Genomic DNA, 57,671 nt, shown 5'->3' with positions numbered 1-57,671 from the left:
TTCCCGCCGCTCGTTACGCGCACCTTTGGGGTCGATGCTCCTGGCACGGTTGAGCAGTTTCGAACGGGCCAGGGACAACCCAATGCCGCGCCGCTCACCGGGCCGGTGGTGATCCAGGAGATCATGTACCGCCCGTTGCCCATCGGCGGCACCAACGACAACACCGCCGACGAATTTGTGGAAATCCACAACCTCACCGATTCATCCATCAACCTGTTCGATCCTGCCTATCCTACCAACACATGGCGGCTGCGGGGGGGCGCCGATTTCGACTTCCCGACCAGCTTCAACCTCCAGGCCCATGGGTATGCGCTCATTGTCAGCTTCGACCCCCTTACCAACGCCCCGGCGCTGGCAGCCTTCCGCGCGCGCTATGGCTTGCCCGCCGACGTCAGGGTCCTCGGCCCCTATTCGGGCCAGCTGAACAACCGGACAGAGGAACTCAAGCTCACCCGCCCCGACGCTCCCACCCTCATCGGTCCCACGGCAGGCGAAGTCCCTTATCTGCTGGTGGATCGCGTGGTGTATGGGGACGCCTACCCCTGGCCCGCGGGCGCCGACGGCGTCGGCGCCTCGCTGCAACGCCGTCGTCCGCACGAATATGGAAACGATCCCGTGAACTGGAAGGCTGCCGACCCCACGCCGGGACGCGCCAATGTCCAGGGATCGAGCTTCACTGACACGGATCGGGATGGTCTGCCCGATTCCTTTGAAACCGCCAACGGCTTCAGCAATGCGAACGCGGCGGATGCGGCCCAGGACGCGGATACAGACAACCGAAGCAACTATGAGGAATTCCTCGATGGTACGGATCCGCGATCCGCGGCGAGCCGTCTGGTGCGCCCCTCCATTATCTCGGGGCCGACGATTCAGTTTGGACCCGGCGGTTCGGCGACGTTGAGTGTATCGGCTGACGGCACCGGTCCGCTTCGCTACCAATGGCGGGTCAACGGTGTTTCCATTCCCCATGCTACCAACGCGACTCGACTCATCCCCGACGCGAAGGCTTCGCAGGCCGGTGAGTATTCCGTGGTGGTGCACAATGCGGCGGGATTTGTGCTGAGCCCTGGGGTGTTGTTGAACGTGAGCCAACCGCTGGTGGTGATCGACCAGCCGCGCAGCCTGTCCGCAACCCGCGGAGGCAGTGTCACCTTCGCCGTCAGTGCTGCCGGCACGGGCACCTTGCGCTACCAATGGCGCTTCAACAGCCAGCCCATCGGGGGGGCCACCAACAGCTCGTTCACCATCAACCCCGTTGAATCCGTGGATGCTGGCAACTACTCGGTGTCGGTGTTCGACGACAACACCTCGCTGACCAGCGCCGAAGCGACCCTCACCGTGCTGAGCCCGCCCGTCATCACCGGCCAACCCGTTAGCCAGAACCCCCTGGCCAACACACCGGCCGTGTTCACCGTCACGGCGGAAGGCGACGAGCCCATCACCTATCAATGGAGGTTCGGTGCCAGCGCGATTCCTGGTGCCACCAATTCCGTGCTCAGCCTGCCCTCCGTCCAACCTTCACAGGCGGGGACGTATCGAGTGGAGGTGACAAACCCCAACGGCTCCACCCTCAGCGCCGAAGCGATCCTCACCGTGCGGGTTCCTGCAATCATCACCCAGCAACCGGCCGATACCAACGCCATCGCCGGAACCCTGGTGATATTCCGAGTGCAAGCTACCAGCAGCAGCACCATCCATTATCGATGGCGTTTCAACGATGCGGATATCCCGGCTGCCACCAACGCGAGCCTGACCGTCGGGCCAGTGGGTCCATCGAACGAGGGCAACTATCGGGTGGAGCTTACCGACGCCGAGGGATCCATCCAGAGCGCCATCGCAGTGCTCACTGTGATCAATCCGCTTGCCCTTCTGCAGGCGCCTGTGGGTCAAACCGCCGTGCAGGGCGGGTCGGTCACGCTCAGCGCGGAATGGGCGGGTGGGCCGCCTCCTTTCCAGGTGGAGTGGTTTCGTAACGACGCCTCCATCGGCTCGGGAACCATCAACGAGACCCGGGCATTCCTGCGGCTGGACAATGTTCAGCCCGGAGACACAGCTGGATATCGGGTGGAGATCCGCAGCGTGCCCAACCCCGCTGCTAGACTTGCACCAGCGGCGGCAGAGGTCACGGTTCTCGTCGACACGGATGACGACGGGATGCCGGATGTGTGGGAGGAGGCATTCAGTTTCAACCGGAACAACTCTGGCGACGCGCTGCAGGATGTAGATGAAGACCGCATGCCCAACAGGAGCGAGTATGAGGCGGGCACACATCCGCGGGACGCGCGGGACCGGCTGCTTTTGAACGGCTTTCTGGATTCGACCGGGATGAATCTGTGGTTCGATGCGGTGTCGAACCGGACCTACACCGTGGAATTTAGCGATACCTTGGGTACGGGTAACTGGTTCAAGCTTGAGGACTGGGTGGCGCGCTCCACCAACACGATGAACTCGATCAAGGACATGGAACCCGCGTCGCGCAGGCTCTATCGCGTGCTGACCCCGCGTCGACCCTGACTTCTCCGCCGGGCCAACGTGACCGCGGACCGGGGAGGGGACGTTTAGCCGCAAAAAGCGAAAGACGACGAAAAAACCGAAGGGGATTGGGACTCAGTGATTCATTCCGTTGTCCCCCTCTTTCGTCATTTTTTGTTTTTTGCGGCTAAAAGCAGCCTCGGTAATCGGGTCATTCAGCCTCCGCAGTTGGATGTCCGGTTCTGCGCGGTGTGTGCTGTGAGTTCAACGGGACCGCGGAATGGGGAGGGACGTTTAGCCGCAAAAAGCGAAAGACGACGAAAAAACCGAAGGGGATTGGGACTCAGTGATTCATTCCGTTGTCCCCCTCTTTCGTCATTTTTTGTTTTTTGCGGCTAAAACCAGCCTGCTTGGTAATTGGGTCATTCAGCCTCCGCAGCTGGATGTCCGGTTGTGCGCGGTGTGTGCTGTGAGTTCAACGTGACCGCGGACTGGGGAGGGACGTTTAGCCGCAAAAAGCGAAAGACGACGAAAAAACCGAATGGGATTGGGACTTAGTGATTCGTGCCGTTGTCCTGCTCTTTCGTCTTCTTTTGTTTTTTGCGGCTAAAAGCAACCTGCTCGGAAATTGGGTCATCACGCCTCCGCAGCTGGATGTCCGGTTGTGCGCGGTGTGTGCTGTGAGTTCAACGTGACCGCGGACTGGGGAGGGGACGTTTAGCCGCAAAAAGCGAAAGACGACGAAAAAACCGAAGGGGATTGGGACTCAGTGATTCATTCCGTTGTCCCCCTCTTTCGTCATTTTTTGTTTTTTGCGGCTAAAAGCAGCCTGCTCGGAAATTGGGTCATTCAGCCTCCGCAGCTGGATGTCCGGTTGTGCGCGGTGTGTGCTGTGAGTTCAACGGGACCGCGGAATGGGGAGGGGACGTGTAGCCGCAAAAAGCGAAAGACGACGAAAAAACCGAATGGGATTGGGACTTAGTGATTCGTGCCGTTGTCCCCCTCTTTCGTCTTCTTTTGTTTTTTGCGGCTAGAGAGCTCCTCAGCACGTTCCCGCGAGCGAGCAGTCTGACGGCTTACTAGCGCGGCCGAGCGTCGGTCTGCACACCTGAGACGATCACCGCGATGCAATGCGTGGTATATTCAAACGGATCCCCGTCGTACAGCGCGAGGTCGGCATCCTTTCCTGGCTCCAGGGAGCCGAGGCGCTGCTCTAAACCCAACACCTTAGCGGCCGAGATCGTGATCGATGCCAGGGCCTGATCGAAGGTTAAGCCGTTCGCCGCTGCCACTGCGGCTTCCAGGAGCACGATTCGCGTTTTGGGGACGTAGGTTTCGAAGCCGCTCTGAAGGGCGAAGGAAATGCCGGCGGCCTGAAGCTTGGAGGCCGTCTCCATGCTCAAGTTCTCCGCTTCTCCGCTGGAACGAAACTGGGTTGGATGCAGGACCACGGGGAACCCGCTGGCTTTGATCGCATCGATGACTAGAGGGGCATCCGCAACCCCATCCAGAACGATCTTGAGCTTGAACTCGTCCGCTAGGCGCAGGGCGGCCAGGATGTCCTGATGCCGGTGCACGGTGATTAACAAGGGCTGCTTTCCCGACAGCGCCCTGCCCAAGGTCTCCAGGTGAAGATCCCTGGCGGGGCGTTTCTCGAGGTCGGGAACCGCCTGCTTTCGAACATAGTCTTGAGCTTTCAGCAACTCCGCCCGGAGCATCGCCATGGCTTTGGCCCGCGTCCCGGGCGACTTTCCCTTCTCGCCGCTCGTCGACCCGCCGCCCAAAGTGGCTGCGATCATTGACTCAGGGAGAATCAGGGCCTGATCCAGACTAGGAGGATACGTTTTCACCACCATGGTCTGACCGGAGATTACCGAGCCTGGGGCATGACCGGTATGGAGTGTGGTCACGCCGAAGCTCCGGACGTAATCCACCAAGTCATCGCGCGAGTTGTAGGCATCGATGGCGCGCAACTCCGGCTGCACGGGAGCGGACCTTTCCATCTGCTCCTGGTCGTGAGGTTGATTCAGGATCCCCGAGAGTCCGACCACCGTGCGCGCGTCAATCAGACCGGGGGTCACGACTCGTGCCTGCAGCCTTTTGAATCCGTCCGGGATGCGCATGCTTGCCGCCGCACCGACGGAGGTGATTTTGCCGTCCTGAACCAAAACGACCCCGTCCTTGAGCGGAGGGCCGGCCATGGTGTGAACGGTCTCGCCATGGATGGCGAGGTTTTCGGCCGCCTGTCCAGATTGCAGCAGGCAGCCCATCCAGAGCGTGAATGTCGAGATCCAAACACGGTTCATCGCGCCTCCTCCCATGTTCCAAAGCAGCAGAGATGAGCTGCTCGAGGATTTCCCGCTCCCAGTCCTCCCGTTGACCAGAGTCGATCCTTCGGATCGGTTCGATCGAACACTTTCTTGCCTTCAACCCAGGTCTCCAGCACATGGGTGTAAACGCTCAGCGGGTCGCCGGACAACACGATGAAGTCGGCGTCCTTGCCGATCTCCAAGGAGCCCACTCGAGCCTGAAGATCCAGCATCTCCGCGCCTGCGAGCGTCAACCCGCGAAGGGCGGTCTCGCGGGACATCCCCGCCCGAACCGAGAGGGCCGCCGACCGCAGAAAGAGTCGAGAATCGGTGACTGGATCATCGGTATGAAAGCCGATGCGAGCCCCGGCCTGTTCCAACGCGGCGCCATTCTTCCAGTCTATATCCTTCGCCTCCAGTTTTCCCCCGGGGCTGTCGATGACAATGATCGAGCAGGAGGCACCGGCCAGGGCGATCTCCTTGGCCACCTTCCAGGCGTCGCTCACATGATGAAGCACCACCCGGAATCCGAATTCCTTTTGCAGCCGAAGCACGGTCAGAATGTCGTCATGACGATGGGTGTGATGGTGCACCACCCGGCGGCCCTCCAGAACCTCAACCAACGTTTCCAAAGCCAGGTCACGCGAGGGCATTTTTTCTGCGTCGCCCTTCGCTCTCAGGATCTTTTCGCGATATTCCTGCGCGGCAACGAACTTCTCCCGCACCAAGGCGGCGGACTTCGCTCGCGTGCCGGGGAAAGGAGGGTCACGGCGGGAATTCGTGCCGTTCGCCATTTTGAGACCCCCAACCGCTTTGCCCGAGTCATTGGTGATGAACAACTCGTTGATAACCAAACCTTCGCGCAACTTGAGATAGAGCGTCTGCCCGCTGATCAGATGGCCGGAGCCTGGCATGATGTTCACCGTGGTGATTCCGCCCGCTTGGGCCTTTTGCAGGCTCGCATCGCGAACGTCGATTGAGTCCAGAACCCGGGTGTCTGGCTGAATGGGAGCCGAGGAGTCGCCACCTTCCGGACTTCCAATATGGCTGTGGGTGTCAATGAGTCCGGGCATGAGAATCTTCCCCTCGACATTGCGAATCGTCGCACCTTCTGGCACGACGCTGCCTTTGGGCCCGATAAAGACAATCCGACCGTGATGCACCACCATTACCCCTGCTTCTAGCGGCGGACCTTGAATCGGGAGTATTTGGGCACCGACGAACGCGACTGGAGTCTCCTGCGCTTGGAGATTGGGAGGAAAAAGGGCCAGGAGCCCGGATACCGCCAGGACCAGACCAGGAATACTGCGGAGTCGCCTAGTTGGGCGTGGCGCCCTGGAAGCTGCGTTGGAGGTCAAGGTCTTCACTGACTGGCAACCTAGGTGCACCCCGTCTCCATGAAAAGAGCAAAGTATCCTAATCCGCCTGTGAATCCTATCCTGCAGTCGCCAGGGGCGCGGACAGCGACAAGTAGATCATACGAAAATAACTTTGCCCTACCTTGGGACGTTTAGCCGCAAAAAGCGAAAGACGACGAAAAAACCGAATGGGATTGGGACTTGGTAATTCGTGCCGTTGTCTTCCTCTTTCGTCTTCTTTTGTTTCTTGCGGCTAAATGCAGCTCTCTCGGTAATTGGGGCATTCGTCCTCCGCAGCTGGATGTTCGGTTCTGCGCGGTGTGTTGTCAGGCCAGCGGGACCGCGGAATGGGGAGGGGACTTTTAGCCGCAAAAAGCGAAAGACGGCGAAAAAACCGAATGGGATTGGGACTCAGTGATTCATTGCGTTGTCCCCCTCTTTCGTCATTTTTTGTTTTTTGCGGCTAAAAGCAGCCTGCTCGGTAATTGGTTCATTCCGCCTCCGCAGCTGGGTGTCCGGTTCTGGGCGGTGGGGTGCCGCCGGGCCAACGTAGCCGCGGATCAGGGGAGGAGACGTTTAGCCGCAAAAAGCGAAAGACGACGAAAAAACCGAATGGGATTGGGACTCAGTGATTCGTGCCGTTGTCCTCCTCTTTCGTCTTCTTGTGTTTTTTGCGGCTAAAAAGTCTCTCTCACCTTGGTCGCGAGCGAGCAGCGTTCCGAGTCTCATCTCATCCTTAGCCTTGCATTTGGCGCGTTTATCGCCACTATGATGCTGGAATTCCGACGATCTACTTGGATCGCCAAGGATCTCCTCGTGCCGGTCCGCGGCAGAGGGCTCGTTCCGGAATTGCTTGTAATGTTGTTCCACATAATTCTTATCAAAGACTCGCCCAGCAGTCTCGTCCCCTTCATGAACATCTCCAGTAGTACCGTCGCCCGCCGCGCCGCCACTGCGGTTCTTTCACTTCTTGTCCTCTGCATGGCTCAGTCCGCTTTCGCCGCCACTCGCTTCTGGACCGGTGCCTCCGCCACCAGCGGCAACTGGACCACGGGCGGGAACTGGCAGGGTGGCGTCGCGCCTTCGCCCGGGGACATTCTCCAGTTCGTGGAATCCGGTGCGCGCAAGACGAGCAACACGAATAATTTCGCTGCAGGAACGACGTTCTCGGTCATCAACTGCTTTGGTACCGGAGGCTACCGCCTGCGCGGCAATCGCGTCACGATCACCAACTCGGTCAACGTAGGCAACCCTGCAGGCAACCACATCATCGACTTGGACATCACGTTCGGAGGGCCTGAAACGAGCATTTCATTCGAGGTTGTTGACGCCGGGGCCAGTTTGACGGTGAACGGCGACATCAATCTCACATCCCGAACGCTGGTGCCAGAAGGTCCCGGGGACATCACCATCGCCGGGACTATCGCCGGCACGGGCGGCGTGTTCAAAAATAACCCTGGCGGCCTCTGGTTCGAAGGGCTCGGCGCAAACACGTTCACAGGTACTACCACCGTTGGCCGCGGAGTCCTCCGCCTGAACCGCTACAATCTTTCGGGTGGCCTTACCCTCGTCGGCACCACGGCCATCGCCGGGAACCTCGTCATCGGTGACTTCGCCAGCACCGTCATTGGCGACATTGCTGTGTTGGACCGTGATCATCAAATCGCTGACACTTCGATCGTTTCGGTCCTCGCCACCGGCAGCCTCGAACTCAGTGGCGATGACGACACCATTGGCACGCTCAACCTGCGTGGCGGCACTGTCACCACCGGCGCGGGCATCCTCAATGTCGACGGCGGCATCTACGCTTCCGTGCCGAGCGTCGTGAGCAAGGAGTCGACCATCGCTGGCCGGCTGAATCTTGGCTCGCGCGGCGATGCCGCGCAGATCGTGGATGTTGCATCCGGGGCGCAATTAAACATTAGTGCACAGATTTCCGGTGTCAGTACTGCCGACCTCATCAAAACAAACCGCGGCGATCTTTTCCTCAGCCAGTCGAATATCTTCTCGGGCGACGTGGAGATCAAAGGCGGCACCATCACGATCAGCGATGGCCACGCCCTCGGGACCACCAACGGCGTCACCCGCTTTCTGGGTGGAACGCTCTACCTAGAGCCTCCGACCAGTTTTGGGATTCCTGAGTCCATTGAAGCAGCGGACCTCGGCAATCCGACTCCCGACTCTCACTTGCGCCTACTCAAGGGGAACGTTTCCTGGCTCGGCAATCTCCGGCTTGAGCAGCACCTTTACTTCGGTGTCGAGACAAACGCCACCCTCACCGTCGTCGGTCAAATCTCCGGCCCCGACGGATGGAGCAAGCGAGGCCCCGGCACGCTGCAGTTCAAGACTCCCTACACGAATAGCTATGAGGGATACAGTGCTGTGTTTGAGGGTAACTTCATCATGGACGGCGTGTTCCACCAGCCCGTGATTTCGGGATATTGGTTCTCCCTCTTCGGCTCGCAGGGCTCCACTCGAGCTTGGATGATTAAGAACAACCAGATAGCCGACACCACTCACGTCGAACTCCATACTGGTGGTGTGCTTGATCTTGCCGGCTTCAACGACACGGTTGGCAGGCTCACGGTTCGTGGCGGCAGCACCATCGAAACGGGTGCCGGGATACTCACGCTCAACGACAGCCTCAGTTCCATTCGCTCTTTCTTCGAGACCGAACCTGCACGTATCCACGGACACCTTTCGCTGGGCGGCGCCACCCGTAGCATCAGTGCCTACACCGAAGGTGATGTGAATAACCTCAGTCTGCTCATCACGGCCGAGATCAGCGACGGCGGTGCGCCCGCAGGCTTTAACAAGGGCTGGAATGGTCCCCTACAACTGACCGGCGCGAACACCTTCACTGGCCCCGTTTCCGTCACTGACGGCACGCTGATTCTTTCGCACTCCAGTGCGCTCGGTTCGTCCGACGCAGGCACTACCGTGTCCGGCACCAACGGAGCGAGGATTTTTCTCCAGCCTTCGGGAGGCAACATCGTCACGATGGAACCGTTAACGCTGAACAGCACCGGCCCTGGCTCGCCGGTCGTGCTGGAGAATTTTACCGGCCTCAACCAATGGAATGGTCCGATCACCTTGCTGGCGCCGGAGAACACCATCTCCGTCTTGAGCATTCCCCGCACGCTCTCCCTTGGTGGCGCGATCAGCGGCCCTGGTGGCTTGCGGAAAGTCGGCCCCGGCCACCTCATCCTGAACGGGCTCCCGGCCAACACCTTCGCTGGGCTCACCACCGTGGCCGACGGTGACCTGATTCTCGACAAACCCACGAGCGAGGCCATCAACGCCAGTACACTCGTCATCGGCGACAACGTGGGTCTCCCGAATACTGACCGGGTGATCGTGCGCGGGTTGGGCGATGAGATTAACAACGGAACTCGCGTGCTGATCAACGGCAGCGGTCAGTTGATCCTCGATGGCTTCCTGGACATGGTCGGCTCCATCGAAGGCAGCGGTAACATCGACTTTAGCAATCCAACTAGTGGCCTCATCGTAGGACGTAACGATCTCTCCACCACCTTCGACGGCGTGATCAGCGGTGCAGGCGGTTTCGAGAAGATCGGGGCGGGTACCCTCATCCTAAACGGCACGCATACCTACACCGGCGCATCCGGTGCCACCGAAGGCACGCTGGTCGTTAACGGCAGCATCGCCTCCAGCTTGCTTGTGCAGCTAAACCGTCCGCTCGTTACCATCACCAACACGCCCTTTGGCGTGCTCGCCGGCAATGGCAGCGTCCCTGCGATTTTCCCTTACCCGGGCGGAACCGTCTCGCCGGGTGCCAGCCCCGGACGGCTCACGGTCGCCGGCCACGCCGACCTAACCGATTCCGACCTGCGCATCGAGATCAATGGCACGATACCCATTGCGCAGTACGACCAGCTTCGCGTCGATGGGAACGTCATCCTGAGCAACACGCGCCTGTTCTTCACCGTTGGCTTTCTTCCCACCACGAACGACACATTTCTGATTCTGGAGAAGACCAGCCCAGGTCCGATCAACGGGTTCTTCCTCAACACCACCGAAGGCTCCTTCGTGGGCAGCGGCTCGAGCACCTACCACATCACATATCAGGGCGGCGACGGCAACGATGTTGTTCTGCGCCGCGTGGAAATCCCCGGCTCGAAGATCACCGGCATCGCGCCGGACGGCGGTGAGAAGATGGTCATCACCGGTCAGGGCGTGCCTTTTGTCAGCTACATCCTCGAAGCAACGCCGACACTGACCGCGCCCATCCCATGGATGCCTGTGCTGACCAACTCAGCCGACGTCTCGGGCATCTATCAATTTACAGAACCCTACGCAGAGGCTGGCCTGAACCTCTATCCGCAACGTTACTTCCGCGTGATCAGTCCTTGAACTCCCGCTCCACATACTCGAAAAAGTCGAAGTCCGCGGGCCTACGCATGCCTGAGATGTCCTGGCACGCCATGCCGACGAACGCGCCGGTGAAATGGGCCTGGCCTGGAGCGAGGCATTCGTCGGACAGAATGCTGGCATCGAACTGCTGCGGCAGCCATCGCCAATCTGCGTCCCTGGCATCCACACGGTATCCAAGGCGCATCCGCTCGAAATCAACCTCCACACGCAGGTGCACGGGCTTGCCGGCGGGGATGGCAATCGGTGGAGTGAAGGCGTCGGCCTGCATCGAGTCCGGGGCGCAGGACATCACGCGCAGATGCTTTCCGATGGCTTCGTCGTGCGAGAGGTAGAGGTAGTGGAACTTGGTGCTGTTGTAATAGCAGATCAGGCCGGCGAGTTGTTGGAAGTGGTCGGGCTCGAACTCGATGACCGTCGATGCGCTGAAGCAATGAGACTGTTGACGCCGTGCGACCAGGGCCTGGCGGTAAAGGCTGCCCAGCGTCTCGCGACCGAACAGGCGCAAAAATCCCGGCCGTGCCGTGAGGCTGAAGATCTCCTCCGGATACGGCGTCCGGGGCCATTGGAAGTCGAGTGGGAGGTTCGGCGTGTCGAAATGCTCCCGCACCAGGCCGGACGGGAACGGCTGGGGCGGCAGAGCCGGGGCCGGCGTCTTGATGGACGGGATCCCTTGCCCATCCAGCGTCCGTAGCCAACCGTCCTCACCCCAGGCCATCTTTTGAATCGCGGTTTCGCGGCCGAGCGTGCAGCGACCTCGGTTGCGCAGCGGTCGACCGACGAGATAAGCCAGGTAGGTTTCGCCCGTTTGTGTTTCGACGAGACTGGCGTGCCCGGCGCGTTGCAACTCGCAGTCGGGGCGCTGTCTCGCGCTCAGGATGTAGGTGTCTGGGTGCAGCTCGTACGGGCCAGTGAGCGTGCGAGAGCGGGCCATGGTGACCGCGTGGTTCCAGTTGGTGCCCCCTTCGGCGGTGAGGAGGTAATACCAGCCGTCGCGTTTGTAGAGATGCGGGGCCTCGGTGAAGCCGAGTTCGGTTCCTTTGAAGATGTTCACGCGCTCACCGATGAGTCGGCGCTCCGTGACGGAGTATTCCTGGAGCACGATTCCAGCGAAGCGATTGTGCCCCGGCCGATGATCCCAGAGCATGTTCAGCAAATACTTCCTGCCGTTGTCCTCGTGGAACAGCGAGGGATCAAAGCCACTGCTGTTGAGATAAACGGGGTCGGACCAGTCGCCGTCAATCGTCGGACAGGTCACGAGGTAGTTGTGGAAATCCCGCATCGAGGAGCCGCTGGCGCCAGCCACGCTGGCACGACCGAAGCGCTTCACATCGGTGTAGATCAACCAGAATAACCCATCCGCGTAGCTCAGGCACGGCGCCCAGACCCCGCACGAATCCGGATCGCCGAGCATGTCGAGCTGGCTTGCGCGCCGGAGTGGCCGTGTCAGCAATCGCCAGTGGACGAGGTCGCGCGAGTGATGGATCTGCACGCCGGGGAACCATTCAAAGGTCGAAGTGGCGATGTAGTAGTCATCCCCGACCCGGAGGATCGACGGGTCGGGATTGAAGCCGGACAGGATCGGATTCGTGATGGGCATGGGCAATTCCTCAGACATAACGAGAATTAAAGATCTTGCAGCTTAAAACCTCGCCTACTTGGGTTCCACTCCCGGACTGATGATGACTTCGTTGTGCTCCCATCCCTTTTTCAACTTATAGAACTGCAAGAGAATCACCACGAGGATGGCGGCCGCCAAAGGTGCGCCAGCAAACGCGACCTTGATGCCCGTCAACGAGCGTTCTGTTTGTTCCACGTTGGCCTGGTAACCAAAGACTCCCAGGATCCATCCGCCGGATCCGCCGCCGACGGAGATGCCCATCTTCAAGGCGAACAGTTGTCCGGCGAAGAACATCGCCATCGCGCCACGGCCGATGGTTTTCAACCCGTAATCGACCGTGTCCGGAATGGCGGCAAAGAGCAGGGGGAGGAACATCATGTGACAGAAGTTGCCGGCCATGATGAGCAGCAGCGACACTTCCCAGGATTGCCGGGGAACGAACAGCAGCAAAGCGTTGGGCACCAGCGAGCCGAGGAGCGCCGTTTTCATCACCGTCACCTTGCACCACCCCAGCTTCAAGAACAGGCGGTTCGCCACAAACACCCCCACCACCCCGGCGAGCATGGTCAACCCCATGTAGAGCGCCATGAAGTTCTCCCGGATGGCGAAGAACCCGGTGAGGTCGTGATCGATGTAGTAGCGGATGAAGTAGGGCTTCACGTTACCTTGCAGCCCTCCGCGGATCTGAATGATGAACATGGCCAGGGTGACGATCAGGAATTGGCTGTTCCGGAACATGGCGCCCAGGTCTTCCGATATGGTGGTCCGAACGGCTTGTCCCTTTTGCAACTCCTCGTCCGGATACGTGCGTTCTCGAGTCCAAGCGAAGCAACCGAGGAGCGCGACGACACCGACGATCGCCAGCAGCGCCACGGCGAATGGAAAACCCAGCTGAAGGTCCTTTGGCTCACCCCCGCCGCCCAACAATCGCGAGAGTGGCCAGATAGAAACAGTCACGAGGAAGCCGCCGACCATCGCCATGCCGAAGCGCCAGGACTGCAGTCCGGAGCGCTCGTCCTTGTCCGAGGTCATCGTTCCTGCGAGCGCCGAATACGGGATGTTGACTGCGGTGTAGGCGGTCATCAGCAACGCGTAGGAAATGTAGGCGTAAACCAGTTTGGTGCCGACTGCCACGTCCGGCGTGATAAACGCCGCGACAGCCAAAATCCCGTAGGGAACGGCCATCCAGAGCAGCCAGGGACGGTAGCGGCCCCACCGGGAGCGCGTCCGGTCGGCCACCGCGCCCATGATAGGATCGGTAATCGCGTCGAAGATGCGGACTACGACCATGAGCGTCCCGGCCGCCGCGGCCTCGATGCCATAGATGTCCGTGTAAAAGTACATCAGGACGTTGATAACGGCCTGATAGACGATGTTGCTGGCCATGTCGCCAAGGCCATAGCCGAATTTTTCGCGCAGGCTGAGCGGCTGTTTCTGCATGGAGGTGTGATTATGGTGGTTCCGATGATCTAAAGCCAAGCCAGGACAACCAGGTTCTCGCTGATCATCGTTCCGCTTATCGCTACTCGGTCGGCATGAAAGAGTGGTCGCGAACTTGAGTTTCAGTTTTTGAAATAGAGCTGGAGGGTCTCCGTGAGGTAATGACGGGCATTCATCCAGGTGTGGCCTCCTTCCGTCACCAGCAACTGATGGGCGATCTTCTTCCCCTTCAAGTAGTCATCAAAGTCAACCGCCTGCCTGTAGAGAAAGTCGGTCTTGCCCACGCCCAGCCAGAGCAGCTTGAGCTTTTTATTCGTCGCCTTCGGATCGGACGCAGCCGCAGCGAAGTATTTGTCGAAGACTTCTGGCGTCAGGTAAGCACTGTAGGAGCCGATCCATGCGAATTGATCGAGATTGTTGAACCCAGTGAAAAGCGACTGCCCACCCCCGCGCGAGAATCCAGCAATGGCTCGCTTCTCGCGCTCGCGGCTAACGCGGTAGTTGGCCTCCACATAGGGCATGATGTCACGGGTGAGTTCGTCATTGAAGACCTTATACATCTCGGCCGCCTGTGGCGATGTCGGCGGGGGAGTGCCTTTCATCATGTTGCCGTAGGGCAGCACGAGAATCATGGGTATGGCCTTCTTCTGCGCGATCAGATTATCGAGAATGAAGTTCGCGCGGCCGACTTTGAACCAGGTCTCCTCGGTGTCCGTCGTGCCGCTGACGAGATAGAGAACCGGGTAGCGTGCTTTGCCCGTGCGGTAGCCCGGCGGTGTGTAGACAATCAAGGGACGCGTGCGCCCCAGCGTCTTGGAGGTGTAGAAGGCGTAGGTCACGTCACCGTGCGGGACTTCCTGGATTGCGTGCAGCGACGGTGTATCGCCAGGAATGTCCACGAGGCTCTGCTTGAAGCGTTCGTTCGGGAACAGATGCTGATTGGCCGAATCCGCGACGCCAATGCCATCGATGACGAAGTTGTAGGGATACAGGTTTGGCTCCACCGGGCCGACGGTGATGCTCCACACGTCGTTGGTGTCCCTGGTGAGAACTTGATTTGAGGTGAGGAACTGCGCGCTCAACTCGACCTTCTTCGCGTTTGGCGCACGGACGGTGAACGTCACGGTGCGGTCGGGGTGAACGACCGGCGAGCTGAGGGGAGCGGGACGGTTGCTTTGAGCATCAGCCAACAAGCAGGAGCCGAACAGGCACGCGGCGATTCGGAGTAGGGGAGTTTTCATGGGGTCACTTGGCCGAGGCTGTTTTGTTGCGATCGTTGACGGAATCCTCGATGAGCGTCGCCACACCGTGGGGATCCTCCTGCTGGGCGACGTGCCCGCCGGTGAAGGTGCGAATGGTCCACCCGCGGGCCAACGCGCGTTGCCAACCCTTGTCCGTCCGGGCGCGCTCCTCGATCGATTTGTCCTTTGGCACGAAGGCGACATAGGTCGCCGGCAGCGCCTTGGCGGCTGGATTTTTATAGGAGACGGGTTGGTTGAAGCACTGGATGGATTGTTTCACGTTGTGCGGCGGCTTGGCATCGGCCTTGACCCACGGCACCTGCATGTAGCCATCGGCGAAGCGCGAGGGATCACGGGGCCCGTCGCCCCCGAAGACGTTCCAGAGGGACATGCCGTCATCAGGCACGGCGGCGTCGAGGAAGACGACGTGTTTGATGCGATTCGGCACACGGTCCATGACGCCCGTGATCACGATGCCGCCGTAGCTGTGGCCGGTGAGCACAATGTCGTGGAGATCTTCAAACAGGATCAGGTTCACCACGTCGTTGATATGGGTCTGGAGATCCACGTTGGTGCTGTTTAGATGCATCCGCTCCCCGAGGCCGGTGAGCGTGGCGCGATAGACCGTGTGGCCGTCGTCAGTTAGGAAGTTGCCGCAGCGCTTCCACTCCCATGCGCCGGCGGTGGCGCCATGGACAAGTACGAATGTAAGCTTTGCTTTCGCTTCGGCGGCGCGGAGTCCCGGGACAAGCGTCGCGATGCACAGGGCAACCAGCGGAAGGACACGGAGCAGTCGGGTTTTCATGGGGTGTGTCTTAGTCATCTTTCGTCATTTCGGTTCGGCGATAGTGTAACCTAGCAACGAGAGCATCTTCTCGCCGTACCGCTTTCCGAATTCCCTCGATCCTGCCGAGTTGAAGTGCAAGCGGTCATTGCTCGGGCATCCTGCCGAGGAAATGACATGGGAATTGGGGAGCGCCTTGGGCAATTCGGCCAGGATCTTGTTGAAGCCGGCACACTTTCCTTCCTGGTCCGCGTTGACGGTTTCGCCAGCCAGGAGCGGTACCTCCTCAGGCTTGAGATGCAAGTCCCGGATGAGATGATCGTAAATGCCCTTCACTTTGCTCGGCCAATTCGTGTCGCCTGGATTAGACTCACCCTGATGGAGCAGGATGCCTTTGATTACGCCATCCTTCTGCGCCACTTTCGCCTGGTCCACCAGGAATTGATACGGGTTGCCGTCGTAGGCCTGGATCAGGTTCTTCATCCATGGCTGAACCGTCGCCGAGTAGTTCGTGTACGTGAGCTTTTCGAACAGCTCGATCTTGCAACCAGGTACAGCGACCTTGACCACGCCAACGCGAATAGTCTTCGGAAGAGCAGCCAGCACCGTGCGCCCGAAATAGTCCACCATGCAAATCCCACGGCCTTTCGCGGCCAAGGGCGGCGCGGCATGATACCAGTGCCCCTTCTTCCAGCCGCGGTTGGTGGAATCGAAATCCGCCAGGACCTGGAAGCGTTTGTCCACCGTCCGGTCCTGCTCGTCCATTTTTCCACCGCTCTCCATGTTCGACTGGCCGAAGCAGAGGTAGACGTGGAAGTTGGTGTCCTGCGAAAAGGCGTTCGTGCTCAACGCGAGCAAGACGGCCAGTAGGCAGGATCGTGGTTTAGTCTTCATAAACAGGGTCTCCTGGGTTCACTGCGCCGCCGGCTTGTAGTCTTTCCACAGCCATTCCAGCGCGGGCGCCAAAGTGTGGGCGCGGACGGGGCGGTCCACGTGGCCGGCCTCCTTGGCAAACACGAACTGATAGGGATAGCCCTTGGCCTTCAACGCTTCGGCCATTCGTTGATTGGCGATGACCCAGTTGCCCATGCCCGCGCTCGAAACGCCTGCGCCGTTGTCCCTCTCGCCGACCTCGAGCCAGATGCGGAGCGGTTTGATCGGCGCCGTCTTGGGGATGAAAGTCTCGTGGTATTCCCACGCTCCGTGCGGCGCTTCGGGGCCGGTGCGCAGATGGACGAAGGTGCCGGAGAACACGAGCACGCGGCGGTAAAGCTCGGGATGAAACCAGGCCATCGAAAGCGCTGCCGCACCGCCCGAGCTGCCACCAAGGGTGGCGCGGGCATTGGGGTCCCTGGTGAAGGTGACGTTGCATTCCTGGCCGACGCGCGGAAGCACCTCGGTCTCCACGAACTCGGCGAATTTCCCGGAGACCGTGTCGTATTCGAGGCTGCGCTGGTTGCTGGGCATGACCATGACGGCAACCATCGCCGGCAGCCGCTTTTCGGCGATAAGGTTGTCCAGGATCGTGGGCAGGTACGGCGCGGGTTTGTTGTCATGCATGCCCATGGCATCGTGACAGAAGAGCAGCGGTGCGGGTGTGCCGGGGGCGTAGCCTGCGGGAATATAGACGTTGACCTCGCGCGGTGCGGGCGGAGCGCCGTCGCGCCCGGCGGCCGGCGGGAAAAATGTGCTGCCCGTCATGTCCATGTGGAAAGTGACCACCTTGCCTTGCGGAACGTCATCGCGGGGAGCGTTCTCGGGCGCGGGCGCGTAGGGCGGCGAGATGGAGTAATCGCCGTCACCGACACCTGGCTTCCATGCAGGGAGCGCGGCCAGCCTCGAGATCGCCGCCTGATCCTCGGCTGTCAACGGGCCACCACGCCCGACGCGCCCGCCCCGAGGCGCGCCCACAGAAGTTACCGGCTCGGCTGCGAACAGGGGCGGCGTAACTGAGAATAGGCAAAGCACGACTGCGGCGCGGGCTAAGACCCGCTTCCACTCGGATAGCGCCGGGGCTGAATGCATGCTGTCGTTGGCGGTGCTCAAATGTTTTCGAGGCGGGCCGTCGAATCGCCGAAGCGTTGCAGCCGCTGAGCACCACCAATGCGATCCAGCATGCTGAGATAAAGATTCGTCACCGGCAGTTCGTTGAACTTGGTGTAGCGCCCGGGTTTCAGTGTGCCGCCCGCGTGACCCGCCAGGATGACTGGAAGATTCGTGTGCGAGTGGCGGTTCCCGTCGGAGTTGCCGCTGCCGTAGATGATCTGGGAGTTGTGCAGGAGTGATTTGCCGTCCAGATCCTGCGCGGCCTCCATCTTTTCGAGGAAGTAGGCGAGCTGGCTCACGTAGAAATGGTCGATCGTGGCGACCTTCTGGATCCAATCCTGGCGGTTGCCGTGATGGGACAGGTTGTGATGGCCGTCGGTGATCCCGATTTCGGCGAAGTCGCGGTTGTTCCCGTCGCCGGAAATCATGAAGGTCGCGACGCGCGTCGTATCCGTCTGGAACGCAAGGAAAAGCATGTCAAACATCAGCCGCACATACTCCCGGTAGCTGGAGGGGATGCCGGCTTCCGGCGAATCCACCGTCGGCTGGGAACGGCCGGCGCGGGACTTCTCGGCGGCCTGGATGCGCTGCTCGATCTCCCGCACGCCGGTGAAGTATTCGTCGATCTTGTCGCGGTCGCGGCCCGTCACCTCGCGCGTGAGGCTCTTCATGTCGCTCTTGATGAAATCAAGGATCGAGCTCGTCTGCTGCTGCCGGATGGCGAGGTTCTTGGCGCGTTCCTGCGGCGTGCCGGCGCCGAACATCCGCTCGAACAGCGCCCGGGGACTCACTTCGGGGGTGAGCGGCGTCGTGGGAGAACCCCACGCGAGGTTGTGCTGATAGACGCAGGCGTATTCGGTGTCGCAGGTGCCGACATTGAGCACGGTGTCACAGGAAAGCTCGAGCGAACGGAACGGCGTGAGCAAGCCGATTTGCTGGGCCATGACCTGGTCGATAGAAACGCCGGCCCGGAAGTCAGCGCCGTTGGTCTTCTTGATCCGCACGCCCGTGAGGAATGTCCCGTTGGCGCGCGCGTGGTCGCCGCCGCCGTCGGGGCCGGAGTTCGCAGAGAGGCAATTCAGGCCACCCAGCACCTGGAGGTGCTGCTTCACCTTGGCGAGGGGCTCCATCGTGCGGTTCAGCTCAAATTCAACTCCACTTCCCGTGGGCCACCACGCGGATGGGATGGCGCCGTTCGGAAAATAGAGGAAGGCGGTGCGCAGGGGCACGCCGGTCGCGGTCGTGGCGGCGAGTTTCGGCGTGCCGTCGGCCGCGAAGACACGCCGGGGAAATGCCTCCAAAGCGGGCACGGCCAGACACACTCCCAAGTTGCGGAGAAAACGTCGGCGGTTCAGGGCCAGCGGATCGGTCGGGAGAGATTTCCTGATGTTCATGGCTTTTGGGCAAGGTCGTTGGATGCGGCGGGAATGTTACCCGCCCTCTGGTCCCGATTGGAAGCGTTCGGGGTGGTCCGGCGTTGCTGGAAGGGGGCGGATTCGAGGACGCCCAGGAGCAGCGTGGAGAAACGCCCGTTGTCCTGGTCGAGCTTCGCGACGATCTCATCGACCGTCGGCACGTCGTAGTATTCCACGCCGCGGCCGAGGACGTAGGTCAGGAGCTTCTCGGTGATCGTCCGGTAGAATTCCATCCGATGCTTCTCGACCAGCGCCTTCTTCAGGTCGCCGACCCCTGAGAATGTTTCGCCCGTGGCGAGTTCGCCCGAAGGATCGATCTTCTGGCCGGACTCATACGCACGGACGCGGCCAAACGCGTTGAAACCTTCCAATGCCAGCCCGGGCGGGTCCATCCGCGAGTGGCAGGACGCGCACTTCGGGTCCGCCCGGTGCAGCGCGAGGAGTTCGCGCTGGGTCGCGGCCTTGATCTCGGCCTTGGCCTGCGTGTCTTCCAGGGACGGCACGTTTGGCGGAGGCGGGGCGGGCGGCGAACCGAGGATGTTTTCCAGCACCCACTTCCCGCGTTTGACCGGCGAGGTGCGCGTGGGGTTCGAGGTGACCGTGAGCACGCCGCCCATCGTCAGGACGCCGCCGCGAACGTGGCCGGGGGGTAGGTCGACGCGGCGCATTTCGGAGCCGATGACATTCGTGATCCCATAGACCGCGCCGAGTTGATCATTGAGGAAGGTGTAATTGCTTTCCAGGAGTTCGAGCACGCTCCGATCCTCGCGGACGAGGTGTTCGAAGTAGGATTCCACCTCCTGCTTCATGGCCGCGCGCAACTCGGGTGTCAGCTCCGTGCCCATCGGCGCACGCCGGCCACGCCCGAACGGGCCGCCGCGTCCGGGGAATCCGGCGGGACCACGCGCGCCAACTCCCGGTGGTACTCCGGCCGCTGCTGCTGCGCCTGCCCCCGGGGGCGACGATGAAGCATTGGTGACAGGCGCAGGTCCGGTCTCCGCTCCAGTCGTCGTGCCAGCGGCGGCGACAGCGGCGGCGATAGCGGCGTTCGTGACGCCCTCCGGGGCCAACGGTGCAGTTTCACTGGCCAGCACGGCGGCTGAATTGATCGGGATGTCGAGGATGCTTCGTGTTTGCAGCCACTGACTGGCAAAATTCTCCGAGAAGGCGCGCGCCTTCGGGGAGGCGAGCATGCGCCTGACCTGGGCCTGGAAATGCTTGCTCAACTCACCGCGCGCCGCCAGGCCGGTTAGTTCGTCATCGGGCAGCGAAGACCACAGGGCATAAGAGAGCCGCGATGCGAGGCTGTATTCATCGATCCGCGCGACCTGCTGACCCGTCGGGGCGGGTTCCGTGGATTCGAGGTGAAAAAGGAAGCGTGGCGAAGCGAGCACTGCGATGAGAGCCTGGGCAATGCCCATCTCAAACGTGGTGCCTGGTAACGAATAACTCTTCTCTGCAATTTGAACGAGCTGCTCAACCGTCTCCGACGCGACGGGCCGGCGATAGGCCCGGGCCGCGAAGCGAGAGAGGACCTCGCGAGCGTATGTTCGGCGTTCGGCGGCGTCGGCCGGCGGTTTGTCGCGCGTGTAGAAGCGTTTGTAATTGGGGTGGTGTTCCCACTTTTCCTTCTCGAGCGGACCATCGAAAATCGCGAAGAGAACCCGATACTCCATCTTCGTGCGCAGGGGTCGAAGATCGGGGAAAACCGGCGTGAGTTCGCAACTCACCACATGGTCGCCTGGCTCCCATTTGAAGGTGAACGTGTCCGTCAGATATTCCATGTCCGCCCAACCGTATTCCTTTTCCAAAAAGGTCTTCCCATCGGCCTTCCACACGACGCGGACGCGCTGGGGATCAACGGGGGTCGCCTCGCCGTCGAGCTTGGTGTTGAGCATGAGGCGGTAATCGGCGGCGGTTTTAATCTTGAACGTGTGGCTGGTCGTCCGCGCCTGGTAGTACGAGATGCGCCCGGCGTTCTGAGAACCGTCGGCGGTAAGAAAATCGCCACCCTGCAGCATCCGGGTTGGCATGACCACCGTGTCCATCGGCCCGCCCTGGTTCACGGCCGTCATGGCCGCCTCGATGAATTTCTCCAGGCGCATCGGCGAGATGCTCAGAACGTCGCCGATGTTGTCGAAACCATAGCCGACGTCGTCGGGCGGCAACATGGCGTCGGCGTCGAAGTCCACGCCGATCAGGTCACGCAACGTGTTGCGATACTCCGTCCGGTTGAGTCGGCGGGTCGTGACGCGGCCCGGATCGGGCCGCTGGGGATCAAGGCCGAGGCCGCTCGTCTTGATCCACTGCTCCAAAGCCTGAAGTTCCGCGGCGCTGGGCTGCGCCTCCTCGGGCGGGGGCATGATGTGCGATCGCGTGTTGCGCAACACTTTCAGCCAGAGCTGCGGGTCATGGAGGATTTGATCCTTCGTGGCCAGCGCGTCGAAGGCGAGTCCGGCCTTCTTGGCGCCGTCGCCATGGCACTCATAGCAGTAAGTCTTTAGAATCGGCGAGATGACGTTCTGATACTGGTCCAGCGCCTGAGCCTCGCGCGCGGCGGCCGAATCATTCGTGGCATTCGCGGCGCTCGCTTGCGACCCCATGGCCCCGATCAACAAGGCCGCCACCCTGCTGGCCCAGGGAACCTTGAACGCGGAGAGGTTAGCCCGGGACTTCATCGGTGCTGACGGCCTGAACGAGAGTGGTGGCATACGGAGTGTTCTGGCTACTTCGACGATCCTCCTTTTGCTTCGGCGATCACCGCGTCAAAGGCGGCCTTGGGCCGGTTCTCGCCGTCGAAGAGCAGGGGTTTGCCTTGCGCCCGCCAGGAGACCGCGTCGTTCACCCCCCAGAATGTCACCATCTTTACCGAGTCGCGGTGCTTCACGAAGGCGCGAAAAATGCCCGCGTAAGCGTCGGCGAGCTTCTTGTCCGCGTCGCCGACCAAGCCGCCCTGCGTCGTAGACGCGTTGCTCGCGACGTCGGCGCCGAAGCCGCGCTGACCGGCCTGTGCGCTGTTGACGTCGAGCTCCGTGATGTGGATGGGCAGGCCGAGCGTCGCCATCTCCGTGAGCGACTGGTCCATCGTCTCGAACGTGGTGGAGACGTTGACGTGCGCCTGCGACCCGATCGCGTGGACCGGGATCTTCTGCGACTGGAGCTCCTTGATCAGCGAGATCAGCCGCTTGCGCTTGGCCGGGTTCTCCAGGCCGTAGTCGTTGTAGCGGAGGATCGCTTTCGGATCAGCCTCGTGAGCGTATTGAAACGCCTTGGCGACGAAATCCGGACCGATGATCTCCGACCACAATGAGTTCCGGAGCACGTTTGTCCCGTTACCGTCGGCGAGCGCTTCGTTCACGACATCCCAGATCTGGATCTTCCCCTGGTAGCGGCCGACGACGGTGTGGATGTGATCGCGCATCCGCTGGAGCAGTTCCTCCCGCGAGGCGCGCGGTCCACTGTAGCGGCCGAAGCCGGGACCAAATCCACGCCTTCCGGGCTGATTCGTGCCCGGCGCATTCGTGATCCCAGCAGCGGCGGTGGTCACTGGTCCTGCATTGGTCGCCGAGGCAGGCGGCGGATTCGTGCCAGCGAACACCCAGTTCGGTGTCTGGCTGTGCCATACCAGCGTGTGGCCAACGATCTGCATGTGATTGCTCACACCGAAGCTCACCAGGGCATCGGTCGGGCCGAAGTCGTATCCATCGGCTCCCTCGCGCGGATGAATGAGCTGCCATTTGGTATCGTTCTCCGCAGTGATTTGGTTAAAGTGCTGCTTGAGGAGGGCGATATCCGAGGCGTTTTGTTCGACGCTGCGGCGGAAGCCGGGACCGCCCATCACCATGCTGCGATTCACCGCGGTGCCGATGGGGAAGTGGTCCTTGAAAGCGTCTTTCAGCGCAGTGGTTGGTCCCGCAGCGCGGGCTGGCGACGTCACGGCGAGCGCAAGAGTCGCGAGGAGCCAGTAGCCAACGAGGTGGCGTACGATTATAGAGTTCATTTCAGGGGGCTAATTTGATTCGGACATCTTTTAGGGGAGCTCCAGACTTGTCCAGAAGCCTCATGGCCCCTTGCCAGCTGTTCTGCTCATTGGTGATCTTGAACACGATGGCGTTGATTCCCTTCTTGAGGGTGACTTTACCCTTGTCGGCATCCAGCATTAGCGGCCGTGCTTCCGTGAACGCATAGATGTCCACGCCGTTGAAGTAGATTCTACCTTGATCATTGCTCGCTACCGCCAGGATGACCTCCGGGATATCCCTGTCGCATTCGATATAGGTGACGATGTACCCGGCGACGTGGTCGTTGATGGACTTGAGAACCTCATTGAAGTCGAAGTAGTTTGTCGAGGCGTTCAGTCCCCGCCAGACCAATTCCTTTCCTGCGACTTTGATCTTATCTCCCGGCTTGGGGCGGAGCGCGGCCTCGTCCTTGATCTGCTCCTTGAGCAGTGCCTCCGCACAGGTATCACCCTCGCGCAAGGCAATGGGGGCGAGCATCACCCAGTCGCGGATGTAACCGTCCTTGTCGGGCCGCAGTGCGTCGTCGGCCACGCCTCTGGCGGTCGATAAACCCAGCAGGACTACCGACGCAATCGTGTTGAGGAAAACTCTCATGAGTATAAATCTCTTGGTGTTGGTTCGATGAAAAAATGGTTATTCCGGCACGAGTTTAAATAGCTTGCCGCGCGTGCCGAACGCCGAGTTCATACCGTTCGCCAAAACGTACAGCTCGCCATCCGCATCCTCACCCAAGGCCCAAATGTAGGACTTAATGCGGCCGTTAGGAAAGTCCTTCAAGGCGAGTGGCTCCACCGTCCAGCGCGCACCTGTCGCCCCTCCGGCTCCGGGCGGAATCGTGGCCACGAGCAGGGTGCCATCCGGGAAAGCCATGTTGCGGGACCAATCGGCGAAAATGTATTTTCCGAACAGCGCGGGAATGGCCTTTCCGCGATAGACGTAGCCGCCGGTGACGGTGACACCGAACGCGTTCGAATCCGTCCCCCGACCTCGCAGTGTCTTGTAAGTGAGGACCGGCTCGACGAACGGTTTTCCGTCGGCACCGACGGACACGGCATTGGTGGGGGCCGAGCGCGGAGTGTTGGGATCGAATCCATCGAAGCCTTCGCGCAAACGCCAGCCGTAGTTGCCGCCATTGACAATGACGTTGATCTCCTCCCAGCGATCCTGGCCCACATCCGCCAGGATCAAGCCGTGTTTTCCGCCCCGATCAAAGGACATGCCCCACGGGTTTCGCAAGCCATAGGCGTAGATTTCGGGAAGGCCCTTCTTGCCGTCGGCATAGGGATTGTCCTTCGGAATGCCGTAGGGATTCCCACGATCCACATCCAGGCGCAGCACCTTGCCGAGCAATGTGTCGAGCCGCTGGCCAAAACCCTCTGCCGGATGTCCGCGTCCGCGCGCGACATCCCCGACATCGTTGAAGGCACCCCCATCGCCCACGCTCATATAGAGAAAGCCATCCGGTCCAAAAGCGATGCGCCCGCTGTTGTGATTCCAGTCCGGCTCGTCGATCTCCAGGATCACGCGCTCCGAACCTGGATCCACCGAGGTGAACTCAGGGCCGCTGGCTTTGAACTCGAACTCGCTGAGGCGCTCCGTGTGATCCCACTTCGGTGGAGCGTTCGTGCGGAGCGGGGCGCTGTAGACGACATAGAGCTTCCGATTGGAGGTGAACTGCGGATGCAGCGCGAGCCCGAGCAGCCCACGCTCCTCCATACCCTGGTTGATCGCCACCATCTTGGGACGAAGATCGAGAACGAGTTGCTCGGCGCGGTTTCCGTCGCGGTCGAGCAAATGGATGATGCCACTCTGTTCGGCCAAAAGCAGTCGGCCGGAACCATCGGGAATGGGGGCTAGCGACATGGGGGCTCCCAGGCCTTGGGTCACCACGCGAAGACCGATGCTCGAGACCTTGTTCGACTCAGCGACCACAAGGGGCAGCAGGCCGTACAGCGACAGGAGCGCGAACAGGACGCAGGTGGGAAGAGTTCGACGTGTTGGTGGGAGGTGATGCTCGTTGCTATTCATGAGTCAACTCGTTGGGGTCACTCGAACTGGGGCGTCTTTTTCACGGGAACCGTCACGCCATCCTTCGGCGGCGTCCTCAACGAGTCGAGATAGGCTAGGATGTCCGCGGTTTCCTGCTCCTTGAGCAGCACCCCGAGCGGGGGCATAGGGGAAATACCCAGGCTTTCAAACCCTTTGGCCAGTTTGGCGTTCGGATCCATGAGGCTCTCCACGATATATTCCTTGCTGACGCGGGCTGCGATGCCATCGAGGATGGGACCGACGTCACCGCCCTTGCCGTTGACCCTATGACAGGACGCGCACGCGGCCGTCGGGCTGGTGTGGAAAAGCTCCTCCCCACGTTTGACATCCCCCGCGGTGACTTTGACCTCATTCTCGCCCACGGCGGCAACCTTGTGGATGCGACCCAGCAGAGTTAGGGTATCGTTCAAGAAGGCGTCGTCCTTGTTAGCTGCGATGCGCGGCAGTTGGGCGACGACGGTTTGGATGGCAGGAATTGTCGGAAACTCCGCCAGCTTCACCATCGCGACCTGGCGCGTGATCAAATCGGGATCCTGAATCACCGCGCTGCTGAAAAACAGCTGGCGGCCGGCTTCGTTGGCGGGCAGCGCACGACTGGCGTTGCGGCGCACGGCCGGATCCTTGGAGAGAAGCGCGGCTTGATGTGTATCCTTGTCGAGGGCGCCGAGGCCTTCGAGCGCCCAGAGCGCGTGGATCGCGCCTTTGCCGCCCGCGCTGGAATGCACACGCTTTTTCAGGGCGGGCACAGCGTCCGTGAGCTTGTGGTCCACGATCAGACGCTGGGCCGTCAGACTCCAAAACTGATTGCCGCTGTCGAGTGCCGTCACGACTTCGGACGGCTTGGCCTTGGCGAGAGATTGGATCGCGCTGCGCGGGCCGTCCTTCCACACGACGCGATAGATGCGGCCGTGGGATTGGTCGCGTAGGTTGTTTTCAGTTTGGTAGGCCCCGCCGCGCCCGGTGGTCGCCTGGACGCCGGCCGATTGCAGGCTCGGGGTCGGGTTGTGCTGGATGATGAAACTGTAGAAGTCGATGACCCACACCGCCCCATCGGGGCCGACATCGGCGAAGATCGGCGACATCCATTCGTCGGAGCTTGCCAGGAGATTGCCGCCGTCGAGGGCCTTGTATCCGCCGCCGTCGGGTTGAATATCCATGATGCCGATGAGCTTGGCCGTCGGCTCCGTCACCAGCGCCTTGCCTTGCAGGCGCGCGGGCAATGCATCACTGACCATGAACGCATGTCCCGCTGCCGCGGTGTAGCCGCCGAAGTTGTCCACCATGCGGACGTTCGGTGTGTTCGGATGCATCCGCATACCCGGAGCGAGCGACTTGGCGGACGGCAACCGGCGGACATTCGCGGTCGGAGCCGGGGCTTCACCAGGCTTGTCGTCGAGTCGGTAGCCGGGGCGAAATCCGCCACCGCTGCCACCACCACCGCCTCGCCGTCCTGATCCCGGCTGGGTTGGATTCAGGATGTAGGCGGGCAGGTAGCCGTAAAATGTTGGATGCCCATTGGCCGTCGAGCCGAAAACATCGCCATAAGCGTTGATGCCGAGGCCCCAGGTGTTGTTGTTGTATTGGTGGAGGAACTCCAACGCCGAGCCGTCCGCCTTGAAGCGATAGATCCCCTGGCCGAACTGCAGGTCCTTACCTCCCACGTTTCCGCGGAAGTTCGAATAGCCGACCGCGCCGTAGAGCCAGTTATCGAAGCCACGGGTTAGGTTGCTCTGCTGGGCGTGCGTGTCGCCAATGCCCCAGCCGGGAAGCAGGGGCTTCCGGACATCGGCCTTATCATCTCCGTCGATGTCCTTGAGAAACACCATGTGACGCGCGACGGAGACCATGACTCCGCCATCCACGAAGACGAGCGAGGTTGCGAGATTCAGTTTGTCGGCGAAGATGGTGAACTTGTCGGCCCGGCCATCGCCATCGGTATCCTCGCAGATCTTGATGCTGTCATGTCCAGGTTCGCCTTCGGGAGCGATTCCATGCGGATAGTCCCGGGCTTCCACCACCCAAGCACGCCCTCGCTCGTCCCAGGCCAGGTAAATGGGCTTCACGATGTCGGGTTCGGTGGCGAACAGCTGCAGCTCGAAATCCGCCGCGACCTGGGTGTAGCGCATGCTGTCCTTCGGTGAGAGGGGCGCTTGATATTTGACCGGCTCGGGACGTCGCTCATAGTTCGGAACCTCGCCCGCCAGACGCTGCAAGGGAGGGCGTGAGGAGATCGAAGCCTTCCAATCCGCCAGCGCTTGTTTGCTGACGGAGTTGAGCACAGCGTCCCGCAGGACGCCTTCGGCAGGACGCTCCCCGTCGCCATACTTGACGACGCCGCGTCCCGCGCTCTTAAAGCCCTCGAGCAGCTTCTGCTGCGCCGCTCCAACCTCCTGGTCGGGCAGCACCTGGACCACGGTGTCAAAGTGCTTGAGGTAGCTGTCCGTGAGGTTGGCGGTATCCGCCTGATGATCGAAATAGATGGCGTCGGTCGCCAGGGTCTGCCCCGGCAGATAGACGTAGTTGGTGCGCGAACCGCCAAATCCGCCCCCTGGACCTCGCGCGCCCCCGCCCAGGTCGAGCGGGCCGAGATAAAGAACATGAAGCGGTCGGTTGGGTGCGTCGGCAGCCAGGGTGTTGAAGGCTACTAGACCACCCGCCAGGAGTGTCAGGATGTGTTTCAAGTTCTTCATTTGAATATCAACTGGGAGAAGTTGTAGAGCCCTTTCTTCCAGTGCTGGAAGTCGTGCGCGTGCTCGTCCACATGCCAGAGATGCGGGACCTGCTTCTCTTTCAAGTAGGCGTGGACGCCTTGGCTGATGCGAATGAGGCCGTCCTTGTTGCCGCAGGACAGATAGAGGAGTTTGAGCTGCTTCTTGGCCTTTTCAGGATCGGGAACTAACTCCGCCCCAGGCTTGGTGTTGGGCGCTGACGAAAATCCTCCGACCCAGGCGAACGTGTCCAGGTTCGCTAGGCCGAAGTTCAGAGACTGGCCGCCTCCCATCGAAAGGCCGGCCAAAGCGCGGCTCTCGCGATCTTTGATCACGGAGTAGTTGGCTTCCACGAACGGGATGAGGCTGCCCAGCAGATCTTGATCAAACTTTCCAAACGCGGGCGCGGTGGCCATTGCGTTTGGGCCAGGCCGATCATCCGCTTGGGCGCGGCCGTTGGGCATGACGATGATCATGGCCACGGACTTCTTGTCCGCGATGAGGTTGTCGAGAATGACGTTGGGTTGGCCGCCGCGACGCCACTCCTCCTCATCACCGCCGATGCCGTGAAGTAGGTAGAGCACGGGATACTTCTTGTCGGTAGAGTATCCAGCGGGCGTATAGATGAGCGCCTTGCGTTTATTGCCGACGGATTTGGAGTCGTATTCCACCATCTCCAGCTTTCCGTGCGCGATGCCATCGCGCGCCTGGTCGAAACCCTCCGGAGCATTCGGGAACGCGGGCTTGTCGTCCTCCTTGAGCTCGATCGGCCCGCCGAAGCCGCGCCGTCTTCCCTGGCCGCCGGCCGAAGGTTGTGCGGCAGGAGCGGTTGCGTCGCGCTTGGCGGTCAGCTCTTCCTTGGCGAAATCCCCAACCGCCCGGGTGAATTGGATGTCGTTCCCCGCCAGCTTGCCGGAGTAAGTGATGCGAAGGTCATTGCCCTGATAGTTGAGCAACTCAACAAACGAGATTTTATCCCCGTCCACCTTGGTGTCCGTCAGTTCGCTCTCCTTCTTTTGATCCCCGATCTCCGAGTGGGCCTTGCCGCTGAGCTTGGTGCCCTCCTGCTTGAGCACAAAGGTGTATTTTTGCACTCCAATCTGGGTGTTGAATTCCGACTTCCAGGTGCCCGTGAAGTTGACAGCCGCGCCACCTTCCCGCTTGGCGGTGGCCTCGGAGGAGCCAAAGTCCCCGACTTTGCGCGTGAACCTGATCTCGTTGCCCGAAACCTTGCCGGTATAGGTGATAGTGAGTTCCCGATCCTGGATCTTGAGAGGTTCGATGAATGTAATGGTGTCGCCCTCGACTTTGGCATCCTTGAACTCAACCTCGCGCTTTTCGCCCTCGCGCTCGACGCTGGCCTTGCCGGTCAACGTCGCGCCGTCCTGCTTGAGGTTGAAGGTGTAGTTCTGGAGGCCGCGCTGCGTTTCAAACCCGGCTTTCCAAGTGCCGGTAACGTCCGCTGCGAAGGCGGACAGCGATGCGAGCGCCAGAGTCAGGAGTGTGATGCGAATTTTCATGAGCGTGGTGGTGTTTAAGATGGAGCCAAAATCGATGACTCAGTCTTTGAACAGGAGCGGTGCGAACTGGTGGAGACTGCGTCGCCATGACTGCCATTCGTGCGCAGTATTCGGCGACTCGTAGAACACGGCGTTGATGCCGGCGTCCTTCAACGCTGCCGTGTGCGCCTTGGGATCACCTCCGCGAGTGGGGCGGTCGCCCCCCAGTTCTTTGCTGCCGTAGCTGATGAAGACGAGCTTCACCTTCTTCTTGAATGCGGCCAGGTCGGTGATGTTCGTCACCGCGATGCTGCCACCGCTGAAGACGCCGATGTGCGAAAACTTGTCGAGATGCGCCAGCGTGATGCCGCGCGTCTGCATGCCACCCATCGAGAGGCCTGCCATCGCTCGATGAGATTGCTTCGCCAGCGTGCGGAAATTTGTGTCCACATAAGGGATGAAATCCTCGGTGAGCACTTTCTCGAACGCGCTGAAGTTAAAAGAGCGTCCACCGGGGCCTGCGATCGCACGGTTGGTCGAGCCGGCTACTGCCGGCGGACCATTCGTCGGGCGGGGGCCGCCGGCGAAGGGATTGCCGCCGTACTCCATCGCGATGATAAACGGGTGGGCTTTGCCTTCGGCGATGAGATTATCCATGATGAATCCGGCGAAACCCTGGCGTCCCCAACCGGTTTCGTCCTCGCCCGCTCCATGTTGGAGATAAAGCACCGGATAGCGCTTCCGGGTGTTCTTGTCATAGCCAGGCGGCGTGTAGATGAACGCATGACGGTTGGTCTGGGTTGAGTTCGACCAATAGTGAATCTCCCGCAGTTGCCCGTGCGGCACGTTCTTTAGCGCGTAGAAGTCCGCGTCGTTGGCCGGCACTTCGACGGCGCTACCCCAGCGGCTCGAACCATAGAAATACTGGCTGTTCGGATCGGGAACCTCGGCTCCATCGATCTTGAGGGCGTAGTAGTGGAAACCTTCATCCAACGGACGAGTGTATCCATACCAAGCACCGTCCTCCCCCTTGGAGAAGTCGCTGCTGTCGCGAAACGTGCAGCCGACGCTCTTGGCATCCGGCGCTACAATGCGGAACCTAACGCGCCCCTCCGAGTTGTATTGCGGGTATTGCTTGCCCTGCTGATTGGTGGGCGCGGGCTTCCAGTCGTTGACCGGTTCCTTGGTTTGGGCCAGGCCGATCTGGCTCAAAAGAAGGGGGGTGAACGCGAAGAGCGATAGTGTGATTCTCATGGTGTGGTGGTTGATTCAAGTGATAGCGCAGAAGACCTGGTATTTTCAACGACGACTTTGCGGCAATGCGTCTGGTTGCGGTTTCCCAGCGGCGTGCAGCCCCCGAATTTCGCTGGAGCTCAAGGCGCGGCGGAAGAGGCAAAATTCGTCAATCGCGCCACTGAAATTACGGATCATAAAAGGATCGTTTTTCGGGAACCCCTGGGCGTTCCAGTTGCCCAGCTCGGCCGTGCCGATGTGGAAGGGGGGTTTGATAGTCAACGGTTTCGCGCTGACGGGCATCCCGTCAAAGTAATGGATTACCTGGCCGGTGCCCCCGTCGATCACCACGGCGAGATGGACCCACAGGCCCAATAGATCCAGTGTCAGTACAGGGGGACTGGCACAGATCTGGAATCGGCCGGGTTCCGCACCGATCGCGGTCAAGCCGAGTACCCCGTCATGGCGAATGGACCAGTGAACCGTTCCAGGCTCGAAGCCGTCGCTCATGAACAGCGAGTTGATCTGGCGGTCGAGCCCTTGCACGCGCACCCACGCGGCGAGCGTCAGCGACTCGTAGTCACCTGACATGCTCAGGCGCACTCGGTCGCTGACATTGCGGAAAGCCAGCGCGCGTTTGTCCTGCCAGCGGCCCTCGACCCATTGGCAGCCAACGATGGTCGCGTCGGGAGGCGTTTCGCTGCGGCGGCTCGCGTTGGGCAGTCGCCAATCTGAAGGGTCGGCCTGCTCGAAATCGAAGTGCACGAGCAACGACGGGTCCTCGTCGAGCCGGCTGCTCGTGGCCCGCCATTGTTCGTGGCGCAGGACCTCCGCATCCGAAGATCTTAATTGAAGATCGAAAAGCGACGCGAACGCCGCGCGGTCGGCGGCGATGGGCTGAGGTGCCTGCGATTTCTCAACCAGGACGCCGGCGCCTTCCTTCAGGCTCTGACTGCGTGCCCCGGCGGATAACTGAAATTCAACACTGCCCTGAAAGACGTGGAGCGCCGTTTGGAGGTCCTTGACCGCCACCCCAAAGACGGTGCCTAAATCGGTGACGTTCATCTCGGGAGTGCTGACCCGAAACCCTTTCGCCTGCGGCGGCACTTCGGCGATGAGCCGCCCGTTCTGGCAGATCGCTTCGTCCGGAGAGATGAGCCGCAGCTCGGCTGGCCCTTGGAGGACCAGGCGCGCTCCGCTGTAGAACACCACTTGAGCAAAGCCCGCTTTGAGTCGCAGCCAGCCTGGTTCCAGCGGCGCTCCTAGACGGGGCGGTGCATCGCCTGGCGACCATTCAGCATCCACCACGCGATCGAGCATCGCCACCGCTTGGCTGGTGGAGCCCTCGCGAGTGCCTTGCTCCCGTTGTCTCACCCCCCACCAACCAGTCGCCAGCAACATGAGGCAGGCCGCTAGGGCGATGGCCCAATTCAGCTTTCGAGCCCGCACCCGACGGGGAAATTGACGCCCGCGAACGCTCTCTGGAAGTGCGACTGCGGTTTCCAGGGAACCGGCGTCCTTGGCCTCATTCATGCCAGTGAATAGGTCCGGCTCTGAAGCTAGCCGGGAATGGAGTTCGACGCGCAGAAGGTATTGATCGCGCGCGGCCGCATCGCTGCGCAGCAGTTCATTCAACGCCCGCGCCTGCTCATCCGACACCGAGCCATGGCAGACGGCCGAAACCGCCTCGTCGAATTGGCGGGACGGAAAGGGGATGTTCATGAGGGCTTCCCTTCCGGTTTGGTCGCGCTTTCAATGCACACTTGCAGCGCCTGGCGGGCCCGCTGCAGCGTTTTGTAGGTGGCCGCGACAGTTCGTCCCGAAGCTTCCGCGAGCTTCTCGATGCCTTCGCGACAGTGGTAGTAGCCATGGACCAGCGACTGCTGCTCCTGGGGCAGCTTGTTCAAGCAGGCCTCGAGGTGCTTCAGCCGCGCATCCATTTCTGGCCGTAATTCTTCCCGACGCGCCGCCAGTTCTTCCGCCAGCCCGGCTTCCAGCAGCGCTTGCCAGCGCTGTCGGCGCTCGATCCATTGCCGGGCTTTGTTCAGCGCGAAGCGGCACGCCCAGGGTGTGAAGGGCTGGTTGGGATCATACGCGTCAAACTTCTCCCAGAGGGACAGTGCAGTCTGTTGCACGATGTCCTCGGCATCCGCGACGTTCGGGACCAACGCGGCGACATAACGAAAGATTTCCCGCTCGCTGCGCAGGAATAGCGACAGAAACCGCTGTTGGGCGGCGTTCTGATCCTCGAAGGGACGCGATGAGTCAGGCGGCATGCGTTAGGCTGTAACATCACTTCCTGCCAGTCGCGAGTTTTGGACAAAGTATCGCGATATTTTTTACCGCAGGACCGGGGGGGGCTTTGGAGGCCTTGTGGAAACGGGATCGACCGATGGGGGATCCTTATAAGATAAGTCTCCTCCTTCGAACTTGCTACCGTGAGCCCACGCGGCCTTTCCCATGAGTTAGCTCAGCAAAATCGGGCTCTCCATGAACTCTTTCCTCTCCGCGCCTCCGCGAGCGATTTCGGCTGTCCTTTGGAGTCAGGGGAGGGATCTTTTCTCGCGGAGGCGCGGAGAGCGCGGAGGAAGAGTTTTGCCCACGGAACACACGGAGTCGGAGGTGTGCCCACACCTGACAGCAGCCGTGCCTTCGCCTCGGCGGTGGTTGCTGCTAGCGCTTGGTCAGCTCAAAGGTATCGAACAGCCGTCCTTCGATGTCGTAGGCCTTGAATTGGATGGTGCGGTCGTGCACTGCAGCGACACAATAATGATGGCCCCGGGCGACGTGCAGGGTGAACCACGTACGTTGAGGACCGGCTTGTTCCAATCCGCCGCCGCCACCCCCGCTGACGATGTAGCGCACGCCCTTTTTCTGATGGATGCTCATCCGCAAAATAGGCCAGGTGCGTTCATAGCTGTGCACATGTCCGGCTAAGGCGATGTCGACCCCGTATTTCTCGTACAATGGCACGAGGCGCTGCACGTTTGTGTCCCCATACGTGAAGGGCGGGGCAGGGCGCCCCTTCCAGTGATCGCCATAATCATTTTCATCTGAGCTGAACGCCGGGTGATGATGCGCCGTGAACTTCCAGGTGGCCCGCGAGGAGGCCAAAGCCTTCTCCAGCCAGCGGTATTGCTCGCTGCCTTCGCCGCAGTCCTTGTTCGAGTCGATCATGAAGAACTGCGCGTTCCCAACAGTGAACGTATAATAGTACTCGGGCGGCGGCAGGTGAAAATAGTCGTAGTACCAGTGGGCATTGCGCTCGTGATTGCCAATCACCGGCTGGAGGGGCACGTGGGCGGTGAGCGCTGCCATTGGAGCGAAAAGGTCTTGCACCCACTGGTGCTTGGCATGGCCGTCATCCACTACGTCCCCGCAATGGATGACGACATTGGGGCGATGGCTGAAAATTCCTTCCGCGCAACGGCGGGTGACATCGGGATTGCGCTGCGTATCGCCGATGATGCCGAAACTCCACGGCGTCCGGGTGTCGGGAAACGTTTGCAGAGTCTGGATATCGCTTCGGGCCACATTACCCTCGGCGTCCAGGCAGGTCACTCGATAGAAGTAGTGCGTGAACGGCTTAAGCCCGCTTAAGGTGACGCCATGGATGGTTTTGCGTGCGTCGTCTGCTGCGCGCAAGCGCAGTGGCTGGCGCTCTCCGTATTCCACCAGAAAACTCGCCGGCTGCGTCGTTTCAGCCATGATCGTCATGCTCTGCGTGCCTCCCGCTTGCAGGTAGGGCTTGACGACAAAGCGCAGGGACTCATTGATCGATGCTCTCCAGGCCAGCAACCCGGCGTTGCGCCGGGCGACTGCCGCAATTTCTTCAGCGCTCAAGGCCCGTCCATAGAGCTTGATTTCGGAGAAGCCTCCATCCATCGGATGGAGCTCGTTGTCATCTACGTAGGCCCCTAGTGCCAGACGGCCCTTCTCGGGATAGAGAATTTCCCCTGATTGGGCGTTTGTCTCACTTTCTAGGCGACCGTCGACGTAAAGCCGCATGCTTGCTCCATCATAAGTCCCGGCCACGTAGTGCCACTGCCCGAGACCGATCCTGGTTTGAGCAGCCAGACGCGTCAGGTTTCCATCGCCGTCATCCGCACCCTTGGTGGAGAGAGAAAAGGTGAACGCCTTCTGGTTAAAGCCCAGCACCCAGCCTTTTTCGTAGTTGCCGTTGTCCTGGGTGAATCCGGCTATGCCTCCATTCGCCTGGAGCTCATTCAACGTCACCCATGCCGTGATGGTGAATTCACGCCGTGGCAGTGAAGACACAGCATCGCTGTCGCTGGCCACCAGCAACCAGTCCGAGAATCCATCGCACCGCATCGCTTGGGCAGGTCCCACATTGGTGATCACAGGTGCCCCGAACACCCGCGCCGAAGCGTGCCCGGTCACATCCGGCCAACGGCCTTGCGCCATCGAATGGACTCCGGTGGCAAAGTGCCAGAGCAGCCGGTCCTCTGGCGGGTTCTGATGGCAAAACGCGATTCGGCTGCCCAGTGCAAGCCATAAGCCAATAACTGTGCCGATAGCCCGGGTGGACACCATCGGCGAACACATGCGGAACATTGACATATCTGCCCAGCAGCATAGAAACCTCCGCCGACAGAGCCAGCCTAATCCTACGAGTGGCTCGATTCATGACCCACTGCTCGTTCACCACCAGGATGAATCACACTGTCCAAGACGGATGCTGAGAATGGCGCTTCGAAAGGGACTTGCGCGCTCGCTCCTCCGCTGGAAGGGATGAGTCTAGTCAGTTCCACGGACACCGCCCTCACATCAATGAGTCATTGTGACATTGTCATGCCGACGAAGATTTACCTCGCAGTTGCTCGGAGCATCGGTTACCAGATCGCCTTAGTCGCTTGATGTTCCACGCGACGAACCTCCTGGGCGAACGGAAATCACCGGCAACCACTACAGGCCTCAAACCTCGACAATTTCATGCAACGTAATTTATTTGTCCCGATCGCAGCCTTTTTGCTGTGGTGCCTGTCGGCACCGGGTGCCCGCGCCGCCCAAGCCTTCGCGCCGGCCGGAACTCCACTGGATTCGAGGCACAATTACACCTGGAACCGGATGAGCACGATCAATGTGTTCAGCGGTCAGACCGTGCCGTTCATCGCCTACCAGTTCAGCACGTTCGGAGCGCCGGCGGGAAATTATACGTTCACGATGAACACGATCGGGTTCCGCGGGACGATTAACCTGTACCAAGGCTCCTTCGACCCCACTCAACCAGGGGTTAACTTCTGGGCCAATGGCGTTGTCGCAGGCGCACCCGGTACCGTCACGTGGACCCAACCGTTGGTCGCCAATTCCATTTTTGAGGTCGTGTTCAGCGCCGCGAACACCGGGGATGCCGGCACCTATTCCGCGAGCATCTCGGGGCCGGGCAATATCACCATCACTCCCATCCCGACCACCCAGATACGCTTTGGACCTTTGGATGCCACGATTGCATCCGGGAATTCGGCCGACTTGAAGGTGTACGGCGTCGGTCCGCTCCCGCACACCTGGCAATGGTTCGGAGGACCACGTGGCAATACAGCGCTGCCCATCGCCGGGGCCACCACGCCCAACTACAACACCGGACCGCTTATCAACAGCACGAGCTACTGGGTCCGTGTGGCGGGCGCGGGCGGTTCGGTGACGAGTCGCACGGTGAACGTCACGGTAACCGGCAATCCGAACGCGAATTATTCCGGCGCATTGACGCCGGGAGGCTGCACCTTGCAGAACGGAGATCTGTTTGCCGTCCAGCGTTTCCAGATCCAGCAGCAAGGCAACTACGTGTTCACCACCCCGCCTGGTTTCACACTCACCACCTACCAGGGCGCCTTTGATCCTCAGCAGCCCAACGCCAACCGATGGGGGTTGTTGAATGGGAACTATGCCGTCGGCACTTTCGAACTCGTCATCAGTCGGCCGAGTCCGGGAGGTGCCTTCTCCGGTGCGATCGGAGGTGGCCCTTCCATCGTGAACTTACTCCCATCCCTGCCTCCGCAATTTCTGTCGAGCCCGCTCGACACGACCATCCTATCAGGCCAGACCGCAACCTTGGCAGTGTCGGCCACCTGCGGTTCTCCTTTCTCCCTTCAGTGGTATCGCGGACGATCGGGGGACATCAGCAACCCCATCGCGGGAGCCAACGGGTTCACCTTCACGACTCCTGCATTGACGGCGAACACCCCCTACTGGGTGCGAATGGTTACTCCCACAGTGACAAACAACTCCGGTGAGGCAACGGTCTTTGTCGGCACCAGTCCGATTCAGCAGGCTGGTGCGCTGACAGCTTGCGACCGGACATTCATTCGGCCGAGTTCGGCTGGCGTCTCGAGCGGCCAGAGCTGCTTCTATAAGACATTCGTTTATCGCGCGTCCGCCAGCGGTTCATACACCTTCTCGCTCTCCACCGTCGGCTTCGCTGGGCGCTTGCAACTCTATGAAGCCATCTTCCAGCCGGACAATCCCCTCGTCAACCTCAGTGCACTGGGTGCGGATTCCCTTACCCTCAATCAGAACGCAAGCCCCAACTTCTATTACCTCGTCGTCAGCGGCTCCAGTGCCGGTGAGGTGGGCACCTTCAATGTCAGCGTCAGCGGACCTGGGTTGGTGACCCTGTATCCCGCCCCGGTGATTACCAGCCAGCCGGCCAGTACGAACATCATCCGTGGCCAGAAGGCCACACTTCTGGTCGGCGGGACTACTGCCGGCGTTTCCTATCAATGGTACGCGGGCTCGTCCTGTGGGAACAAGTTTCCCATCTCCGGAGCCACCACGAATCCTTTCGTCACGCCTAGCCTGAACGCCACTACCAACTATTGGGTGGAGCTCACTTCCCCGGGCGGCTACGTCTTCAGCTCGCCCGCCACGGTCGAAGTCCTGAACCTGACCCCGCCTGTGGCGGTAACGACAGCAGCTACGAATGTCTTCTCTGATGGAGCGGCCTTCACCGGCACTTTGCATCCCGGAGGGGTCCCGACGATCTATTTCTTCCAGTACGGGCTCACCCGGAGCTACGGCAGTTCCTCGGTGCCCGGCGAGTTAGGGCCGGACATTTTTAAGGCAGTGCCTGTGCAGATCGCAGTCCCCGACCTGAAACCCGCCACGGTCTATCATTATCGTTTGGTCGCTGAGAACAGACTTGGCGCCAGCGCCGGGCAGGACATCACCTTCACAACCCCACCCTTGCTGATCGAGTTGCAGCCCGCCAGCGCGGCCTCCTGCCTGGGCGAAAGCGTCCGATTCGAAGTGCGTGCCAATGCGGCGGCCGCGAGCTACCAATGGCAGCGGCGCAGTCCGGGCGCCGGTGCCTTTGTCAATCTGCCGGGAACCGCCGAAGGATTCGTCCTGAACACTCCACCTGTTTCGGCGGCCGACGACGGCGCCGAGTACCGTGTCATCGTGACGGTCGGAACTGTGAGCGTCACCAGCTCTATCGCCTCTCTTTCCATCATCGCCGTGGTTTCCCCCACGGCCACCTACGACTTCAATTCTGGTCTGCCGGCCGGCACTGCCATCTACGGCAGCGCCGCTCTGGATGCTGGCACGGGAGTCCTCGAATTGAACCAAAACATGGGCGACCAGTATGGGAGCTTCCTTACCTCGGATCTTGCTCCCGGACGTCTCGTTCGCGGGTTCGCCGCCAACTTCAAGCTGCGCATTCAGCCGGGCACATTCCCTCCGGCGGATGGTTTCAGTTTCAACTGGGCGACCGATCTCCCCAACGGAATCTTTCTCGGCGGCGAGGAAGGTGATGGCGGCGGGTTGCGCGTGAATTTTGACACCTTCGACAATGGCTTCGGCGAGGCTCCGGCCATCGACGTCAAATGGGGCGACGATGTCATTGCTCATTACGCGACCGACTTGGACTTCCTGCCTGGTTTTAACGGTGACTTTGCCGATGTGGCTATCCGTCTCAACGCCGATGCCACGCTCGACGTCAGTTACCGATGCCGCCCTATCTTCACACGATTGCCCGTGCGCGGCTATACCCCGCTGCTCAACGCGCGCTTCGGCATTGGGGCCCGTACGGGTGGCCTGTGGGAGTCTCACGGTCTTGACGATTTCGCCGTGGAAGTCTACTCCGATCCTACGAACGGCGTGGCGCGCATCACCAAGGTCGCAACTCAGTCTCCCAACGGCGTTCTGATCACCGGCACCGGACCGGCCAATGCGAACATCGCGATCGAGGCCTCGACTGATTTGGTGCTCTGGCGCTACCACTCCATCGTCGCTGCTGATGCCTCCGGCGTCTGGCAACTTTCTGAACCAAACAGTATCGCGCCACCCTACCGTTTCTACCGCGCGGTTTCGGCCCAACAATTGCCCCCCGGCCTTATCAACTGGTGGCCGGCGGATAACAATTATGCGGACAGCTTCGGTGGTATTCTCGGCACGCCCGTCAATGACCTGGGATTTGCAGACGGCCAACGAGGCCAAGCCTTTGGCTTCGACGGGGTCAGCAAATTGCTCTCCTTGGGTGGGGTACCTGTGCCGGTGCCATGGACGGCCTGTTTTTGGGTCCGACGTCAGGATGCCGTTGATGCTTCGTCCGCTCTCCTCGCTGACGACTTCACCAGCCTCAAGCTGGAGCAATTTGCCAGCCCCTCGCGCGTGGTCGGCTTCACGCAGTTCGGTGTGGCCGACTATTACTTCGCCCACACCGTTCCGGCGAATACCTGGACCCACGTTGCCTTCGTTGGCACTTCGGATAGCACGTCCCTCTATTTTAATGGCAGTCACATGGAAACCCTGCCGGCCAGTATTAGCCTCCCTCGTGGAATCCTTGGTGCGCGGACGACCCTTGGTGACAAACTCAATGGCCTGCTGGATGAGATCACCTTGTTCAACCGCGCTCTGACACCTGCGGAAATCGATCAGGTCCGCAACGTCACCCGTGGTCCCTAGCCGGCCGTCGGACTTAGCCTGTCGTTCTGCGGGGTGCCCGCCCACGCTGGCATCCCTGATCCCCAGGAGTGCGTTTGTCTGTTCGTTGAAAATCAAGCGCTTGAGAAGAGATTCAGGCTGGTTCAACGGGGTTGCATTCCCGTCCATTCGCTTCTGATTCGGCGTCTGAGATTCAACTGGATTAGGTTGGATGCTGAAGATTTGTCCTATCCGCAGAGAAATCTCGCTTTTATCCTGATGGGCGCATCCGCTGAAGATTGCGGAACGTCCCGGCTCAAAACCGGCCAGCGAGTTGCCGTTAACGTTCATGAATGACAAAGCCAACCGGGAAGTGGCTGTGTTCGCAGCAGCACGCGAATTGCCGCCCGAGGAGCGTGCGGCCTTCCTAGCACGTGAATCCGGCGACGACCTGGCGTTTCGCGCACGGGTCGATGCCCTGCTGCGCGCCGATTTGGAGGCGGGCAAGTTCATGGAACAGCCGCCGATGGATCCCGGGTTTAGGAACCTTCACCCGATTGGAGAGAAACCAGGGGACCGGATTGGCCGCTATAAGCTGTTGCAGCAAATCGGGGAGGGGGGTGCCGGGGTAGTGTTCATGGCCGAACAGGAGGAGCCCGTTCGACGTCGCGTCGCCCTGAAGATCATCAAGCCGGGTATGGACACGAAGAGCGTCATCGCCCGCTTCGAGGCAGAACGGCAGGCGCTGGCGCTGATGGATCATCCGAATATCGCCAAAGTGTTTGATGCCGGAGCGACTGAGTCCGGCCGGCCGTTTTTCGTCATGGAATTGATCCGCGGCACCAAGATCACCGAATACTGCGATGAGAATTCGTTGACCACCGAGGAGCGTCTGGGGCTGTTCGTACAAGTGTGTCAGGCGGTGCAGCATGCCCACCAGAAGGGCATCATTCACCGCGACCTCAAGCCTTCGAATATCCTGGTTACGGGTACGGTGGAGGGACAGCCGCTGCCCGTAGTGATTGATTTTGGAATCGCCAAAGCGACCACCAATCAGCGTTTAACCGATAAGACGCTGTTCACCGCGTTTGAGATGCTCATTGGCACTCCGGCCTACATGAGCCCCGAACAGGCTGCCCTCTCCAGTGCGGATGTGGACACACGGACCGACATCTACAGCCTCGGCGTGCTCCTCTATGAAATGGTGACCGGCTCCACGCCGTTCGATGGTGCGGCGCTGTTGAGGTCCGGTCTCGATGAAATCCGCCGAGTGATCCGCGAAGTCGAACCCGCTCGCCCTTCGACACGCCTGAGTACCATGGTGGCGGCCGATCTCACAACGGTCGCTCAGCGTCGACGATCCGAGCCGCCGCATCTCATCCGGTCCGTACGTGGGGATCTGGATTGGATTGTGATGAAGTCGCTCGATAAGGATCGCACGCGTCGCTATGAAACCGCCAATGGGCTGGCTCTCGATGTCAAACGCTTCCTGGCCAACGAGACTGTTTCGGCGCGGCCCTGCAGCAAGCTGTATAAGTTCAAGAAGGCGATCCAGCGGAACAAGTTGCTCTCCGTGGGCATCGGCATTATTGCCGTGCTCGTCGTGGCGAGCCTGGCGATGGTGACCGCTTCGCTACGCAACGAACGACAGGCGCGGCTGAAGGCGCAGACCGAGGAGGCACGAAGCCGGCAGGCGACCCGCTTTCTCAAGAACATGCTTGAGGGGGTTGGGCCATCCGTGGCTCGGGGCAGGAACACCGAGATGCTCCGCGAGATTCTGGACAAGACGGCGCAGCAGATCGGCGAGCAGTTGGGCAACCAGCCGGCGGTGGAGGCGGAGATGCGAAGCCTGATCGGCCGGCTCTTCCTGGAGATCGGGAATTATGAAGGCGCGGAGGCCATGGCGCGTCGGGGCCTGGCCCTCTACCGCGGGCTTGCCGGTCCAGCCAGCGCCGAAGCAGCCTCCGCGCTTAACGATCTGGGGATGGCGCTGTGGAAGCAAAGGAAACTGGCCGAAGCCGAAGTCGCGTATCAGGAGGCTCTCGACATCCGCCAGCAGCGGTTCGGACGCGACCACGCAGATGTGGCCTCAACGCTCAACAACCTGGGCGCGGTGTATCGACGTCAGAAGAAACTGCGCGAGTCGGAGGATCTTACCCGTTTGAGCCTGCAGATCCGTCGACGGCTCTTCGGAAACGAGCATCTCGACGTGGCTGATTCCCTGAGGAACCTCTGCATAATCCTGGCAGAACGCGGCCAGCGTGCGGAGGCCGAGGACGCTGCGCGAGAAATGCTGGCCATGCGCCGTCGTTTGCTGGGCAACGATCATCCATTGGTCGCGGGAGCGTTGGCCGATCTGGCGTGGGTGGTGGGGGACGAATCCACGGAGGCGGAAGCGCTGGAGACCGAGGCGTTTGGCATTCAGAGGAAAGTTTTAGGTGATGATCATCCTGATGTGGCCAAATCCATCTACCTGCTCGGCGAGCGCAGGCGGCGAAACGGCGATGTCCCGGAAGCCCATGCCATATTGAACGCCGCCCTCTCCATTCAACGTAAGCTGTTGGGCGACGATCATCCGGATGTGGTGGCCACGCTGATTGGCCTGAGCTCCGTGCTCGAGAAGGAAGGGGACTGGTTGGAGGTCGAGAGAGTCCGGCGCCAGAGTCTGGAACTGATACGCCAGCGATACGGGGATGAAGACCCTCAAACCGTTGCGGAGACAGAAGGGCTCGTCCGTGCCCTGCGTGAGCAGAAGAAGCTCGCAGAGGCAGAACGGATGCTTTCGCTAGCACTCACGCCGTCCTTGCTGAGCAAGCCGGCCAGCGTCCCCCTGCTGGTCCAGCGGGCTGATCTCCGGGGACGCCAGGGCTTATGGCATGAGGCTGCAGCCGACGTGATGCTGTGTGTCCAACATCAGCCGGGGGAGCACTATTATTATCACATGCTCGCTCCGCTGCTGGTCGTCACCGGCGACCTGAAGGCCTACGAGCAGCTGTGCCAGCAGATTGTCGCCACGTTCCCCCACACCGAGAATCCCTATTGGGCGCAGCGGATGGCGATGGATTGTCTGCTGCTGCCCGCCAGCGGCGTGGATTTGCAGCGGATGGACCGGCTGGCTGACATCGCGATCAGCCGGGGCAGCGGGGAGACAGCCTCCTTGCCGCATTTCCAAGTCTCCAAAGCCATGTCCACCTACCGCCTGGCGCGCTATGCCGAGGCCATCTCTTGGGCCGAAAGGGCGCTCGCCGGTTCTTCGGACTACGCCGGCGCCCACGCCTGCGCGGTTCTCGCGATGGGAAACTGGCACCTTGGGCGACCGGCGGAAGCGCGCGCCTTGCTCGCGAAGGGGGAGGCACTGGCCCCGCATATCTCTCCGGAGCACGGGCTGGAGAAATTTGGCTCCTCCTGGACAGCCAGGTTGATGGCTCGCATCGCATTGGACGAAGCGCAAACTCTGCTCCACTCAACTCCGCCTGGGAATAACGTCAAGAGACTGTAACACGAATGTCATTGCCACTCTCATCCGCAGTGCAATCCTCATGCGTGAATATGAGCGACGCCACGCTGTTGCTGAGCGCGATCGAGGATGGCGATCCCAGAGCCGCCGATCAGTTGCTCGATCTCCTTTACGAGGAGCTGAGACGTCTGGCGGCTTACAAAATGGCTCAGGAGGCGCCGGGTCATACCCTCCAACCCACGGCGTTGGTCCATGAAGCCTGGTTGAAGCTGATTGGCACGGGTGACCGAAAGTTCCAAAATCGTGCGCATTTCTTCTCCGCCGCCGCCGAGGCCATGCGTCGGATCCTCATCGATCGGGCCAGGAGGCGTCAAACCCAGCGACACGGCGGCCAGTATGAACGGGTGGAACTTCACGAAACGGGACTGGTGGCTCCCGCCGATGACGATCAGTTGCTGGCCATCAATGAGGCGCTCGAAACATTGGTGCGAGAACATCCGGTCCAGGCTCAAGTGGTGAAGCTCCGCTACTTTGGAGGGCTGACCAATGAGGAAATCTCAGCGACGCTGAATCTTTCCGTTTCGACCGTCAAAAATTATTGGGCCTTCGCCCGTGCCTGGCTGTTCGACGCTATGCGTAGGGGCCGTTAGATTATCCTTTCGTCACCGCCACGCTCCCCCTGATGGCGCGGGCGGTCTCCGGGCCGGGGATTGGAGCCGCCTGCCTCTCCAACGACGTGCCAGCCCCAGATTCTCTTTCCCCCGTCGAGGATGAGCCTCCCTTCAGCTGCATAAACATTTTTTGTCCTGCCTTGGCCTTTCTGGCGGAGAATCTCGCCTTACTTAGTGAACGCGATCGTCGATGCGACTCGCGGTTGTGGAACCCGATGCAATTCGAAACCCCCAGCTCTATCTAACTATGCCCACGATGACGACCAGGGACGGTACCACGATCTACTACAAGGATTGGGGCCCAAGGAACGGCCCCGCCATCACCTTCAGCCATGGTTGGCCGCTGTCGGCCGACGCTTGGGAATCGCAGATGTTTTTCCTGGCTTCGCACGGTTACCGCTGCATCGCGCATGATCGGCGTGGGCACGGTCGTTCCAGTCAGCCGTGGGACGGCAATCACATGGACCAATACGCTGATGACTTGCAGGAACTCTTCGAGAAGCTCGATCTGAAAGCGGCCATGATGGTGGGTCATTCGACGGGCGGCGGGGAAGTGGCGCGGTTCATTGGTCGGCATGGCACCAAGCGCGTCGGCAAGGCCGTTCTGATGGGCGCGGTGCCCCCGATTATGTTGAAGACAACGAACAACCCTGGCGGTCTGGCGCTGGAGGTGTTTGACGGCTTTCGCCGCGCTTACCTCGAGGACCGCGCGCAATTCTTCTTAGATGTTGCCAGTGGTCCCTTCTTCAACTTCAACCGTCCCGGCGCGAAGATTTCACCAGGGCTGATTCAGTCGTGGTGGAGGCAAGGGATGATGTGCGGGCATAAGAATGGGTACGACTGCATCAAGGCCTTTTCCGAAACCGACTTCACCGATGACCTCAAGAAATTTGATGTGCCGACGCTCGTGATCCACGGCGACGATGATCAGATCGTTCCCGTTGAAGCGTCAGCGCGGTTGTCGGTTAAGCTGATCAAAAATGGCGCTCTCAAGATTTACCCGGGCGGCTCGCATAGCCTGGGTGATACGAGCAAGGAGCAGCTCAATCAAGATCTGCTCGATTTCGCAAAGTCCTAGAACCTGCAACCCCTCCCCCCACCCACTACCAACATGAACTCAAACAAACTTTCGGGCAAAGTCGCCATTGTCACCGGCGCGTCGAAAGGTATCGGCGCAGCGATCTCCCGGCATCTCGCAGCGGAAGGCGTTTCCGTCGTGGTTAACTACGCTTCCAGCAAGGCCGGCGCTGATAAGGTCGTCGCCGACATCACTGGCGCCGGCGGCAAGGCGATGGCCGTGCAGGCCGACGTTGCAAAGAAGGCTGAGATACAGCGTCTGTTCACGGAGACAAAGAAGGCATTTGGTCGCCTTGACATCCTGGTTAACAATGCCGGGATTTACGAGTTCGCGCCTCTGGAAAACGTCTCCGAAGAACTCTTCTACAAGCAATTCAACCTAAATGTGCTGGGGTTGATACTTACAACTCAGGAAGCACTTAAATACTTCGGACCCGAAGGCGGAAGTGTCATCAACACCAGCTCGATTGTCAGCACGTGGGGCACGCCGGGTGGCGCGGTCTATAGTGCTACCAAAGCGTCGGTGGACGCAGTGACCCGCTGCCTTGCCAAGGAGCTTGCGTCGCGCAAAATCCGCGTTAACTCCGTTAATCCTGGCATGGTTGAAACGGAGGGCACCCACACGGCGGGAATCACGGGGAGTGACTTTCGCAAGCAAACGGAAGCCGCTACTCCTTTGGGCCGTATCTGCCTGCCGGAGGACATCGCGCCGGCTGTTGTCTTTCTGGCCGGCTCCGATTCGGCGATGATCACGGGCGAATCCCTCTTCATCACCGGGGGATTTCGTTGAGACCACGAACCCGAGCTCCCTCTTTAACAGCCTCCAGGAAGTCTCCACCCCCTTGAACCATGAACGACCGACCAGCCATTGTCTTGATCCACGGCCTGTGGGTGACTCCCAGCAGCTGGAGAAACTTCAAAAGCCGTTTCGAGGAGCTCGGATACCAGGTGATCGCATCCCCCTGGCCTGGCATCAATCAGGACGTCGAGGCCATGCGGCGAAATCCATCGGGATTATATGGCATCGGAATCGAAGAAGTGCTGGCCCACTATTCGAAGATCATTCTCCGCCTGCCCGAACCGCCGATTATCATGGGGCATTCCTATGGCGGACTCATCACACAGTTGCTCCTTGATAAGGGGCTGGGTGCTGCGGGGGTGGCGATTGATTCCGTGCCGCCGAAGGGAATTATCGTGTTGCCGCTTTCAACTTATCTCGCGTTGACGCCCGCCTTGCTGCAGCCCGGCACGTTTAGGAGAACGTTCCTCTTTAGCTTCACGCAGTGGTGGAGGGTATTTGCCAACACGCTGTCCGAAAGGGATGCCCGTCAGGAATACGAACGCGAAGTCATTCCCGCCTCGGGGCGTTCTATTTTCCAGGCGGCTCTGTCCAACGTTACCCCGAATTCCCACGCGACCATCGACTTCACCAACAGTGCCCGCGCCCCGCTGTTGCTGGTCGGTGGTGAGAAAGACGTCATTATGCCAGCGGCGCTCAATCGGAAGAACTTCTCGAAATACCGATCGAGCTCAGCCGTCGTCGAATACCGGGAATTCTCCAATCGGAGCCACTACATCATCGCGGAGAAGGGGTGGGAGGAAGTCGCCGATTACTCACTCAACTGGGCCGTGGCCCATGCGAAGCAACCCTCGACTCCAGCTTCGAGCACAGTTCAGCTCTGACCATCTCCTCGCCCGTTCTCACAAAAAACCAAGCCATAGAAAGGAAAAGTAATATGCCGAGCTATCACAAACTATATACCGCACACGACAGCGCTGTCGTGTTCATTGACCATCAGCCACAGATGACCTTTGGCGTGTCGAACATCGACCGCGCCACACTGATCAACAACGTCACGCTCCTGGCGAAAGTGGCCAAGGAATTTCAGGTGCCCGCCATTCTCTCTTCGGTAGAGACGGAGTCCTTCAGTGGCTACATCTGGCCGCAACTCCTGGATGTGTTCCCGGGTCAGGAAGTCGTCGAGCGGACGTCGATGAACGCGTGGGATGATGCGGGTTTTCGGCGCGCCGTCGAGGCCACCGGCAAGAAGAACATTCTGTTGACCGGGTTGTGGACCGAGGTGTGCGTCGCCTGGCCGGCCATCGAGATGTTGGGGGCGGGATATAACATTTACGTCGTCGAAGACTGCTGCGGCGCCACCTCTCAAGTCGCCCACGAGGCCGCGCTGTCGCGGATGGTTCAGGCCGGTGCCATCAGGCTCACCACCATTGCCGCACTGCTTGAATGGCAGCGCGATTGGGCCCGACGTGAGCATTACGATGCCCTGATGCGCTTGATCAAGCAGCAAGGTGGGGCTTATGGCGCGGGAGTGGAATACGCCTACACCATGGTCCACAAGGCGCCGCAGTCGGCCCAGAGACCGCAGGTCGTCCCGACGAAAGGCGGCCACTAATCCCGGGAGAACGTCGGCGCGGGTGGGTGAAACCCACTCGCGCGCAGGTCTTAATCGGGAGGCCTATCGTATGCCCATACATGTTGCCATCAGCCGTCGTGTGAAGCCTGGATGCGAGACTCAGTTTCAGGAAGCGCTCCGTGACTTCTTTCAGGCGTCATTTGCCCACGACGGTGTGATGGGGGCCACCATGATTGTGCCACCCCCAGGCTCCGACTCGCGAGAGTTTGGTATTCTGCGCACATTCGCCAATGAGCAGGACCGCGACGCCTTTTACTCCTCGTCCCTCTTTAAGAACTGGGAGAGAAGGTGCCAGCCGTTGACGGAATCGAATTCCTGGACGCACCGCTCATTGCACGGGTTGGAGGCCTGGTTTCGCTCTCCGCATCTCCCGCCGCCGAAGTGGAAGATGGCCGTCGTAACCTTTTTAGGGGTGTTTCCGGTGGCCATGGCCCTGAATCTCATCCTGGGTCCCGTCATCCGATCTTGGCATTTTGTCATAGGCAGCGCGGTCTTCAATGGTTGTGTGGTGGCCATTCTGACCTGGGTGGTGATGCCTTGGGTGACGCGGCTATTGCACGGTTGGTTGCATCCACGTAACGAACCATCACCCCCTTAACGTGAACCGCAACCCATCACGACGTCGATTCATGAAGGTCACCGCGGCCGCGCTGACCGGGACTTTGGGAGGCTGTATTATGAAAAGTAACAAGAAAAGGCAGGCGGATTTGATTTTGCGGGGTGGTCGGGTGTCGACTCTCGATCCAAATAGACCCGGGGCCACCAGCCTGGCGGTTAAAGACGGTCGCATTGTGGGCTTAGACGACGACGCGGACTACGAACGCGGGCCCCATACGAAGGTGATCGACCTCGGTGGACGTCGGGTCATCCCGGGCCTTAACGACTCCCATCTGCACGTCATTCGAGGGGGATTGAACTTCAATATGGAGCTGCGGTGGGACGGTGTCCCTTCCTTGGCGGACGGATTGCGGATGCTTAAGCAACAAGCCCAACGCACGCCGCCAGGACAATGGGTTCGAGTCGTCGGGGGCTGGAGTGAGTTTCAATTCTCCGAGCGTCGGATGCCAACGCTTGAGGAGATCAATGCCGCCGCGCCGGAGACTCCGGTGTTCATCCTGCACTTGTATTGTCGGGCGCTCCTGAATCAAGCGGCTTTGCGCGCTTGCGGTTATACCAAGGACACCCCCAATCCGCCCGGGGGCGAGATTCAGCGCGACCATCGCGGCAATCCGACCGGCCTGCTCATCGCGCGGCCGAACGCCACCATTCTTTACGCTACACTTGCCAAGGGACCGAAGCTTCCGCCCGAACATCAGTTGAACTCGACGCGTCACTTCATGCGCGAATTGAACCGGCTTGGACTCACAAGTATCATAGATGCGGGCGGCGGTTTTCAGAATTACCCCGACGACTACGCCATTATCAACCAACTTCACCAGCGCGGCGAGCTAACCCTCCGCATCGCCTACAATCTATTTACACAGAAGCCGAAACAGGAGAGGGAGGACTTCGCACGCTGGATCAAGATGACGGGCCCGGGTAAAGGCGATGATTTCCTCCGCTGCAATGGCGCGGGGGAAATGCTCGTGTTCAGCGCCGCCGACTTTGAGGACTTTCTGGAACCACGACCTGAACTGGACACGACGCTGGAGCGAGAGTTGAAGGACGTCGTATCCATGTTGGCCGCGAACAAATGGCCATTCCGCCTACACGCGACCTACGATGAAAGCATCACGCGATTCTTGAGCGTGTTCGAGGAAGTCAATCGGGATGTTCCGTTCATGGGCTTGAACTGGTTCTTCGATCACTGTGAGACCATCTCGGAACGCAACCTCGAGCGCGTGAGGGCGCTGGGCGGAGGCATCGCGGTGCAACATCGCATGGCTTATCAGGGGGAGTATTTTATGGAGCGCTATGGCAAAGCGGCAGCCGAACACACGCCACCTGTTCGAAGGATGCTGGACCTGGGCTTGCCCGTGGGCGCAGGTACCGACGCGACGCGGGTCGCCAGCTATAACCCGTGGGTAACACTTTACTGGCTCACCACGGGAAGGACGGTGGGTGGGGTCCCGATGTATCCGGAGAAGAACTGCCTCAGTCGCGAGGAGGCGTTGCGGCTGTTTACGTTGGGCAGCAGTTGGTTTTCGACGGAGAGTGGGAAGAAGGGAGCAATTGCCGTCGGCCAGTTGGCTGACGTGGTTGTGCTCAGCGACGACTATTTCTCCGTTCCCGACGACCAGATCAAAGCCATCGAATCAGTGCTCACGGTTGTGGATGGAAGGATCGTTCACGCGACAGGCGAGTTTGCGCCTCATTCTCCGCCAGCGATTCCAGTCTTGCCCGAGTGGTCGCCGGTGAAGGTTTTTGGCGGTTATGGCGCCCCTTTGGATACTCGCAAGTCCGCTCGTTTTGGGGTTCCGGTGCCAGCGCACCAACACAACTCAACCTGTCACGAACACGGCTGCTCGCATGCCGCGCATCAACTTTTGGCCGGCGTCGAAGCTGCCCGGAACCGCTACGGTGGGTTCTTCGGTCTGGGTTGTGATTGCTCCGCCTTCTGATTATGAAATCGAAGCTCCACCCGACCAGGAATGATCTAAGCGAGATGATTCGCCGCGAGATGATTGATTTGCTCAACCAGAATCTAGCCGACGTGCTGGACTTCGGTCTGCAAAGCAAGCAAGCGCACTGGAATGTGAAAGGCCCGCACTTCATCGCGTTGCACGAACTTTTCGACCAGATCGCGGAGGAGGTTGAGAAATTCAGCGATGATATCGCGGAACGTGCCGTGGCGTTAGGGGGCTCCGCGCGGGGAACGGTTCAGATCATTGCGACCCACTCGCGACTCCCCATGTATCCGGTCAACGCTATCTCTGGTAAAGCGCACATCGAGGCGTTGTCGCGCGGGTTGGCCACAGTTGGCGCAGCCGTTCGCGCCGCCACCGAGACCGCCTCCAAAGCTGGGGATGCGGACACGGCCGATTTGTTCACCGGGATTTCGCGCGGCGTGGATAAGTTGCTCTGGATGGTCGAAGCGCATGTGCAGTCGCGGGACTGAGCTCTTTAGGTACCCAACGTTACGTCGGCGGCCGTTCGAGTTATTACGAAGTCCTGCAGGCACAGCAGGAACTTTATCCGACTCAACGCGCGCATGTGCAAGCGCGGGTGGGCGAGTTGGTCGCCATCGTTCAACTTTACAAGGCGCTCGGTGGCGGTTGGCAGCAGCAGCGCAATTGACAGCGGTTTGAACAGCGCTTCACTCCGGGGGTCTTGGGTTCTCGTCTAGCGTGGCCTCTGGGATCAGCATGGACGACTGTAACGAGGGTTCGAGGGCTAAGTCACCCGCGGATCTGAATCCAATGCGGGGTTGGGGGCGTGTGGGTAGTCCACCGGCCGATACTTGATGGCAAGCTCGGGCGTCGCTCGGCGTGTCTGTCCTTCGAGCCGCGACGTCAGCGCACGGTCGAGAATGCCGGTGGTGAGTAGGGTTCGCTCCACGGGATACTGGGGTCGGCCCGTATGGATCATCCGTTCGATTCCCTTCAGCAGGTAGGCGAAATGAGGATGTCGGGGCTGGGTGCGCTCGTCAAAACGGATGACGAACGGCTGAGTCTGACCTCGAACGCGTGTCGCCACTGCGGTGCCTTGTGCAAACCCGGGCAGCATTAACACCGCCGCCGGCAGCCCATCACGATATTGGAACCGAAACAAGGTGGCTTCGGCGCAGCGTCGAACATCGGTATCAGCCGCATGGGGAGTGATCGCCAAGGCGGCATCGAACAAGTCCCGACGAAAGTCCTTGGAATCGAAGTGCTGCCACAGCGCCTCCCCCTGAAGGCATTGCACCCAGGCGACCCCCGTTTCCGCGCCACGCCGACGTTCGACCACCGATTGGAGCAGCTCCAGCGCGTGGCTCCCATAGATGTCCAAACCGGAATATCCGATGCCAACGACCGCCTCGAGTCTAGAACCCATCGGGAGGTTCTGGTCGGGCACGCGGAATCCAACCGTCATCGAGGATCCCGCCATGAACGGAATCTTCAGCGCCTTCGCACGCCGATACATCCACAGGGCATCTTGCCACTCCGGGCCTAAGTGTTTGTCGTTGAAGACCGGCACAACTTTCCGGAACTTTTCGAAAGTGGCGGCTATGGCGTCGAAAAACCGTCGTCGGGGATAGAGGTGTTGCTGCTTCGCATTCCAAGGGTATTCGCCATGTTCGCCGATGCTGATGACTCCATCCACCGCGATTCGATGCTGTCCCAGCGTGAGGGCATCCTCGATCGATGTGAAAATGGGTACCTGGTGCTTGGCTGCCATGGGACGCGCCAGATCTCCTTCGGGAAACTGATCCACATACAAGGACGCCAGGCGCAGGGCCGGGCCGGGCCCACCATCCTGCTTCCAGCCTTCGAGGATTTTCCCCACGAGGACATCGGCGTGCAGTCCGAACTGATAGGCCGTGACGACGGCGGCGACTGTCTTGGGGCGGAGAGGTGGCCGAGATGCAGCGACCTCGGCAGCCGCGCTCGAGGCAGTCAGACCCGACGCCACCAGAGCAGCGCCGGATCGTTGGATGAACTCGCGGCGATTGAGTCTACCGCAGGCCGGTGTCGAGACTTCAGGCATGGTGGTTCTAAAGGCTGCCTCAGAATGGTTCGCGAACAGTGACACACAAGGAAAAAGTGTGCGGAAGCGAAGACAGACGTATTGCCCACGAAGGATGCGGATCCCACGGGTCTGAGGAAGGACTGGCAAGAGGCGGTGCGCGGACGTTGCTGTTCTTGTGAACCCCTTTCGAAGGGGTGCTAGCGCAGGAGCCTTAGGATGAGTTTCCAGGTGTCAAACTCCGGCCGCTCCAAGCCCTGGCTGCGACGCGTCACTTGGAAGTCGGTGAAGCGGCGCAACATGGTCAGGAATTCCGACTCGTCGGTGTAGGCGTGGATATCGGAATAATCGCCCTCGTCGCAGCGGATATAGCGGTCAATCCGCCAGTAGATGTTAGTGGTGCCCTCTTTATGGGAGGTTGTAAAGCGGCCGCCGCGCCGAAGCCCTTCGATGATGGCCCCTTGAATCGCAGGGACGGAGGTCAGGTGCGCTTCGGCTGTCAAAGCACTCTGGCACAGGGCCTGGTAATGCTCCGTCGGCTCTGGGATCCGTTTGGGAGGCGCAGCCGGAGTCAGCTCGCGTGTCCAGACGTCTAGCCAGCTCGCCGACTGGCGCTTCATGGACTCAGGATCCGTAGCCATTTCGACTTTCCGGGAAACCTCCGTCCGAAGGAGGTAGCAGTTCTCCTTCGGCAATGCCGCCAAAAAATCGAGTTTAAATAGGTAGTGACAACCATCGGCCTTGGCGTCCGCACAGTAAAACAGCCGGTGGTTCTCCAGGCTTCCGCTGAACAGCGTCATGAGACTGCGTTCCAATGCGTGCTGGATTTCGTGCGGAGGGCGCGGATCGCGGAAGTGCAGGTGGTAAACGAGTTTTCCAGGCTCCTCTGCCAGAGAAAGGGGCGTCGCTCTCGTGGAAGACTTTTTGGAGACGAGGTCAGAGAACGTGCCATGGCGAGAAGCCCTCCTCGGGGAGCTGGATGTTGATAGGCTGCCTCCCGACCGTTTTTCAGGGACTTCAGCGGCGTTACCTGAGTTCTCGGAGAGGGATGTTTTCGGCTCGAGCGCTTTTCGGAGGGTATCCATGTCCGGCTCCTCGGGTGGCGGATTTGGCGGCTCGAGGACGAAGTAAAACCGCTGAGAATTCGTGAACTCACCGGAGTAGCCCGAATGGTTCCGCTCGTAAAAATCCAGACCGTTCGCCGAGGTGCGGGGATGGGTGGAGATTTTGTTGGCAAGTTTGACAAACGCCCCCGCCGGCGGGGCGGGGTGGCTGTGGCCGATCTCGAGAATGAGATTTCCTATCGCGAGCTCGGCTTCAACCAGGCGTCGCAAGGGCAGGGGGAACTGCTTGAGTTGCTCTTGTTGCTCTAGGGTCATTTTCACTAACGTAGCAGCGCCATCACCCTCGCCAGTCCATTCGTGCTGGCGGTCTGTGGCGGGACCTTGTTTGCCTCTACTTCTATGAAGTTGAGGAAGGGTAATCCACCAGTCCCCTTCTGGTCCTGCCATGGCGCCCCTCGCTGAAGGAGCAGCTCCAAAACCGGCCAGTTGCCGACGATAGCCGCAGTTACCACGGCGCTGCGGCCCTGGGCGTCCTTCAACCGGACGTCCGCTCCATGTTTAAGCAGAAGCTCCAGGATGCCCACATCTATTCCCGCGCCGCCCGCGAAGAAGAAGACCGGGCCTCCTCCTTCGGAGCGTTGATTGGGCTTCGCTCCCGCTTCGAGCAGGAGCCGCACCGGCTCCGGCCCTGAAGCTCGGCTCTCGCCGATCGCCACCTGGAGAGGGAGCTCGACCTTGCTCACGTTGGGGTCGGCCCCGGCCGCAATCAGAGCGCGGATCACGTCGAGCTCACCAGGCGACTTGCGGAGTTGGCGGAACGCCAGGACCAGCGCAGTTGCTCCCGACAATCCGGGCGTGTTGAGCTCGGCTGCCCCGCGTGCGGCCGTCGCTACGGCGCCGGCATCGTTGGCCAGAATCGCCGTCTCGATGGCACGCAAACTTTCGGAACGGAACTGCCGGATGTTTCCGGACGCGTCGCGGAACCCCTTAAGTTGCCACCGCCCCGCGACTTGGCTGCCGACTACGAAGAGGAGGGGCGACGCCGCAATCAGCAGGGCAAGAACGCGAGCTCCAGGGGCCTGGACGCTGAGAAAAAGCCAGACCGCGCCCAAGAGGATTGCTCCGGGGATAAAGAAGGGGATCATCAGCGCGGCAATGGGGTTCGTGCGCGATGGCCCTGCGGCGGCGAGTCCCAAGAGTCCGAAGATCACCAGAACAATGGCGTCAATGGCCACCAACAGCCAGAAGAGGACTTTGATCATAGACTTGTGGCTCCGGAAGACGTGAAGGTGGCTGCTGAGTCGTGAGAACGATCAGATCGAGCTTCTCTCTCGGCCGCTTCGTTCCGTGCCAGGTCCACCGAACCCTTGGCTTGAAGTGCTCGCACCATGCCTTTGCGATGCGCCTTCGGCGAGGGTAACCGGCTCCCGGCGCCAGGAGACGCCTCCCCGCCGTTGAAGCTCTTGAAGTCCAAGCTTTTCAGGATGAGTTCGGCGAGGTTGAGGGCGGACGTGTTGCGAGCTGGTACCGTGGTCACGCAGGCGTGGAGCACGGCGTGCTTCTGCTGCATCGGAGTCAAGAGATGATACTGCTCGAGCGCGTGATCTCCGCGAGTGAGTCTTCTCAGCCCGAGCACATCAATTCTACCTTCCTGGATCCGAACGCTTTGAAGAGACGCCGAGTTGGCTCGAATTTCGGTCTCGATTTGATCGAAAATCGCCGAGTTATCCCGGCCTTCTCGAGACTTGCGCTGCATTCGGATCTGAACTCTCTCTTCCGGTTCGAATACGCGCACCTGCTCGCCATTGTCGATCACATGCCATCCGAATGGCACGCGGAACTGGGCAGACACCGAGCGCGCCACCACAATGGCGAACTTCTCCATCTCGTCGGTGGCAATGACCATAGGCACTGTGCCGGCACCCTGGCTGCGCAGTTTGGCATTGATCGGATGTTCTTGGTTGAGAGAGTCATCCGTGTTCGCCAGCGCCAGCAGAGCGAAACGCACGGAGGCTGGCTTGGTCTCAAACTCAGGTCTAGATGCTTGCGCAGCGGGAGTTTCCGACAGGGATCCTTGGTTCAGGAGTCCACGTTCGGGGACAAGCGATGGGAAGGCGAGGGTTGCCCGATAGAGCGATGGTCTCATCGGATGGGAGTTCTGCACGGCACGCCTGCCAGGAATTCGCTACCGATTTCCGGGGACGGAGAGGTTGGCAGTCCAACCCTGTTTCTAGACGTCTCGTACGACATGGGTTGAGCCTAGCCTGAGTGGATGTCTAGGCGCCATACGACTATGGGCGTATAGGGTCGCCCCCGAAATCGGACACCCACTGCGCACGCGGGGCGGGGACTCGTCCGACACGGCCGACTTTACAATGGTAGCGTGGGCCGTGCCGGCCCCTCTGGACCATTCCGACGGGGACGGCCGACGTGTTGGAACGCGAAGGACGCAAAGGACGCGATGCCTGAAGGGGAGAAGATCCTGCCGGATCGGGCACTCAGAGAGACGAAGGCGCCTTGCACTTCTTGCCAGTTAACCACACTCTGCTCTTCACCGGTTGCACTCACCATGAACATCCGAAGATTGCTCTTCATCAGCGCGCTGCTGATAACCAGTCCTCTCGCGTTGAGGGCTGATTTTTTTGTGGCGCCCCAAGGCCTGGACACTCACCCAGGAACGAAGGAGAAACCGTTTGCCACCCTGGAGCGCGCGCGCGACGCGGTGCGAGCGCGCAAAAGCGGCCCAGGCAACGTGACCGTCTGGCTGCGCGGCGGCGACTATCGACGCACCAATGCCCTCGAATTGACCAAGGCCGATTCAGGAACCGTGTCTGCTCCCGTGGTCTGGAGCGCCTACCGAAATGAGAGGGTCCGCTTGCTGGGCGGGCAGGTCCTGACTGGCTTCGAAACTCTGCGAGATGAGGCAATCCTGGATCGCCTGGACCCCTCGGCGCGCGGGCAGGTCCTCCAGCTGAATCTGCGAACGCTCGGCATCACCCGCTTTGGTGAGATGAAGTCGCGTGGGTTTGCCCGTTCCACGACTCCCTCCCACTGCGAGCTGTTTTTCAAGCAACGACCGATGGTTTTGGCTCGTTGGCCGAACGAAGGGACCTGGGAAAAAATCGCAGGTTTCCCCACAGAGAGCGGCAAGAACGATGATCATGGCGGCAATATCGGAGAGCTTCCGGGTGGGTTTTTGTATTCGGGCGATCGGCCGCGCCGTTGGCGTGACACGAGTCATGTGTGGGTGCATGGCTACTGGGCTTGGGATTGGGCCAACTCCTATGAGCGCGTCTCCAGGCTGGACCTCGATCGACGCCTGATTCAAACCGCGCCCCCTCACGGACTCTACGGCTTTCGCGCCAGCCAGCGGTTCCATTTTCTGAACGTGCTGGAAGAACTGGACCAACCCGGTGAATGGTTTTTGGATGATGCGAGCGGCTCGCTCTATTTTTGGCCGCCGGCCCCGATCGTTTCCGGGCAGACGATTCTCTCCTTGATGGATCAACCCGTGATCCGCCTGACTGAGGTTGAGTTCGTTACCGCGCGGGGGCTGACTATCGAGGCGACTCGTGGCAGTGGCGTTGAGATCAAGGCTGGGAAGAGTAATCGCATTGAAAGCTGTCTGCTCCGAAATCTGGGCAACCTGGGCGTTAGCGTGAGTGGCGGGACTGACCATGGAGTGGTGGGATGCGACATCTTCGACACCGGCGATGGCGGGGTGTCGCTCGGTGGCGGAGACCGGCAAACGCTCTCCCCTGCGGGACATTTCGTCGAGAACTGCCACTTCCAAAGGCAGGGTCGCTGGTCGAAGTGCTACGTGCCGGCAGTCTTGCTGAACGGGGTAGGGCACCGGGTGTCGCACAACCTGATCCACGATCATCCCCACTGCGCGATCCTCTTCACCGGCAATGATCACCTGATCGAGTTCAATGACATCCACCACATCGCCCAGGAAACCGGCGACGTCGGCGCGATCTACACCGGACGCGACTACTCCTATCGAGGTAATCGCATTCGTCACAACTACATTCATGAGACCGGCGGAGTTGGAATGGGATCGATGGGTGTCTATATGGACGATTGTGTGAGCGGCACGGAGGTGTACGGCAATGTGTTCTATAAAGTCCATTGGGCCATGTTCATTGGCGGCGGACGCGATCATCGGGTGGAGAACAATCTTTTCGTCGACTGCGATCCCGCCGTCCGCGCTGATGCCCGCGGCATGGATCGAACCCCAGTGTGGCGGAACATGGTTAACGACTATATGCGACAGCAACTCGCGGCCGTTCCATTGGAGCTTTACCGCGAGCGCTATCCGGGCATGAAGACGCTGGACGCGTACTACGGAGCGCCGGGCAGGGCGGTCATTGATCGCGAGGCGTTCGTCGGAGTGCCAGCTGAAGGTAACTCGCTGGTCAGGAACGTGTGTGTCGGAAAGTGGTTTGAAGCGGGTTGGCATGCCAAGCAGGAATCGTTTGAGGTTCGTGACAACTTCGTAAGCTCTGATGGCTCGCAGGTTGCCGCGGCCGCCGATGGTTTTCGGCTTCCCAAGAATTCGCCGGCCTGGAAGTTAGGTTTCCGTCCCATTCCCTTTGATCAAATCGGTCTGCGCCATGATGCAGCGCGGCGTCGTTTGGAGCGAGTGCGCTGAGCCCAGATCCGCCGGGGAGGCAAAGCGGCAGAAATCTCTCAGATTTACCTCCAAAAATGCGCACGAAACAAGCTGGGCGATGTCAGCGTTTCACACTTTGCCGGCAGGGCCCGAACCCGCCGGGTTCAAAGAGATCTAGCCGGGGGTGCTCGCACCCCCGGAACTGTTAAAAGTACGGAGCATCGCGCAGCGATGCCACCGGCTTCGGAGATTTGCATCACCCGACTCAAGGAACC

36 protein-coding genes (1 of these 36 running past the window's edge) are annotated in these 57,671 nt (G+C 60.4%); 13 read left to right on the top strand and 23 right to left on the bottom strand.

What is annotated here, in order from left to right:
• Positions 1-2,514: the end of a lamin tail domain-containing protein gene (locus tag JNN07_00430; GenBank protein ID MBL9166187.1), read on the top strand. The gene continues 6,303 nt to the left of window position 1, outside the view; the window shows 2,514 of its 8,817 coding nt (coding positions 6,304-8,817); its start codon lies off the left edge, out of view; the stop codon is at positions 2,512-2,514.
• A 1,037-nt stretch (positions 2,515-3,551) separates the two neighbouring features.
• Here the strand turns inward: JNN07_00430 and JNN07_00425 are convergent.
• Together JNN07_00425 and JNN07_00420 are read right to left on the bottom strand one after the other, a co-directional pair.
• Positions 3,552-4,778: an amidohydrolase family protein gene (locus JNN07_00425; protein MBL9166186.1), complete on the bottom strand. Its 1,227-nt coding sequence runs from the start codon at positions 4,776-4,778 to the stop codon at positions 3,552-3,554.
• Positions 4,775-6,148 (bottom strand): amidohydrolase family protein, encoded by a 1,374-nt coding sequence (locus JNN07_00420; GenBank protein ID MBL9166185.1) that lies wholly within the window; start codon positions 6,146-6,148, stop codon positions 4,775-4,777. Before JNN07_00420 ends, JNN07_00425 begins: the two co-directional genes overlap by 4 nt.
• A 903-nt stretch (positions 6,149-7,051) precedes the next feature.
• Here JNN07_00420 and JNN07_00415 point away from each other — a divergent pair.
• A complete protein-coding gene (locus tag JNN07_00415) occupies positions 7,052-10,513 on the top strand; it encodes an autotransporter-associated beta strand repeat-containing protein (protein MBL9166184.1) in 3,462 nt (1,153 codons plus the stop codon).
• Here the strand turns inward: JNN07_00415 and JNN07_00410 are convergent.
• The 17 genes from JNN07_00410 to JNN07_00330 all read right to left on the bottom strand — a co-directional run bounded on the left by JNN07_00410 (position 10,503) and on the right by JNN07_00330 (position 35,014).
• Positions 10,503-12,149, bottom strand: a complete 1,647-nt coding sequence (locus JNN07_00410; protein ID MBL9166183.1) for a glycoside hydrolase family 43 protein — start codon at positions 12,147-12,149, stop codon at positions 10,503-10,505. The genes JNN07_00415 and JNN07_00410 overlap by 11 nt on opposite strands.
• Before the next feature lie 36 nt (positions 12,150-12,185).
• Complete coding sequence (locus JNN07_00405) at positions 12,186-13,592, bottom strand: MFS transporter (GenBank protein MBL9166182.1); 1,407 nt, start codon at positions 13,590-13,592, stop codon at positions 12,186-12,188.
• A 122-nt stretch (positions 13,593-13,714) separates the two neighbouring features.
• A complete protein-coding gene (locus JNN07_00400) occupies positions 13,715-14,833 on the bottom strand; it encodes a hypothetical protein (protein MBL9166181.1) in 1,119 nt (372 codons plus the stop codon).
• A gap of 4 nt (positions 14,834-14,837) precedes the next feature.
• A complete protein-coding gene (locus JNN07_00395; GenBank protein MBL9166180.1) occupies positions 14,838-15,638 on the bottom strand; it encodes an alpha/beta fold hydrolase in 801 nt (266 codons plus the stop codon).
• Positions 15,639-15,662: 24 nt separating this feature from the next.
• Positions 15,663-16,511 carry a hypothetical protein gene (locus tag JNN07_00390; protein MBL9166179.1) on the bottom strand — a complete coding sequence of 283 codons (849 nt, stop codon included), beginning with the start codon at positions 16,509-16,511 and terminating at the stop codon, positions 15,663-15,665.
• 18 nt (positions 16,512-16,529) lie between these two features.
• Positions 16,530-17,486, bottom strand: a complete 957-nt coding sequence (locus JNN07_00385; protein MBL9166178.1) for an esterase family protein — start codon at positions 17,484-17,486, stop codon at positions 16,530-16,532.
• A gap of 173 nt (positions 17,487-17,659) precedes the next feature.
• Positions 17,660-19,057, bottom strand: coding sequence for a DUF1552 domain-containing protein (locus JNN07_00380; protein ID MBL9166177.1), 1,398 nt, complete (start codon positions 19,055-19,057; stop codon positions 17,660-17,662).
• Positions 19,054-21,756 (bottom strand): DUF1592 domain-containing protein, encoded by a 2,703-nt coding sequence (locus JNN07_00375; protein MBL9166176.1) that lies wholly within the window; start codon positions 21,754-21,756, stop codon positions 19,054-19,056. Before JNN07_00375 ends, JNN07_00380 begins: the two co-directional genes overlap by 4 nt.
• A 47-nt stretch (positions 21,757-21,803) precedes the next feature.
• Positions 21,804-23,078: an endo-1,4-beta-xylanase gene (locus JNN07_00370; protein ID MBL9166175.1), complete on the bottom strand. Its 1,275-nt coding sequence runs from the start codon at positions 23,076-23,078 to the stop codon at positions 21,804-21,806.
• 1 nt (position 23,079) lies between these two features.
• Complete coding sequence (locus JNN07_00365; GenBank protein MBL9166174.1) at positions 23,080-23,694, bottom strand: hypothetical protein; 615 nt, start codon at positions 23,692-23,694, stop codon at positions 23,080-23,082.
• A gap of 39 nt (positions 23,695-23,733) precedes the next feature.
• Complete coding sequence (locus JNN07_00360) at positions 23,734-25,128, bottom strand: PQQ-dependent sugar dehydrogenase (protein ID MBL9166173.1); 1,395 nt, start codon at positions 25,126-25,128, stop codon at positions 23,734-23,736.
• 17 nt (positions 25,129-25,145) lie between these two features.
• Positions 25,146-27,839 carry a c-type cytochrome gene (locus JNN07_00355; GenBank protein MBL9166172.1) on the bottom strand — a complete coding sequence of 898 codons (2,694 nt, stop codon included), beginning with the start codon at positions 27,837-27,839 and terminating at the stop codon, positions 25,146-25,148.
• Positions 27,836-29,377: an esterase family protein gene (locus JNN07_00350; GenBank protein ID MBL9166171.1), complete on the bottom strand. Its 1,542-nt coding sequence runs from the start codon at positions 29,375-29,377 to the stop codon at positions 27,836-27,838. The genes JNN07_00355 and JNN07_00350 overlap by 4 nt, the downstream gene beginning before the upstream one ends.
• A 39-nt stretch (positions 29,378-29,416) precedes the next feature.
• Positions 29,417-30,610, bottom strand: coding sequence for a hypothetical protein (locus tag JNN07_00345; GenBank protein MBL9166170.1), 1,194 nt, complete (start codon positions 30,608-30,610; stop codon positions 29,417-29,419).
• 45 nt (positions 30,611-30,655) lie between these two features.
• Positions 30,656-32,311 carry a FecR domain-containing protein gene (locus tag JNN07_00340; protein MBL9166169.1) on the bottom strand — a complete coding sequence of 552 codons (1,656 nt, stop codon included), beginning with the start codon at positions 32,309-32,311 and terminating at the stop codon, positions 30,656-30,658.
• Positions 32,308-32,865 (bottom strand): sigma-70 family RNA polymerase sigma factor, encoded by a 558-nt coding sequence (locus JNN07_00335; protein MBL9166168.1) that lies wholly within the window; start codon positions 32,863-32,865, stop codon positions 32,308-32,310. The genes JNN07_00340 and JNN07_00335 overlap by 4 nt, the downstream gene beginning before the upstream one ends.
• Positions 32,866-33,262: 397 nt before the next feature.
• Positions 33,263-35,014, bottom strand: a complete 1,752-nt coding sequence (locus JNN07_00330; protein MBL9166167.1) for a metallophosphoesterase — start codon at positions 35,012-35,014, stop codon at positions 33,263-33,265.
• Positions 35,015-35,542: 528 nt separating this feature from the next.
• On the opposite strand from JNN07_00330, the gene JNN07_00325 reads away from it, so the two are divergent.
• From JNN07_00325 to dps, 10 genes are all read left to right on the top strand, one after another.
• Complete coding sequence (locus JNN07_00325; GenBank protein ID MBL9166166.1) at positions 35,543-39,511, top strand: hypothetical protein; 3,969 nt, start codon at positions 35,543-35,545, stop codon at positions 39,509-39,511.
• A gap of 307 nt (positions 39,512-39,818) precedes the next feature.
• A complete protein-coding gene (locus JNN07_00320; GenBank protein ID MBL9166165.1) occupies positions 39,819-42,968 on the top strand; it encodes a serine/threonine protein kinase in 3,150 nt (1,049 codons plus the stop codon).
• 50 nt (positions 42,969-43,018) lie between these two features.
• Positions 43,019-43,576, top strand: a complete 558-nt coding sequence (locus JNN07_00315) for a sigma-70 family RNA polymerase sigma factor (GenBank protein ID MBL9166164.1) — start codon at positions 43,019-43,021, stop codon at positions 43,574-43,576.
• Positions 43,577-43,844: 268 nt separating this feature from the next.
• A complete protein-coding gene (locus JNN07_00310) occupies positions 43,845-44,675 on the top strand; it encodes an alpha/beta hydrolase (protein MBL9166163.1) in 831 nt (276 codons plus the stop codon).
• 33 nt (positions 44,676-44,708) lie between these two features.
• Positions 44,709-45,464: a glucose 1-dehydrogenase gene (locus JNN07_00305; GenBank protein MBL9166162.1), complete on the top strand. Its 756-nt coding sequence runs from the start codon at positions 44,709-44,711 to the stop codon at positions 45,462-45,464.
• A gap of 59 nt (positions 45,465-45,523) precedes the next feature.
• A complete protein-coding gene (locus tag JNN07_00300; GenBank protein MBL9166161.1) occupies positions 45,524-46,357 on the top strand; it encodes an alpha/beta hydrolase in 834 nt (277 codons plus the stop codon).
• Positions 46,358-46,410: 53 nt separating this feature from the next.
• A complete protein-coding gene (locus JNN07_00295; GenBank protein ID MBL9166160.1) occupies positions 46,411-47,088 on the top strand; it encodes a hydrolase in 678 nt (225 codons plus the stop codon).
• Positions 47,089-47,158: 70 nt separating this feature from the next.
• Positions 47,159-47,707: an antibiotic biosynthesis monooxygenase gene (locus tag JNN07_00290; protein ID MBL9166159.1), complete on the top strand. Its 549-nt coding sequence runs from the start codon at positions 47,159-47,161 to the stop codon at positions 47,705-47,707.
• A gap of 79 nt (positions 47,708-47,786) precedes the next feature.
• The gene (locus JNN07_00285; GenBank protein MBL9166158.1) at positions 47,787-49,670 is read left to right on the top strand and encodes an amidohydrolase; all 1,884 of its coding nucleotides are present in this window, start codon (positions 47,787-47,789) and stop codon (positions 49,668-49,670) included.
• 2 nt (positions 49,671-49,672) lie between these two features.
• A complete protein-coding gene (gene dps / locus JNN07_00280) occupies positions 49,673-50,167 on the top strand; it encodes a DNA starvation/stationary phase protection protein Dps (protein MBL9166157.1) in 495 nt (164 codons plus the stop codon).
• Between the two features lie 275 nt (positions 50,168-50,442).
• Here dps and JNN07_00275 read toward each other — a convergent pair whose 3' ends face one another.
• The 4 genes from JNN07_00275 to JNN07_00260 form a co-directional block, all read right to left on the bottom strand.
• Positions 50,443-51,738, bottom strand: coding sequence for a hypothetical protein (locus tag JNN07_00275; GenBank protein ID MBL9166156.1), 1,296 nt, complete (start codon positions 51,736-51,738; stop codon positions 50,443-50,445).
• Positions 51,739-51,917: 179 nt separating this feature from the next.
• Entirely contained in the window at positions 51,918-53,096 is a 1,179-nt protein-coding gene (locus tag JNN07_00270; protein ID MBL9166155.1) for a hypothetical protein, read from the bottom strand.
• A 5-nt stretch (positions 53,097-53,101) separates the two neighbouring features.
• Positions 53,102-54,043 (bottom strand): hypothetical protein, encoded by a 942-nt coding sequence (locus tag JNN07_00265; protein MBL9166154.1) that lies wholly within the window; start codon positions 54,041-54,043, stop codon positions 53,102-53,104.
• Complete coding sequence (locus tag JNN07_00260) at positions 54,040-54,927, bottom strand: hypothetical protein (protein ID MBL9166153.1); 888 nt, start codon at positions 54,925-54,927, stop codon at positions 54,040-54,042. The genes JNN07_00265 and JNN07_00260 overlap by 4 nt, the downstream gene beginning before the upstream one ends.
• Before the next feature lie 423 nt (positions 54,928-55,350).
• Here JNN07_00260 and JNN07_00255 point away from each other — a divergent pair, with 423 nt between their 5' ends.
• Positions 55,351-57,435 (top strand): right-handed parallel beta-helix repeat-containing protein, encoded by a 2,085-nt coding sequence (locus JNN07_00255; protein MBL9166152.1) that lies wholly within the window; start codon positions 55,351-55,353, stop codon positions 57,433-57,435.
• Positions 57,436-57,671: the final 236 nt, after the last annotated feature.

The organism is Verrucomicrobiales bacterium (assembly GCA_016793885.1).
Lineage (GTDB): Bacteria > Verrucomicrobiota > Verrucomicrobiia > Limisphaerales > UBA11320 > UBA11320.
The sequence above is the reverse complement of the archived record's forward strand: the minus strand, read 5'-3'. Positions and strand labels throughout refer to the sequence as shown.

Excerpts from the sequence above, each read along its gene's own strand:
- JNN07_00425 (MBL9166186.1), bottom strand. The coding sequence starts at position 4,778 with ATGAACCGTGTTTGGATCTCGACATTCACGCTCTGGATGGGCTGCCTG.
- JNN07_00415 (MBL9166184.1), top strand. The coding sequence starts at position 7,052 with ATGAACATCTCCAGTAGTACCGTCGCCCGCCGCGCCGCCACTGCGGTT.
- JNN07_00410 (MBL9166183.1), bottom strand. The coding sequence starts at position 12,149 with ATGTCTGAGGAATTGCCCATGCCCATCACGAATCCGATCCTGTCCGGC.
- JNN07_00405 (MBL9166182.1), bottom strand. The coding sequence starts at position 13,592 with ATGCAGAAACAGCCGCTCAGCCTGCGCGAAAAATTCGGCTATGGCCTT.
- JNN07_00400 (MBL9166181.1), bottom strand. The coding sequence starts at position 14,833 with ATGAAAACTCCCCTACTCCGAATCGCCGCGTGCCTGTTCGGCTCCTGC.
- JNN07_00395 (MBL9166180.1), bottom strand. The coding sequence starts at position 15,638 with ATGAAAACCCGACTGCTCCGTGTCCTTCCGCTGGTTGCCCTGTGCATC.
- JNN07_00390 (MBL9166179.1), bottom strand. The coding sequence starts at position 16,511 with ATGAAGACTAAACCACGATCCTGCCTACTGGCCGTCTTGCTCGCGTTG.
- JNN07_00380 (MBL9166177.1), bottom strand. The coding sequence starts at position 19,057 with ATGAACATCAGGAAATCTCTCCCGACCGATCCGCTGGCCCTGAACCGC.
- JNN07_00375 (MBL9166176.1), bottom strand. The coding sequence starts at position 21,756 with ATGAAGTCCCGGGCTAACCTCTCCGCGTTCAAGGTTCCCTGGGCCAGC.
- JNN07_00370 (MBL9166175.1), bottom strand. The coding sequence starts at position 23,078 with ATGAACTCTATAATCGTACGCCACCTCGTTGGCTACTGGCTCCTCGCG.
- JNN07_00365 (MBL9166174.1), bottom strand. The coding sequence starts at position 23,694 with ATGAGAGTTTTCCTCAACACGATTGCGTCGGTAGTCCTGCTGGGTTTA.
- JNN07_00360 (MBL9166173.1), bottom strand. The coding sequence starts at position 25,128 with ATGAATAGCAACGAGCATCACCTCCCACCAACACGTCGAACTCTTCCC.
- JNN07_00355 (MBL9166172.1), bottom strand. The coding sequence starts at position 27,839 with ATGAAGAACTTGAAACACATCCTGACACTCCTGGCGGGTGGTCTAGTA.
- JNN07_00350 (MBL9166171.1), bottom strand. The coding sequence starts at position 29,377 with ATGAAAATTCGCATCACACTCCTGACTCTGGCGCTCGCATCGCTGTCC.
- JNN07_00345 (MBL9166170.1), bottom strand. The coding sequence starts at position 30,610 with ATGAGAATCACACTATCGCTCTTCGCGTTCACCCCCCTTCTTTTGAGC.
- JNN07_00340 (MBL9166169.1), bottom strand. The coding sequence starts at position 32,311 with ATGAACATCCCCTTTCCGTCCCGCCAATTCGACGAGGCGGTTTCGGCC.
- JNN07_00335 (MBL9166168.1), bottom strand. The coding sequence starts at position 32,865 with ATGCCGCCTGACTCATCGCGTCCCTTCGAGGATCAGAACGCCGCCCAA.
- JNN07_00330 (MBL9166167.1), bottom strand. The coding sequence starts at position 35,014 with ATGGCGCAAGGCCGTTGGCCGGATGTGACCGGGCACGCTTCGGCGCGG.
- JNN07_00325 (MBL9166166.1), top strand. The coding sequence starts at position 35,543 with ATGCAACGTAATTTATTTGTCCCGATCGCAGCCTTTTTGCTGTGGTGC.
- JNN07_00320 (MBL9166165.1), top strand. The coding sequence starts at position 39,819 with ATGAATGACAAAGCCAACCGGGAAGTGGCTGTGTTCGCAGCAGCACGC.
- JNN07_00315 (MBL9166164.1), top strand. The coding sequence starts at position 43,019 with ATGAGCGACGCCACGCTGTTGCTGAGCGCGATCGAGGATGGCGATCCC.
- JNN07_00310 (MBL9166163.1), top strand. The coding sequence starts at position 43,845 with ATGCCCACGATGACGACCAGGGACGGTACCACGATCTACTACAAGGAT.
- JNN07_00305 (MBL9166162.1), top strand. The coding sequence starts at position 44,709 with ATGAACTCAAACAAACTTTCGGGCAAAGTCGCCATTGTCACCGGCGCG.
- JNN07_00300 (MBL9166161.1), top strand. The coding sequence starts at position 45,524 with ATGAACGACCGACCAGCCATTGTCTTGATCCACGGCCTGTGGGTGACT.
- JNN07_00295 (MBL9166160.1), top strand. The coding sequence starts at position 46,411 with ATGCCGAGCTATCACAAACTATATACCGCACACGACAGCGCTGTCGTG.
- JNN07_00290 (MBL9166159.1), top strand. The coding sequence starts at position 47,159 with ATGCCCATACATGTTGCCATCAGCCGTCGTGTGAAGCCTGGATGCGAG.
- JNN07_00285 (MBL9166158.1), top strand. The coding sequence starts at position 47,787 with ATGAAAAGTAACAAGAAAAGGCAGGCGGATTTGATTTTGCGGGGTGGT.
- dps (MBL9166157.1), top strand. The coding sequence starts at position 49,673 with ATGAAATCGAAGCTCCACCCGACCAGGAATGATCTAAGCGAGATGATT.
- JNN07_00275 (MBL9166156.1), bottom strand. The coding sequence starts at position 51,738 with ATGCCTGAAGTCTCGACACCGGCCTGCGGTAGACTCAATCGCCGCGAG.
- JNN07_00270 (MBL9166155.1), bottom strand. The coding sequence starts at position 53,096 with ATGACCCTAGAGCAACAAGAGCAACTCAAGCAGTTCCCCCTGCCCTTG.
- JNN07_00265 (MBL9166154.1), bottom strand. The coding sequence starts at position 54,043 with ATGATCAAAGTCCTCTTCTGGCTGTTGGTGGCCATTGACGCCATTGTT.
- JNN07_00260 (MBL9166153.1), bottom strand. The coding sequence starts at position 54,927 with ATGAGACCATCGCTCTATCGGGCAACCCTCGCCTTCCCATCGCTTGTC.
- JNN07_00255 (MBL9166152.1), top strand. The coding sequence starts at position 55,351 with ATGAACATCCGAAGATTGCTCTTCATCAGCGCGCTGCTGATAACCAGT.